Raw genomic sequence first — 45,041 nt, 5'->3', positions numbered from 1 at the left:
GGGCACTCGGGATGTTAAGCCTTTGGAGAGAATGTAAGACCGGAGGGCATGGGTTGTAAAAAACGTAAAAGTCCTCTTTGGACTTTTGCGATAACCAAGCTGCGTCCTCTGGCTGTTCTCTGTGAATTAGGAATCCCCTGGCTTTAGCCATGGGGAGCTGTCAAATTGAACTTGAATGTTAGTTTTATCCCTCAAGGGGTTTTGAACATCAATGCGCAAATTATCCCCAAGATCGTAGATTGTTCCGGGTCTTCGAAACAATTGAGAATAAAAAGCTTCTTTTTGATCAGGGGTGAGGGACGTGAAAAACCTTATTGCAAGCTCATATATCTCTTTAGAAACTCGATCAGAAACTTCTTTTTTACCTAATCTGTTAATGACAAGGCGTTTTGATGTTGATAAGGTTCCTGTTGCATGCGCAGCGGAGCGCGTGTGGTATTGATGAATGTGTGAAGCCATAAAAATATTAAGCCTTTGTAGGGCAGTCAATGCCGGTATGATTAAAAATAGTTCCCGGAATGATTTTGCATTCAACGGCAATATGATGACCTTCAAAGGGAAGGCCTCTGTGAACAACGCGTTTATGTCCTGACTTGAGCAAAACTACAAGTTGTCGGGCAATATAGTTGACGACTTCAGCTTGTTTAGCTTTCATTTGTGTTGTTGAATCACCGAAAAGCTCTAGTTCTTTAGGTACAAGGATCGTAGCAATTGTAGATCCTTTTGTCTGGATTTGAAGGTTTCTATGGGTTTTGGTGGGATTTTGAATATCAAATCTCCAATGATCCGTTTCCAAAATGCTTCCGCTTGAATTAAACATTTGTGAATAAAGCTTTTCCTTCATATCCGAGCTTAATTTTGAAAAAAATGCAATGGCGCTGCGGTAGACAGTATCTGAAATGGCTTTTTCGGAAACAATCTCTTCGCCTGTTCTTTTAACGAGTAAAGAAGGCGATGAGAGGTCTTTTTGAGAGGGGTAATAGTGATATTTACCGGTAGGTGTCATAACGAACTAATTTGTGATAATGCACCAAATATGATAGATGATCCGGTTCTTTAAAAAAAGTAAAAAAATACCTTGTCGGTATAATTGTGACAGAGCACTAGCCCGCATTTTTCATAAAGTTGGGGAGGAGGGCTCAAATTTGTGAAAAATGCGGGCTAGCTAAATACTCGGTGTTTTGTTAAATTTTTGCATAAAGTCTATTTTTACAGCGGATATAGGTTATGCTTGGTTTCTTACGCAAACATCAAAAAATTATATTTGCCATTGCAGGAGTTCTCGTTATTTTTTCAATGAGCTTTTTCGGAATCACTTCCTATGGGGGGGGAAATAGCCAGAAGAAAAATGTCGTATTAGGGCAAGCCATTGACGGATCTAAAATCCATTCTAAAGAGATCGATGAGATTGTCCGGTTTTTATCACAGAGCTCTAATCCCTATGTAGGATTGACATTGACTGCAGATGATGTGATTATAAAAGACTTTTTGAAATCGGGATTAGGAGCAATGCTCATTGAATCTTATTATGATGAGCTGAAAGAGGATTTAGAATCTAAACTCGATGCCTATATGCGTTATCGCCCTTATCAACACCCTGAATTCCCCTTCATTAGTGCAGAAAATATCTGGACGCGATTCGCTCCCGATTTATTCAATGCCTACCATAATTTTTTCGAAGAAAACGATGCACAGAAGAAAATACACTATGTTATTGATGCCTATGTCGCACAGGCTCAATTTCCGGAAGATCTTTTAAGGCAGTTTCTCTATTTTCACGAGAGGCAGTTTTCACCACGCATGGCCGATCCCTATATCCAAAGAGGAAATTTAGCCGTTTTCAATGTTCATACTCCCTATGAATTATTCGGAGAAAAATTCATAGCGCTATGCGCTCAATTTATTCATAACGGTGCGCTTCATGCCAAACAAAAGGGCTATAAAGTGAGCGTTGAAGAAGCAAGAGCGTCGCTTATGGATCATGCCGTGCGCGCTCATAAAGTGCTTGCCCCTGATGAAAAGACAAATGTCAAAGGCGCCCCACATCCTTACCGCGTGGCGCTAAAAAAGCTTTTCATAACTGAGAAGCACGCTGTGAAAATATGGCAGAAAATTTTATTATTTAGACGTTTATTTGAAGAGGCGGATGCCAGTGTTGTTCTCGATACGCTAGCCTATGATCAGGTCAATAAATTTGCTCAGGAAAATCTGGATCTCAACGTCTATTCATTGCCCTCATCGCTTGTTGTCAATGATTTTGAGACGATGATGAAGCTGGAGGTCTATCTCGATGTGGTTGCGAAGAGAACCCCTTCTTCATTGGTTGCTATTCCTTCTCAATACCACTCGGTAGAAAGAGTCAAAAGCCGTTGCCCTAAATTGCTTGGGAAACATTTTAAACTCGATATTGCTGAAGTGGCTAAATCGGAAATCGCACTGCATGTGGGATTAAAAGAGCTGACGGAATATGAAACGCTATGTTTTACAGAGTTAATGAGCAAATTCCCCGAACTTGCGTTGAAGCCTGCATCGACAATCGATGAAAAATTACAGGTGCTTGAACAGCTTGCTCCGGCTGTTAAACTCAAGATCGATGAATATGTGAAAGAACAAATTATCGAAAAAAATCCGAGTTGGATTTTAGCCGCGCTTAAAGATAAAGAAATGGCATCAAAAGATGTGATCCTGAATCTCGATGATGTCAACCAAGTCTTCAAAGGATTTGAGGATAACAATGATTTAATTGAGAAATTTGAAAGAGCCTATGCCGATGCTCAAAAAAATGGCGAAGAACCTGTCGTTGATCTAATCGGAGACGGTCATGCATTTTATCGCATCCAAATTTCTCATATTGATGATGAGTATCAAATTTTGACATTTGAGCAGGCATGCACCTATGGCATACTAGATCGTTTGCTCAATGAAAAATTAGAGCGGGAATATGTGAATGTGAGAATGAGCAATCCCACTCTTTTTAAAAATGCATCTCAAGAGTTTAGACCCCTCAGCGAGGTGAGAGAAGAAGTGGGGCGTCTTGTCTTTTTTGATATTATTGCCCAATTGCAAGCCTATCTAAAAACAAAGCAAGGCCTCACGTTAGATGAATCTATTTCTCTTGATGAACTTGCTGCATACCGGATGTATGATTTTTTTGCAGAAACATTGGCAAAGAGGCAATCAAGCAATCAAGATGAGGTATCAATAGAGGGGATTGAGAATCAATTCCGATTGACGACAAAACAACATACACTGAGCCGCAGTCATCCATCTCCGCTCTTTGATGAATGTGTTTTTAGAATGAAAAAAGACGAATGGTCTTCTATTGCGCTTCTCCCGGGGCAAGGGCTTGCCTTCTTCCATGTCGATGATAAAAAAATTGATGAAAAGGAGAAGAATAAGGCCATAGATGAGGGATATCGGTTGCTATGCGAAGAAGCAAGAGAAGTAGTTATGAAAGATTTACTCAATGAAATGAAATTGCAAAATGCGATTCATTTCGCTGAGCAAGAAGTTGATCCTTCATGAGTATTGAAGATCTTCTCCCGTTATCGCCTGCCATTTTTTTTGATATGACCGTAGAGGTGCCTTATGCAAAAGATTTGGATTTTAAAGGAGCTTTCAAGGGGAAGCATCTTCTCTTAGATTTAGGGGAAATGCTCAATGAGGAGCGTTTTGCTCAATGTGCTGCAGCTTGGAGTGAACATGGGCTTCAGTTTTTATATGATGTTGAAGTCCCGTTTACTTGCTCTGAATACCCCAATTTTGAAAAAAGCGATTGCGTTGAAATTTGTATAGATACGAGGGGATTAAAAGACGCTAGGGCGATCCATCGCTTTTGTCACCACTTTCTTGTTTTGGCAGCAGCGGATCTCGATACGAGCGCGCTTGAAATTACACGCTTTCGAGGAGAGGATAAACATGAGCTATGCGAGCCAAGTGCCATCCAAGTTGAAAGGGAATTTCATTCCAAAGGATATCGACTTAAAGTCACCCTCCCTTCTGCTATTTTGCATGGATTTGACCCTATCGATGTCTCGCTCATAGGTTTTACAACAGTGATTCATCGAGCTAAGGGAGAGCCGCAACACTTTCATCTTTCCAATCGCGATTTTCAGGTGCTTTTAACACCGATGCTTTATGCAAATCTACATTTAACGAGGCCCAAATGAAACAATACACGGAAACACATGAGTGGATTTTAGTCGATGAAGGGGTTGCCACCATTGGTATTTCTCATCAAGCGCAAGAAGAACTCGGTGAAATTGTTTATCTCGAACTTCCCGAGATCCATCAAGAACTAAAAAAAGATGATAGCGCCGTCATATTAGAATCAACCAAAGCAGCCACAGATATTGCATCGCCTCTTTCAGGAACAGTGACTGAGGTGAATGAAAAGCTGCTGATCGATCTCAGTTTAATCAATCAAGACCCGGAAGGGGAGGGTTGGCTATATCGTCTAAAAATGGATTAATCCGCAATTAAAAAATCCCCTCCATGAATAGAGGAGATTTTTTGACAGTTAAGGAATATTGGCTATCACTATCCGCTAGCCGCTTAGGATTCCCGGCTCAAGCAGGGAGATTGCAGCTTGGCCTCCGTTCAATCGATGAGACAAGTTCGGGGTAGGTATCATCTTCGGAGATAGTATCAAGGGCGATGCCTGTAAATCCCATAAATGAAAGGGCGATGAGCCCGGTCATCACAAAGGTAATTCCCATTCCCTTCAAACCCGGACAGACATTGCTATAACTCAATTTTTCTCGAATTGAGGCGATAAGGACAATCGCAAGCCACCACCCAAGACCTGATCCCAAAACATAAATAAAGTTGGCAAAGAAAGGGTATTCGCGGACAACGGAGAAGAGGCAGGCTCCAAGGATGGCGCAATTCACCGTAATCAGCGGAAGATACATTCCAAGTGAGCGATAAAGGGATGGGGTAAACTTCTCAATAATGATTTCAAGCACTTGCACAAAGGCGGCAATGACTGAAATAAAGATCAGGAATTCTAAAAAACTTAAGTCGATTTTACTCCCGTCAATTCCAAAAACCGAGAGCCAAGAGAGCGCTTTGGGACCTGTCACAAATTGATGGACAAACCAATTGAGCGTTCCCGATAAGGTAATAACGATTGTGACTGCAAGACCAAGTCCTTTAGCTGTTGTGATTTTGTTTGAGCAGGCGAGATAGGAACACATTCCCAAAAAATAGAAAAGCAAAATGTTTTGAATAAAAACGGTCTGGATTAGCAATCCGAGCAGATTAATCATTGAAAAGGGGCCCATCCACATCTTGTTTATCTCCTACTTTTTGACACTACTTGAAGTGCGGTCATTGATTGTATTATAAATCCAAATCATGCCGCCAATGATGAAAAAGGCTGAGGGGGCTAAGGCCATAATATTGGAGTTTTCATAGCGATCGGGATATAGGGGGGAAGCATACCAACTTAAGGGGATGACTTGGAGGCTTAAAAAGGTTCCGAAAGCAAAAATTTCGCGAATGGTGCCAATAATAAAAAGAACGCAGGCATACCCCGTTGCAGCGCCAAGACCATCAAAAAAAGCGGGTCCGGGCGTAACGTTTTTGGCATTGCTTTCACAGCGGCCCATTACAATGCAGTTTGTAATAATGAGGCCGACAAATACGGAAAGAGTTTTTGAAATTTCATAAGAAAAGGCCTTTAAGATTTGATCGACAATGATGACAAAGAGAGAGATAATGGCAAGCTGAGTAATCATTCGAACGCTATCAGGGGTCTTTTTGCGAAGGAAAGAGACAAATAGACAGGAAAAAGAGGTTACAAACATCACACTGATTCCCATAACTAGGGCAATACTCACTTTGATTGTGACCGCAAGTGCTGAGCAGATTCCGAGCACGGCGACAAGAATTTGATTGTCATGCCAGAGAGGATTGAGAAAGGCATGGAGTGAAGGTCTTTTTTTCATTGAGAATGTTCTCCCAAGTAGCGCTGGTGTGCTTTAATTAAAAAAGGGCGATAGGGGGCAAGCGAGTCGAAGTAGGCTGCTTGTACGCCTTTGCGTGTTTCACTCGCTCCGGCAATGCCATCTACGGCACTGATGGCAAAGGGCGAATCCCCGAGTTCATCTTTAACCGTCGTTTTCACAACTGTAATGCCTAGCTTAGATGTTTGATAGTTGGTTTGGCCCTGTGCATTTTCGCGGAAAATGTGTTTCCCATAAAATTGTTTTTGCCATTGAGGCGTTGCAATATTAGCGCCAAGGCCGGGTGTCTCTTTTTGATCATACCAAGTGGTTCCGATGACCGTATTGGCATTGGCCTCAATCGCAAGATACCCATAAATGGCATCCCATAATCCATAGCCATTGATAGGAATGACATATCCTATGGGAGTGAGTTGATCGAGTTCTTTTTTTAGCAAGGATGTTGCAATATTGGGATAGATAAAATAGACAAGCTTATTGGGCAAGTCGGCATAACCGTATTTTTGATGTTCTTTTAAATAGGTTTCGTAATCGATTTTCTTTTCTTTAAAAGAAAAGACATTTCCTTGGATATCAGTTAGATGAGGAACAACGCGCAATTGCTGCAGAGAAAAAATATCATTTTTACTCGCCTTATAATGAGTGCCGGGTGGATTGGGAATTAGTTTTTGTTCTTTTGGATCGAAATGCGCGGGAATATATTGGCCGGCTTCATTTTTAATTAAAAAAGAGCCGGCATCATTGAGAATCTTAGCGGAAATCAGCAGTTGCTTGCTTTGATAAAGGATTTCTTCCCTCTCTTGCAAAGGCTTTAGGGCGGCGGCGAAAATAGAGAGGATCAAAGCGCAAATAAAACAGACGATTGAGACAAAGAGAATAATATAGCGGTTGGAAAACTTAGCTGAATTTTGCGACATTGCGTTTCCTCCTAAAGTGCTTTAGAGCCATGCGATCAAACAAGGGAGCAAAGACATTGCCAAATAAAATAGCGAGCATGACCCCTTCCGGAAAAGCGGGATTAATCAGTCGAATAATGATCGTTAAAGCCCCTATCACAAATCCATAAACCCATTTGGCGGATTTGGTATACGGAGAAGAAACGGGATCCGTTGCCATGAAGACAAGTCCAAAAGCAAGTCCGCCTAATAAAAGTTGTTTTAAAACAGGAAAATCAAATTTTGCAGGGTTAAAGGCACCTCCATAGGGCCCAATGACATGACTTCCAATTTGGAAACAAGCCGCCGTAAAAAGAGCCCCAATGACAACAGAGAGCATGGTTCGAAAAGAGGCAACGCCGGTTATGATCAGAAAAATAGCTCCGAGAAGACAAGCGAATTTCGATGTTTCACCAAAGGATCCGAGCATGTTGCCAAAAAAGAGATTGGCATCGTTCATAATTCCCTGACCAAACTTGAGCTCGGCAAAGTGGTATGCATTCACAAAGGCATCGTTTGCTAGAGCAAGGCCCCCTTCTTTTAATGGGGCTGTGAGGAATGATTGAAGTTGAGGAATATTGAGGTCGGGTAGGGCTTGTGATAAGTCATGTGCTTTTTGATAAAATTGGAATTGGTGTGCTAAAAGATCATTGGTCGGAGTGAGGTGATTCCAATGCTCGCCGATTGCATCAATATGGATGCGCTTAATTTCATCGCCGATGCTCATTGTGTTGAGATAGCTTGCTTGGGAAAAACCATCAAGAGACGTCGTATCGATTTGCTGATTCATCGTCATAAGACTGTTTTTAATATGCGTTGGATTGGTCCCTACCCATACGTTACCGGTCATTTTATTGGGAAAGGCGAAATACAGAAAGCAGCGGCAGGCTAGAGCGGGATTTAAAATATTCATCCCGGTGCCTCCAAAAATTTCTTTTGCTAAAATGACACCTGCCGAAACGCCAACAGCAACCATCCAATAAGGGAGTGTCGAAGGGAGAATCAAGGCATAAAGAATTCCCGTAACGAGCAATCCCTCTGAAATTTCATGTCCCCTTATTGTAGCAAAAAGCACTTCCCAAAAACCTCCTACCATATATGAAATGGCAAGGATAGGAAGGAACGCAATGGCCCCGAGTTTAATAATCGAGCCAAAATGGGCATAGACAAACGAAAAATATCCGGAAAAGGAGTGAGAGGCCTCAAGGTAGCTCTTCATGATATTTGCATCGCCCGATCCAAAAATAAATGATTGGACACCGCTATTGAGAATCGCCATGAAGGTGCAGGGAAGGAGGGCAAAGATGACGAGCATCATCATCCGTTTGACATCAAAATGATCATGGATAAAGGGAGGGTTTTTGGCCGTGAGGGGGACTTCGGCAATAAAAGAATCAATGGCATTGATAAGGGGCGTCAGTGTTTTTAATTTAGGGTGGGAGCGGCATTTTTCGGCCCATTCTGTCAAAAGTCGGTTGATTATCATCTTTATTTCATTCCATTAGCAATCTACTAAATAGTGGAAAAATTGTGATTTAAGATCAAGGTATACCGAAATGAGTTGAAGAATTGGGGTTTTAGCTTTGATAGATAAAAACCAATTCTTCAATTTATTTCGGTATGCATGCGAAAAAATAGCAAATTGATCATAATACCGTTTATATGGAAAAACAAGTTCAAACAATTAAACGCTATATAAAGAAAAAGAGGGCGATCTTTCTGATCGTTTTGCTCTTGTTTGTCTTGGTTTTTACTCTGTTTCGCAACAGCTTTTTAGGATTTGGTCTTGAGGTTTTTCTCAACTCCAAATTCAAAACCCAAAAAGGGGTGAAATTCCATTTTGAGAAAATGGCCTTTCAATCTAAGGGCATTATTTTTTCAAATTTAGAAGCTTATAGCGAAGAAATGCCCCATGTCAAAATGGCTATTGATTGTCTCAAAGTGGGAATGCGCTTTAATTGGAGAGATTTTGAAATTGATCCGATTATCGATATCGATCATCCAATGATCACGCTGTCCGGTCCTCTCCAAAATGAAAAGGCAATGACTTCCCCTCCTTTAGAGTTTTTTAGGGCCATTACTCGGCATATTCAACTGAATATCAACCGCGGAGAGCTCATTCTTAAAGACGATGCATCCCATCCCCCGTTGCCCGTTTATTTTTCATATAAGAGCAATTTCGAAAATGAGTGTTTTGGCATTTTATCTCTGGCAAAGTCATTTGAAGAACTCAGCTCTCCGATGATAGAGATATCCATTTCATCGCTTTCCAGTGAGCTATTTTCTTATTTTGATTTCAATAAAGTTGAAATGCAGTTGCTTGCAGAGCTCAATCGCACTTTTTCTCTGTTTCATGTCGATCATTGGACGGCAACTTCGGGAATTATCACGGGGAATACTCTATTGCATTTTGGGTCTAAAGGGGCTTTAAAACGTGGAGATGTGCAGCTCGAGCTCGAAAACATTGGCCTATCCAATCAGAAAACGCAATCGGAAATAAAAATAGATAGCGCCAATTGGAGATCGTCATTTCCCTTAGCACGCAATAAAGAACGGGTCATTCATAAGTCTTGGGCTGATGTTGCAATCAAATCGAGTGTGAAAGGCTTTTATTTTAAGCTTGATCAGCACAGCGAGATCAATCTCTATGGAAAATTTTCAATGAATTTACCTGAGAATGAGGGGATTGATTTAAAAGGGCATCTCGATATCGATGGCCTTCAATCGCAGATAGCAATTAAAGGGGATCCCTATTATGGCGAGTTTAAACATCCCCAGTTAGGCATCAAACTCAGCATCAAAAATGATACGGATGGGCTCTCATCGATCGATTGTCACTTAGAGCATATTCAGTCTGATCATTTTCGTTTTACCGGTGTTTGTCACCAAGTCGATGTCGACCATCTCAACCTCATTCAAAAAATGATTACGCCCCACTTCCCGGATGTGGGAAAAATTGATTTGAAAGAGGGTAAACTCGAATGCGAAATCGTTGCTGAAATTGAGAAAAAGCAATTTAAAGCACTGCATTTAGAAAAAATCATTGCCCATAATCTGCATGCTCATATTGATGGGGGAAAAGTCATTGCCTTCTGTTCCAAATTAGAAGGAGCGCTTGATATTGATTTAAAGACACGCCAATTCGATCGGTGGAAGATGATCATCGAATCGGGGGATGTGGTGATTTCCGATCCCGATAGAGAATCGATCATGATTTATGATCTATCCGCAGCCATGGCATCGGAGCTTGATACTTTTTCCCATTCCTATGTGCACGGACGGCTCTTCGATCATATTTTTGATATCAATTTCTATGGTCAAAGGCGCAATCCCGATCTCGATTTGATTGTTAAGACCTCAACTGAGGCTTTACTTAAGCATTTTCCCCGAGCTAAACAAGCCTCTCCCCCTCCTGATGCAATGCATACAATCCATGCCCACTTTTCAAGGGAAATGGATTATTGGAGAGTTAGGGGTGAAATAGGGGAAGAAGACCCTCTGAGTTTTGGATTCAAGCTCACTGATTTTTCACTCTTTTCTTCTATTCCGGAGCAACTCAACCAATTGAGCCATCGCGTATTTGCCGGATGGTTTAAAGGGCATGCAGTGGATGAAGCGATATATCATTGGATTCTATATTTTCTCGATGTGGATTGGGCGATCCGCGGGCAAATCGATACGATGGGTCGCTTTGATGGAATGCATGTGAAATGTGAGCTTTCATCGCATGAATTAGATTTTATTTCGGATGCAATTGATGTTCGTGTGAGAGATAAGGAGAGCAAGGCATTTCATGGCCAGCTCGATTTTACCTATGATCACCGCGTGCTTGACTTAATGATCCCCATTGAGCAGGCCGAATGTTCGATTAAAAAATTTGACTTAGATTTTTCTAATCTGTCGGGGGATCTCTATATTCGAGATGACAAATTATTTATCCATTCTTTGAAGGGGGAATCTTATGGATTAAAAATGGGTGGGCAAGTCGACTTGAATTTTTATGAGAAACAGCCCTCACACTTTGAAGTGCATGTCGATCAAATTGAAGGCCCATTAGAAGGACTTAAACAGATTGCGCAGCATTTCCCGGATTTTGCATCACTCTCAACAGATATCAATGGACAGACTCATGCAATGGGTGAGGGATTTGTCTTAATATCGGATATTTATCCCGTTGAGAAAGAGCCGGTTTGGAATCTTAAAATCCATGTCGATCAAGGGGTGTGCCAATTAACTCAAAACCTATCCATTGCAGATTTTTCAGCCAATGTTGAATGCCAATCAAAAAATAATGCAACGTTTCTACAGCAGATTCAGGGCGTATTATGCGTTGATCGGCAAAAATTACCCTATATGCTGTCGGCATCCTATTTTAATCTCAATCAAGAAAATGAAGGCGATGTTGCCTTTGATTTTCAAATTGAAGATGAAATGATGTCGCTCTTGCACCTTCTAGGTAAATGCCGGGTAAAGGAGGGGGAATACCATATTCATATTGATCCTAAAGAGAGCAATTATCTCGGCTCTACTTTAGAATTTACCGATTTCAAAACCGATCTCAGTTTTAATCCGTTAAGTGGGAATTTTCAATTTGATCTTGAAGGAAAAGACCTTCCGATTTTTTCACAAATGCTCACTCAATTCAATGTATTACCAAAGACACATTTTTTAAATTCTCAATACGTCAAATGTAACGATTTCCTACAGATCGATTTAGAATTTGATGAAAAAGCGCATCAATCAAAACTCGATATTCAATGCCGCGAGGCAAGCATTGCGACCATTTATTCTAGGCCGCTACACCTTATTTTAGAAAAGACGGGCGACGTCATTGACATTAAACGCGCTGCTTTTGGTGAGATTCATTTCGATGGACAGATGCATCTAATAGAGAAAAAACTGATTTTTGATCCCAGTGTGCTCCACTATCTCAATACGAAGCTGCCGATTCATGGAGGGGAGCTGGATTTCACCTCAGGAAAGCTCGACCTCGACCTGAAGGAGGCGACTATCAATCTCGATGAGATCAAAATAGCGCATTTTTTAGCGCCTCTTCTCTCACAACTCTCTTATAGTGACTTTTCCGGCAATTTGAATCTCAATGGGCACTTTACTCTAGGACAAGGTGGAATCGATGCGGAGCTTAAAGTCGACTCATCGCAATTTGGGGAGAGTCAATTATCCCTGACATCTGAAACATTGAGTCAATGGCATTTTGACTTTGAAGAAGGGCTTTTGATTCGCAATCTCGATTTCAATATTGCTTATCCCGATCTGCCGCACCATTTTGCGGGTTTTTGTATTGGATCAATTCAATGGAATGAGGGGAAGCTGGGCGCAGAGGCCGTTGAGATGACGGTGAGTCCTGCAATGATCGATTATATCATTGAGAAGAAAGCGTTTTATCCAATTAATACTTATTTAGAAAAACTCCAATCTCAAATGCCTTCCTATCCTTGGGATCATCTCATTCAAGTGAAAATGGATCTCAATTGGGATGGCCCCCACTTTATCATATCGGGCATCTTAAAAGAGGGTACCTATGCTTTGAATCAAATGATGTGGGAATTCAAACAGCCGAAATTCAGATATCAAAACCAAAAAGTCGAAATTAATTTTCAAACGCATATTGGTGATTTAGAATTTGATGTTCAGGGGGAAGTGGATCTGTTAGCTACCCATAAGATGAGTGTTAATCTAAAGAGACTTGATCTAGGAAATCCAACGGAAGACTACGTTGCCATTGAGGGGTCATTTTCAAATGATTTCGAGGTGCGATGCGAGCGCCTCGAAGGAAAATTATTTGGTGCACAATTTGATTTTGCATCGCGTTATCCCCATTTTATATCTTCTGAGATGATCTTAGGAGGATCGGCAATATTGGATCCGATGAAGATCGTCCCTTTTTTACCTCACCCAATCAATAAGAAAATCAGGGAATTGGCGATTCAACACCCGCTAGTGATTGAAGGGGATATTATGATTGATAAAAATCAGATCGCCGATTCATATTTTAAGGGTTACTTAAAGGGACGAGATCTCATTGTAAATCAATATATTTTGCGCAATTTAATAGCGGATATTTTAATCAATCGAAGCGCCTTTAAAATGATGGACTTTCGCTTATCCGATCAAGCCGGTTTGATTGTCATTGACGAGTGTATAGCGACTCCGGAAAACAAGGCCCTTTCTTTTGAGTTTAAGGGAATTCAGGTGAGTGAATTTCGCCCTAGCCTTTTGAGAAAAATTGGAGAAGGGCCGACTAAAGCAAAGCCTTTCGTGATGCGAAAACTCAAAATCGATGAGCTGAAAGGGAATACGGCAGATCTCAATTCGATTAAGGGAAAAGGGTATTTAAAATTCCACAATACATTTAAAACAGAGCACAATACACGCCTGATTCCCTTAGAGCTCATTACCCGTTTGGGTCTTGATCTCGGTCTCTTGGTGCCTGTCCGTGGGGAAATTGATTTTCAAATTGAAGATCAAAAGATCAAGCTTATGGCCCTTCGAGATAGTTATAGTGAGGGAAAACGCTCTCATTTCTTTTTCCCATCCACCAATCGATGCTATATCAAATTTGATGGAGAAATGAATGTCGATGTGAAAATGAAGCAATACGTTCTTTTTAAGATTACCCAGCCCTTTATGATTTCCCTTCGAGGCTCTGTCATGAAGCCCAAATATGGCCTGAAGTAAACAAAAACTCTGATATGACAACTATCGCACATGCGTTCATGAATGTCTTGTTTCCAACCGAATGTTTAATTTGTCATTGTATATTGGACGGATGGACTCAATTGATTTGTCAAACCTGTTTTGCTTCTCTGCAGCGCATTTCGTTTTTGAATCGCTGTTTGACTTGTTTATCCCCCTTATTAAATAAGGGTTCATTGCAATTGCAATGCCATGGATGTAAGAGACGTCATTTTTCATATCATCGCCTCTTTGCCGTAGTGATTGATGACCTCTATTCTCATCCTCTGATCCAATCACTCAATCAAACAAAGAGTGAACGCTTAGCTAAACTTTTAGCTTCATTCCTCGCGGTTCAAATCGAGTGTGATCCGGACAGAGAATTTGATGTGATTATCCCGCATCCCCACCAAGCGGATGCGTATCTCTTATCAAAAAAGCTCTCCGCTTTTTTGGAAGTCCCCTTGATGAAACATCCCAAGCAACTCAGAGGCCCTATGAAAGCTTTGTATGTGATTCCCTATATAGGGTCATTGCAAGAAATCAATCGTAACATTGAACAGCTAAAAAACCGCGTAGACATTCAGAGCATTGATTTAGCCTGTTTCACTGCAAAACAGATCATTGAATAGATATACCGAAATTTTGGTATATTTACGCGCCAAGATTTTGTTTTGTCATCTGGACTTGTCTGCGTAAAATTTCATCGCGTTGCAATTGATCTTTGATCTTATTCCATGAATGAAGAAGCGTTGAATGTGTTTTTCCACCAAAAGAAGAGGCGAGTTTAATCAACGACTCATTAATCAATTCTTTTGCAAGATACATCGCAACTTGTCTTGGCAATGCGATATCTTTTGATCGAGATGTTCCCTTCAAATCACTAATGCGCACGTTAAACATGGCAGAAACGCTTTTTAAGATACTCTCTACTGAAATTTTTTGATGGTGAGCGCATTGGAACATTTCACTGAGGGTTCTTTCAACGATTTCTTTAGAAACATCGAGTCCCATTAATTTGCAATAGGCGCTGAGCTTGTTAATGGCTCCTTCAAGTTGGCGTACGTTGTCATAAATATGCTCGGCGATGAGGTAAGCAATGGAATCGGGGATGCGCAAACCTTTTGCTTCTGCTTTATGTTGTAGAATGGCAACGCGCGTTTCAAAATCGGGAGCTCCGATTCCGGCAACAAGTCCCCATTCCATACGGGCGATTAAGCGCTCGGACAATTTGAGTTGACTTGGGGGTTTATCGGAGGAAATAATGACTTGTTTTGATTGATTAATCAAACTCTCAAACGTATTGCAAAATTCCTCTTCAAAATTGAGGCGGTTTTGTAAAAACTGAATATCATCGACAATCAGGACGTCGAGGGAACGGTAGAAGCGCTTCATTTTATCAATAGACTTATTGCGCAAGCTATCGACCAAATCATTGATGAAGGCTTCAGTTGTAATGCACTGCACACGCATTTTGCGGTGCTTTTCGCAAATGGCATGGCCAATGGCGTGGAGCAAGTGAGTTTTCCCTAATCCAACACCACCATGGATGAAGAGGGGATTATAAGACTTACCGGGTCTTTCGGCGACACCGAGTGCAGCTGATTTAACAAATTGGTTTGAAGGCCCCTCAATAAAGTTATGGAATGTATAATTTTGATTGAGTTTACTTTCGAACTTCTCTTGTTGGATATCGATTTCATCAAAGGGGATGATCGTTTGTTGTGTCTTAAAAGAATCTTTTTTAAGCTCTGCAATTTTAAATACAATGGAAGGCTCTCCCGATTCACTTGTCGGCAAAAAGGAGGCTAGCTCTCTTTTGTAGTTATCGAGAAGATATTCACGCACAAAGATATTGGGAACTTGCAGCGAGATTTCATGATCGGTCAATTCGAGCACCTTAATAGGCGCAAACCAATTTTGAAATTCAGCAGTTGAACACTGTTTGCTGATAAAATCTAAGAACTGTGTCCAACATTCTTCTAATCCGGTTTCGGCGAGCATCGATTATCCCTTGCTATAGTTATGAACAACCTTTCCACAAACAACTCGTAGAGTGTAATTTACGAACGCAACTCTAACATTATGGATTTAAAGCACGCAAGTGAATTTCTTTTTTGTCATGCGATTTTAATCACTAAATCATTGAATGTCAAAACGAGTGAAATGGAAAAAAAAATCAAAAAAAACAATGTGGAAAAATTGCTCATAATTTTTATCTAAAACTCGACTCTTCAATTTATTTCGGTATAGATTGTGAGTTAACTATAAGCTAAAATGAGTGCATCGGCGCGGTCGGCAATGGTCTTATCGGGATTGATCAGGAGTTCTTTAGCTTGTTCGATTGCTTGCCGCTTATACCCGAGAAGAAAAAGTGTTTTTGCTTTATTGAGGAGTGTTTTAGCGTGCTTGGGATCTTTTTTCAAGGCCCTTTCAAGAAAATTTAAAGCATAAAGATGGTTGCCTGTTTCGAGATAAAGAGCTCCTAATGTCTGCAGACAATAGAGATTATCGGCTTCCAGTGCAGTGAGGGCTTCGAAAAAGCGCAAAGCCACCTGATACTGCCCTTCCTTAATGTAAGAGTAGCCGACAAACATGAGGTCTTGCACCTCATTCTCACCCCAGCCCAGGACTTGTTTCCAATCGATTGGATCCACGAATGATTCCTACCCTTTTTGATTTTTACGTCTTGCTGTTTCGATATATTCTTTCATATCAGATCGATCTGTAATCAATTGTAAAAGATTATGGATATTTTCGCCTTGAGTAATTTGATTTTCAGCATGATTAATGATTTTTGGATCACTGACACTTCCCATAGAGGTTTTGAGCTGATCGATATAATGTTCGATGCGGTGGGTCATGGCTTCAATTTTATCCTTGCCTCCAAGGCTCGGGATAAAGGAGAAGAGATAAGCGGCATTGGTTGTCGTTTCATAGCCCTGTGGGCTATCGATTTCTGCAAAAGGGCGGTTTTTCTCATTTGTTTGGAAGATCAGCGAAAGTTCAGGGGAATAACTGGGGATATTTTGATCTTTTTGAGCTTGGGTCGTAACCATGCGGGCATCTTGGACAAGAGATGATGCATGTAGATGATCTGCAGATGCATATTGATTAGAGACATCCATGCCCATATTATCAATTGTTTTAGATGAGGCCATTTTGAATTCCCCGATTCATTGTTTTATACTGCTTTGTTGCATAATTCGACAAACCATCAAGTTATTGACAATAAGAATTTTAACAACCACAGAGAGCACAGAGTACACAGAGAAAAATCAAGAAAATGCGCATTCCGGTGCCTCTGTGAGCTCTGTGCTCTCTGTGGTAAAACTAATAATGAGCATGTTAGGTAAAAATGAATTGTGCAACAACGCTGTTTTATACTGGTATCATTTCCCATACCAAATTAACATATTTTATAAAAAATAATTTTACCTTTGAGCTCGATTTTACAACGCATTTTAGGGTGATTTCCACAAATTCCCACATTTTTTATTGGATGTGGATTGTGTATAAATGATTGATAATGAAATTAAATTAATCTTTGATATTAACCTTGTCTTAATATTAGTAATTGTTTTGTTGAAAAGTGGCTTGCGCTGTTAGGGTAAAATTGCTATCCTGTGGAATTAAGTGGGAATTCTTAGGAGAAGGTATGGGCGATTTCTTCTTTAGTGGTGCGCATTCATCTAAGCTTGATGAAAAAAATCGCTTTGTTTTACCACAGTCGATGAGATACGGTCTCGTTGAAAATGGGGCTTTGCAATTTACTCTTGGGCTGGGACTCGGTGGATGTCTATCTATATATAGGAGATCGGAAATTGAGGCGTTAGTTCTTCGCCTCAAACCAAAAATCCACATTGTGAAGTATCGGCGCTTCTTTACCCTCTTCTTTTCCACTCTCCACCACACAAGTTGTGATAAGTTGGGGCGTGTTTTAATTCCTACGATCCTGAAGAGGGCTGCCAAAATTGATCAAGAGGTGATCATTGCGGGTGTTCTCAATAAAATAGAGGTTTGGTCCCGAGAAAAATATGAGTTCGATCTAGATAGCTTCTTGAGTGAGGGCGATTCACAAGATATGAATCTGCTTAAGATGACGGAAGAGATATTGACCAGCGTTGAACTTGGGCCAAAAGAAAGAGAAGTATATAGCGGCGATGAATCAGAATTATCATATCTCGGTGATGAGAGAGGAAGTGATTCAGGGTTTTAAAGCCTCGCATCTCCGAGTTTTCTGTGAAGGGACATTAGGAGCAGGGGGGCATGCAAAGGAGATTCTTGCGGATCATCCTGAAATTGCTGCTTATTTTGGAATTGATCGCGATTTTAGCGCCATTGAAATTGCCAAAGAAAATCTCAAGCCATACCAAGACAAAGTTCATTATATTCAAGCTAACTTTTCAGATCTCGATCGCATTTTTGAAGAATATCATATCGATCAAGTCGACGGATTCCTATTTGATCTCGGCGTTTCTTCTATGCAATTTGATCAAGGGGAAAGGGGCTTTAGTTTCCGCACCGATGCACCTTTAGATATGCGCATGGATCCCACTCAATCTTTGACGGCAGCTGAAGTCATTGCATTCAAAAATGAAAAAGAACTCGGCGCTATTTTCAGAGATTATGGAGAGGTACCCTTTTGGAAAAGGGCTGCCAAAATGATTGTCGAAACGCGTAAAAAACAGCCTATCACGACGACGGTTCAACTCGCTTCTTTAATTGAAAAAATGCTTGGGGGAAGAGGGAAAATCCATCCTGCAACGCAAATTTTTCAAGCGCTTAGAATTTATGTGAATGAAGAGCTGAGTCATGTCGAAGAGGGGTTGAAAAAAGCACTCCACTATTTAGCTCCTGAAGGTGTGATTGGTGTGATTACATTTCATAGTTTGGAAGATCGCATTGTCAAAAATATCTTCCGCGAAGCGGCAAGTCCCATCCGATCCGAATCGGGTAAAAAAGTAGGGGATTCTCCTTTTGAGCTGTGCCATAAAAAGCCACTCATCCCCTCGCACGACGAAATCAAGAAAAATACCCGTTCACGAAGTGCAAAATTAAGGTGGATTAGAAGACGATGAGACGCAATATCCTCCTGAAAATTTCCATTTGTATCCTGAGTTTTGCTAGTGTCATCTATGCTTATTTAGAAGATCAAAATGAAGTGATATCGCTGAGCATGATGGTGCCGAGCTTAGAGAGACAATTACTGGCAATTCAAGAGGAAAATACACGTCTTCGCTATGAAATCGAACGTTTTGAAAGTCCTTCCAATCTCATGCAATTAGCAAAGCATTGCGAATTTAGTCATTTGCATCATCCTTATAGCGATGACATTATTTGTGTGACGTTTAATTCGAATGACTTTTTTATGCCAAGACCGCAAAATGCAAATGCTTATGAAACATTTTCGCTCGAATCGCAGAGCATCGTCGTTGGAGCACTACCGAAATAAATGGTGTAAAATGTCCGTACGTCCCTCAAAAGAAAGCAGGCGCATTCTCGCTGTTGCCGTTTCCCTTTTTTTTTGTTTTTCCCTTCTAGTGATACAATTTTATCGCCTTCAAATTAAAGAGCACGATAAGTGGATGTTTGCTGCGAATAGACAACATCAAACAGTGCTGTATGATAATTTTAAGCGGGGGGTTATTTATTCGAACACCGATATTAAATTTGGTCATGTTGAAAAGCCTCAGCCTTTTGCTTTCGATGTTTTAAAATACCATCTGTATGCAGACCCCGATTCGATTCCTATAGAACACAAAGACAAAATCACGGCAATGATTGCTGAGCTTCTTGATCTAAATAAAGAGCAAATCACACTTCTTAATGAGTCTCTTTATAAAAAATCCCGTTCGCGTAAATTACTCAAATGGATCTCATGTGAAGAGGAAGCTAAGGTAAGGGAATGGTGGAAAAGTTTTTCAAAACAGGCTCGACTTCCCATGAATGCTCTCTTTTTTGTGAAAGACTATAAGCGGATGTATCCTTTTGGGAAATTACTCGGTCAGGTTTTGCATACTGTGCGCGAGGAGAGGGATGATGAAACCGATCAAGCCATTCCGACCGGGGGAATCGAAATGGTGTTCAACTCCTTTCTTCAAGGGGAAAAGGGTAAGCGGGTGATTATAAGATCTCCTAGGCAAGAGATGGAGGTCAAAAAAATCATTAAGCCCGTAAAACATGGCAATGATGTCTATTTGACAATTAACCACTATTTGCAAGAGATCTGTGAGGAAGAATTAGAAATCGGCGTTAAAAAGGTTAATGCTAAAGCGGGCATGGTCTTAATGATGGATCCTTACACGGGCCATATTTTGGCTATGGCTCAATACCCGTTCTTTTATCCCGAAAAATATCGAGAATATTATAACGATCAAGACTTGCTCACAGCAACGAGCATTAAAAATATTTCGGATTCTTTTGAGCCGGGTTCGACGATGAAAGCCGTTTCTTGCGCCATTGCTCTTATGGCTAATGAAAAGCTAAGGCAAGAGGGAAAAGAAGAGCTTTTTGATCCCGAAGCACCGAGGCGCTGTGATGATCATCACTTTTTAGGTCGAGGTCCTCTAAAAGATGTTAAAACACACCGCTTTCTCAATATGGATATGGCAATACAAAAATCATCTAATGTCTATGTTGCTCGCCTCATGCAACAGGTTTGTGAAAGAATCGGCCCCCATTGGTATCGAGATCAACTCGAAAACGTATTTGGATTCGGGGTGAAGACCGGTGTGGAGTTGCCCTACGAAAATCCCGGATTTCTTCCGTCACCGGGTAAGACTTATGGGGGAAGTAAATTGCAATGGTCTATTCCTACGCCATTTTCTCTTGCAATGGGGTATAACCTCCTAGCCAATGCTGTCCAAATCACACGGGTCTATTCTATCTTTGCAAGTGGAGGATATTTGGTCTATCCGACTCTTATTAAAAAAATTGTCGATCCCACAACGCAAAAAGAGATTCAATGCGCATTGATCAATCACAAACCTCCTCAAAAAGTACTTGATGAGTGGATCTGTCGTCGGATCATTCAATCAACCAAATATATTACGAAGAAGGGGGGCGCCGGAGCCGCAGGAGAGATCTATGGGTATACCGAAGCGGGAAAAAGCTCCACGGCTGAAAAATTGATCAATGGTGTTTACGACAAAAATTGCCACTTTTCCACGTTTGTCGGGATGGTTCCTGCAGAAAAGCCTAAGTTTGTGATGTTCGTTGCAATTGACGAGCCCGAGAAAAAATTTATACCCGGATTTGGAATGACACAATTTGGCGGAAAATGCGCCGCTCCCATTTTTCGCGACATTTCAAAAAAGGCACTGAGTTATTTAGGAGTAAAACCCGACGATCCATATGGCATGCCACCCGGGGATCCACGCCGTGATGAACATAGGGCTGATTGGATTGAAGAGAACCGACGACTGACCGATCTTTATCACGAATGGAATGATTAGCCCCTCATTTCTTACAAATGCGGGTTAGCTTCATTGGAGTTTTATTGTCCATTGAACTAAAATCAAAAATCCACCCGGTTATTGGCTATGCCGGTGACTGAGTAGGCTAAAAAATAATAAAGAGATAATAATGAAACTTAAGAAATTATTTAATGGAATTCCCGGAATCGAGATAAGGGGTTCCAAGGAAGTCGAGATTATGGGGCTTTGCGCCCATTCTCGACGGGTTGCTCCCGGCGATTTATTTATTGCGAAGAGGGGATTTAAAAGAGATGGCAGTGAATTTATTAATGAGGCGATCTTAGCGGGTGCTGTTGCTATTTTAACTGATATTTATAACCCCTTTTTGGAGCAGATCTCTCAAATCATTCATCCGAATCCCAATGCAATTGAAGCTGAAATTGCCAACCGCTTTTATGATTATCCTTCGGACAAGCTCAATACGATTGCAATCACGGGAACGAATGGCAAAACAACGGTGGCATACCTGGCTCGCTTTTTACTTGAAGACCATATTCCGGTGGGAATGATTGGGACCGTTGAAACAATTACGGGCAAGCACCGTATGTTGAGCGAATTCACGACCCCCGACTGTCTAACCTTGCATAAATTGTTAAAAGAAATGGTCATCAATCATTGTCCATTTGGGGTGATGGAAGTGACTTCACATGCAATTGATCAGAAGCGAATTCAAGGCATTCGCTTTGATCGCTTTGTCTTTACCAACCTATCGCAGGATCATCTCGATTATCACAAAACATATGAAGAGTACCATAATGTTAAGGCCTCTCTTTTCACTGAAGTGTGGGCAAAACAAGGGGCGATGGCTATTGTGAATGCCGATTCGTGTGAGAGTGAAAAAATGATATCGGATTTCCCCGGACAAGTCATTTTTTATTCGATGCAAAAACCGAGTGATATTTGGGCAAGTGATATTGAACTGTTTAAAGATCGGATTCGTTTTATTTTACATGCTCAGGATCATGAAGGAGTTGTTGAAGTTCCTTTGATTGGGCTCTACAATATCTCAAATATTTTAGCCGCATGTGCCATCGCTCTAAGCTATAAAAAATCATTTGCTTATGTTCTCAAAAAGTTGTCCCAATTTCCGGGTGTGAAAGGAAGGATGGAAAGGATCCCATCGGATCAAAAAGATGTGTATATCGATTTTGCCCATACGCCGGATGCTCTAAAAAGCTCACTGCAAGCGATACGTCCTTTGACAAAAGGAAAAATCATTGCCGTCTTTGGGGCGGGGGGAGATCGAGATGCCGCTAAAAGGCCCATTATGGGAGGGATTGCCGCACACAATGCAGATGTGACTATTTTAACTAGTGACAATCCGCGCAGTGAAGATCCTCAAGCTATCGCAGAGGCGATTCGAGAGGGGATGGATCCATCCAAAGAGGTGATTATTGAACTTGACCGGAGAAAGGCAATTGCCCTTGCCTTAGAAAAAGCAGGGGAACAGGATTCGGTTTTGATTGCAGGGAAAGGGCATGAAACCAGACAGATTTTCCGTCATCGCACAATCGATTTTGATGATTACCAAATCGCAAAAGAGTTGATGGGGACATGATGCGCTTTAGATTATCTCGATTTTGTACATTTTTCGGATGCGAGTTTTGCAAGATTTTGACATACAATCGGTTACCAATTCCTGCAATCGGCTTGAACACGCCACTACAGGAATTGGTAACCGATTGTATGTCAAAAGATTGTGAAAATCGCGCCAAAAAATGTACAAAGTCGAGATTATTTCCCTTGTTTTTTTTACTGATCGCATTGATGACGGGGTGTTCGCATCAAAATCCCGATGCGTATACTGCGATCAAAGCGGCAAGTCGCCCTAAGCTTGAGCCGAAGGTTGAATTTACTCTCCCTGAAGAGATCCATGCAAAACCGTTAATTGTCATTGATCCGGGACATGGGGATTATGATCATGGGGCTGAGTATTTTAAAAGCCAAGAAAAACAACTGAACTTGGTCACGGCAAAACTTGTGAAAAAACACTTAAATAATTTAGGGTATCGGGTATTACTCACGCGTAATTCAGATACGTTTGTTTCACTGATTGAAAGGGCTTCAATTGCCAATCAATCGGGATGTTCGCTGTTTGTGAGCATCCATTATAACTCAGCGAAAAATCGCAATGTGACGGGCATTGAGGTTTTTTATTATCCAAAAGGGGATGTCAAGCGGCAAAATGCTTCTAAAAAACTCGCTTCACATGTGATCGATCATGTGGTTGAAATGACCGGAGCTAAAAGCCGTGGGATTAAAAATGGCAATTTCTGTGTCATTCGAGAGACAAAAATGCCCGCTATTCTGATCGAAGGGGGGTTCATGACCAATCCCAAAGAAATCAGGCTTTTAAAAGATTTAAAATATCTGAATAAAGTGGCAAAAGGAGTCGCAAGCGGAATCGATCGCTACTTTAAAAAAAACCCCGCTATAAATGCGGGTTAGAAATGTCCACGGTGCGACTTGAACGCACGACCTGCTGCTTAGGAGGCAGCCGCTCTATCCCCTGAGCTACGCGGACAAGGGAACCGGTACAAGTATAACCTTCTTAAACCTTTTCTTTCAAATAACAGCTCGTTTTCTTCTTGCAAAGTCGAGATAAGCTGAGTAAAGTGGAAAAAATAGGTTTTTTTTAAATTTCTGAACATTTGGGAGTCATGCCATGTCACAAGAGGCGGATATTGGGCTAATTGGCCTTGCTGTTATGGGTCAAAATCTGATTATGAATATGAACGATCATGGATATCGCGTCGTTGCATATAATCGCACGGTAGATAAAGTCGATCACTTTTTAAATGACTTAGCTAAAGGCTCTCAGGTCATTGGGGCCCATTCACTTAAGGAATTTTTTGCGACATTGAAAAGACCGCGCAAAGTCATGTTCATGGTCAAAGCCGGTCAGCCGGTCGATATGCTAATCCAGGAATGTCTTCCTTTTCTAGAAAAAGGTGACATTATTATCGATGGTGGTAATAGTCATTTTCCCGACACGGAACGCCGTTATAAAGATCTCAAGGAAAAGGGGATTTTATTTGTCGGTTGTGGCGTTTCCGGTGGAGAGGAAGGGGCGCGTCATGGCCCGTCTCTAATGCCCGGCGGGCATCCCGATGCTTGGGCGGAAATTAAACCCATATTACAGGCGATTGCCGCAAAGAGCGATGATAATGAGCCTTGTTGTGATTGGGTGGGTGAAGGAGGCGCCGGTCACTATGTTAAAATGGTCCATAATGGAATTGAATATGGCGATATGCAGATTATTTGCGAAGCCTATCACATTCTAAAATCAATTTTAAAACAGTCTGCTGATGATCTCCATGCCATTTTTGATCAATATAATCATGGTGAACTCGATAGCTATTTAATTGAAATCACAAGCAAGATTTTTGCCTATCGCGATAAAGAGGGTAAGCCTCTTGTTGAAAGTATTTTAGATACGGCAGGTCAGAAAGGAACCGGAAAGTGGACTGCGATCAGCGCTCTTGATATGGGCATGCCGCTCACACTCATCGGAGAAGCCGTATTCGCGAGATGTTTATCTGCACTTAAAGAAGAGCGTGTTGAAATGGCCCCTAAGTTTGCCTTTGATGCACCCCCCTTTAATGGAAATAAACAAGATGTCATTGATCATGTAAAAGATGCTCTTTATGCCTCAAAAATTATCAGCTATACACAGGGCTTTATGTTGCTGAGAGAAGCTGCTACACAAATGGGTTGGAATCTCAATTATGGCGGTATCGCTCTCATGTGGCGTGGTGGTTGTATTATCCGCAGCAAGTTTTTAGGCAAAATTAAAGAAGCTTACGATAAACATGAAAATCTAAATAACTTGCTATTTGATGATTTCTTTATGAGCGAGCTCAAAAAATCAGTTCCGGGATGGAGGAAAACGGTTTGCCTTGGGATTGAACATGGCATACCAACTCCTTGTTTCGGCTCATCTCTTGCATTTTTTGATGGACTTCGCTCAAGCCGTCTACCTGCCAATCTATTGCAGGCACAGCGCGACTTTTTTGGGGCGCATACTTATGAGAGAATCGATCAGCCCCGTGGCAAATTTTTCCATACGAATTGGACCGGTACCGGGGGCGATATTAGCTCCAGTACATACAATGCTTAAAGTCCACAACTCAAGTTTGTGACAGAGCATTAGCCCGCATTTCTCACACAGTTGGGGAGAAGGGCTAAAGCAAAGGCCCTCTCAGATTTTAGGGTAGTGCGAGAGCTATGCAATATAAAAAGGAGTTATGGTGCGCCAGTTTTTGATTTTGATAGCCTTTTTATTTCAGGTTTTCCCAGTGTATACCGGGCAAAACAAGGTAGCTATTATTACAGGCGCCTCTAGAGGGGTTGGTCTTGCAACTGCAGAGCATTTGGTAAATAGTGGATTCACTGTATATGGCACAATCAGACCATCTAACAAGACCTCTCTTCCTGTAAAAGATAATCTACATTTTCTTCCTGTGGATTTAATGGATGAAACATCTATCCAAGCCGCCATCCAAACCATTCTGGAAAAGGAAGGGCACATCGATATTCTTATTAATAACGCGGGATATGCTCTTGTAGGCCCTGTTGAGTTGCTCACGGGCAAAGAAATTCAAGACCAAATGGAAGTAAATTTTTTCGCACCTATTCGATTCATTCAAGCAGTTCTTCCTACTATGCGAAATCACAAGGCGGGGCATATCATCAATATTAGTTCTCCCAATGCCTTTTGCACCCCACCCTACGGTAGTATGTATGCAGCCAGCAAAGCAGCATTAGAATCTGTTTCTGAATCGCTTTGCATCGAAGTTCAGCCCTATAATATCTCTGTCTCCATTGTGGAACCTGATTTATTGAAGACATATTTCGCTCTTCCACTAGGCACTAGAGAGGTCCTAAACAATCCTTACCAAAGCGTTGTGAATGCAATTGAGGCAGAAACCAAAGAACGACTTCTTCATCCCGAGCTCCTTTCACCAAGTCAATCGCCCGAAGAGGTTGCACAATTCCTTTTTGGTGTCATTCAAGATCCCAAACCAAAACTACGATATCAAACCAGTGAGCATGCGCGACAGTATGTAACTCCAAAGCTTCTAGATCTTACAGGCGACATCTATCTAGAAGAAATACGAAAATTTAATGAAGCAAAGCATTAGAGATTCTCTTTTAGAGCATCTCTAAATCTTTTCATGAATTAGATCGGTTGATTCATACTCTGCAATGACAATTATTTTTTACGACTAAACTCTATTTGGGAAACAGCTGGTTCCCTATTTTCATACACCTGAATATCAAATGGTTATAACTTTCAACCTAATAGCTGACTAAAGTCGATTATTTTATCAAAATATCCCTCATCCAAAACACTTTCGTCCACCCCATTTACATGAATAAGAACAGGCCGAATGGAACAAAATTTAGGAGTTTTTAATCGTTTTCGCTTGGTTTCCATCTCCTTAATTATCTTGAGACATACGGGCTTTTTGGAAAATTTAATCTCACATAAAAAAAGACTCTGAAAACGCGTTTGAATCATGTAATCAATTTGACATCCGAGTTGTTTTGTAGTGGCATTCTGAAAGAAGCCTACTCTTGCCAATTCGTCTTCTCCCTCGTACAACAATAAGACTTGCACTCCTATTATCTATCAGCCCCTTCACCCTGGATAACTCAACCTCTCGCCCGATGAATTTGGAAAGACTCATTTTCCCCTCTCTTTTTCTCCGATCATACACCTCTACTTTGATAAAAATCCAACAACAAACAGCTTTTTTGCCATTTGTTGTTGGAATTTCAAAACTGACCATTTTTAATGGTAAATTTAATCTTTAATACGCCCTTTTTTTCATTAGTCATTGATTTTAAAGATGTTATAAACACTTGTTTTGATCCGCTGCTTTTATTTTTCATCAAGTCAGCGGATCAGAACAACTATTATGCCTGTTGTCAGAGTGAAGACAGAGGGTTAAATCGGGCTTCTAGCCAGCATTTCTCACACATTTGAGTCGGACAGATGTATACCGCTCGGCATTCAAGAGTTGTTTTTTTTGTCGCCGGCATCCCCACTTGGTTGATTTACCTCACCTCTGCCTATTGTCAATAGCGCGCCCTTTCGGTAAAGGGCCTTCGGCCCGATCGACCATCGCTATAGCCGGCTTCTAAAAATTCCAACTCTTGAATCACTCCCGGTATAGATAAGGCGACTCAAATGTGTGAGAAATGCTGGTTAGGTGGATTTGAGGATTTTGATGAAAGCTGATTGGGGGATATTAACCTTGCCAATTTCTTTCATCTTTTTCTTTCCTTCTTTTTGCTTTTCCCACAGTTTGCGTTTACGCGTAATATCTCCGCCATAGCATTTGGCCGTCACATTTTTAGAGAGGGCTGAGAGGGTTTCTCTAGCGACAATTTTTCCACCAATCGCGGCTTGGATCGGCACTTTAAATTGTTGGCGAGGGATTACTTCTGCAAGTTTTTCACAAATCGCGCGTCCTTTGCTTTCTGCTTTTGAGCGGTGAACGAGAGTTGAAAATGCATCGACAGGTTCTTCATTCACGCGAATCTCGAGTTTGACGATATCGCCTTTTTCATACCCATCGGCCTTAAAATCAAATGAGGCGTAGCCTTGTGTCATTGATTTGAGCTTGTCATTGAAATCGGTAATGATCTCATTGAGAGGAAAGCGGAATTTAAGCATGAGGCGATTGGAATCAATTGTTTCGGTATGTAAGAGCTCTCCTCTTTTTTCATTGCCTAGACTCATAATATTTCCCAGGTAGTCCGGCGGTGTGATAATTGTCGATAAAACCAGGGGTTCATGAATGCACTCGATCACCGTTGGATCAGGGAAATGAATGGGGCTTTCAACATCGATGGTTTCCCCACTTGTAAGTTTCACTTTATAGAGAACACTGGGGGCAGTGGTGATAATATCAAGATCAAATTCGCGCTGTAGCCGCTCAAAAGAAACTTCTAAGTGAAGAAGACCTAAAAAGCCACATCTAAAGCCCGTTCCTAAGACGAGGCTGCTCTCTTGTTCAACATGGAGGGCAGAATCATTAAGGCAAAGTTTTTTGAAGGCATCGCGCACCAGCTCAAAGTCTGAGGCATCAACAGGATAGATCCCTGCAAAGACAACGGGTGTGATTTTTTGAAAGCCCTCTAATGGAACCTTGGCCGGATGATCGGCAAGGGTTATCGTATCCCCAATTTGAACAATCGTCGGATCTTTAATCCCGGCTATCACATAGCCAACCTCACCGGCGCGAAGAATATCGACAGGTTTTTCTCCGGGTAAGAAGACTCCTACTTCTAACACTTCATGGCGTTTGTTCGATTGCATAAATAAAATAGAGTCTTTCTTTTTAATTTCACCGCTCATGATGCGTACATAAGCCATGACTCCCCGATAATTATCATAATGAGAATCAAAAACAAGCGCTTTGAGCTCATTTGTCTCAGGTTTTTTAGGGGAAGGGAATGCGTAAATAATCTCTTCTAATACGTCATCAATGCCTTGGCCGGTCTTTGCTGAGACTTTGACGCAACTAGATGCTTTGATGCCTAGGAGCTCCTCGATTTCATGTGCAATCCGCTCGGGATCTGCAGCGGGGAGATCGATTTTATTGATGACAGGTGTAATGGCTAAATGTTTATCGATGGCTAAGTTGACGTTTGCCAGGGTTTGGGCTTGGACTCCTTGGGAGGCATCGACGACGAGAAGGGCTCCTTCTACAGCTGAAAGCGAGCGAGAGACTTCATAGCTAAAATCCACATGGCCGGGAGTGTCAATAAAGTTGATTTGATAGGTTTCACCTTCGGGTGTTGTATAGTACATCGTCACGGGGTGGGCCTTAATGGTAATGCCGCGCTCGCGCTCGAGGTCCATATCATCAAGAAGTTGTTCTTGCATATCGCGTTCGGCAACGGATTTGGTGATTTCCAGTAATCGGTCTGCAATGGTTGATTTGCCGTGATCAATGTGGGCAATAATCGAAAAATTTCGAATTTTTTCTATATCGTATTCGTGCACAAATATATCTCGTTATGAATTCATAATATGCTGAGAGTGGTTCAAGAATTGGAATTTTTAGAAATCGGCTCCCCAATTTTCAATGATGCCGTAGGCAGTTGCTGAGCCGGAGCGCTATTAATAAATAGGCGACTGCGCGAAGCACATTTGAAAAGGGGGGATGGGCCGATGATCAAAAAACCAATTATTGAATCATGAGCAGTATATATAGAATATCAAATTGATATGGGGCTCGTCAATGTGGATAACGTGAATTTTGATAATAGAGGGAGTTGCAAAACTCCATTCGGAGCCAAGCCCGCGCTCGCAAAGCCGATTCAGCTTTTTGCAAATTGACATAACCTCATGGCCTTAGGCAATTTGCACAAAAAGCCGAATCGGCTTTGCGATCATCGAATTTGGCCCCGCGAAGCGAATTTTGCAATTCCCTCAATAGGGTAAAACAAAATCCCCCGAAGTTCCTTTAGAGAACGCGGGGGATTTTGTTATCATCTTTTATAAAGGGGAGACAAATTAAGCAACAGTTGCCGCTTCTTTTGTTTTTTCCTCTTCTTTTTGTGAGTTGACAAGGTTTGTGAATCGGCGGCTTAAGCCGACGACTGAGAATGTCCAAGCCAAACAAACGATAATGACAAGAGGCCCTAGGATAAAGGTCAAGCTCGCAAGAGAGACGTTTCCGCCGATCAGGGCGAGAAGCGTTGATTGAATCGCAGCTCCACCGGATTTACCGGCACGGCCTCCAACGACTTCAACAGCGGCTTGTCCTTTCACTTTCACTTCAGGATCAAGTGGGATGTAAGCCATTTGCTTTGTTGAATCGAATAGCGAGTATTTTGTTCCTTTTGAAAGAACGTTTTGTATCTGCCCGACGATCACGGCTGCGAGAACAACAGTGATGCTTCCAAATAATGGAGTGAATGGCGTGCTCTTATTACCGCTCCAAACAACGAAGAAGAAGATCGACGATGTGACTAAAACCATGATCGGAGTGATAATTGCTGCTTTACGCCAGCTGAGTCGGCGCAAGATATTGTTTCCTATGACCATAAGAAGGATTGTAATCGCACCCGTCCATGTAGAGAATTGTCCCATGAACATGTTATAGTCGTTTTTGTTAGGAAACGCGATCTTAATTTGACCTTTCCAAACACCTTCAACGAGATTGATCGCAACACCGTAAGAAAGAACGAGAACGGCGATCATCATAAGGTAAGGGTTTTTCAAGATATAGCGGAAGCTCTCCATAACGGAAAGTTTTGCTTTTGATTTCTTTTTACTTTCCTGACCTTCTTCGTAAAGGTTAGGGTCTGTAAGTACGTTCTTATTCATCCAACGATAAGTGAATACAACGACGATGCCGGCAACAATGACAGCTCCCATAAGCATCTTGAGGTTGACGCCAAAAGAGTCAATATGAGTTGGAAGCGTTTTTGCATACTTAGCTGTTAACATAATCGTAGGGCCGGATAAAAGAAGGCCGACATTTCCGAGCATTCCAAAAAGGCCATAAAAGCGTTTTGCTTCGTTAACTTTAGTAATTTGGTTGGCGAATTGCCAGAAGAGCATTGAAAGAACAACACTTCCCCAGAGCTCGGATAAGATATAGAACATGCTAAAGCTCCAATTTCCAATCACGGGAATAAACCAGTGAAGATTAGGAAAACGGGCTTGGAGTGATTGAATCGTATCTAATCCTAAGTGGAGGAGTTCTTTGTTTGGATAAATAATGAATCCAAAGGCTCCGAAGAACACTAAAAACGGAAGAAGTACGGCATAAAAAAGCCGCTCTCTCGAAAGGACGTTAGCGAGCTTCATGAAGACGACCATAAATAAGATCGCAGCAGGAGTCACCCCGTACAGTTTAAGGAAAGAAAGACACTCTGCTCCGCCACCGGGAGACATTACGACAAGAGTATCTTTGGTGTCTCTTAAGATGGTGTAGTTAAATAAAATACACATCATCATGAGACCCATAGGGAGAAACTTTTTCAATTCGAATCCATGAATCGGCCACAAAATACCGCGCAGGCCTTTAAATTCGGAATTGGTATCAGATTTAGTTGACATATCCTAACCTTGTAAAAAATTAGTCGTTATAGGTTTAACTCGGCTTTGCAACTTTTTGGGACCGCCTGCCGCGGTCTTTGTTCTCGGACGCTCGACCTATGGTCGAACTAGGAGATTACTAAAACCGGGAAGGGGTAAAAAACCCCTTCCCGGTTTTAGTAACTCCCTAGAGAACAAATATCTCGAGGCTTTCGGGTCCAAAAAATTGCAAAGTCGAGCTTAATAGATCTCTTTCGAAAGAAATCTAATGAAGCATCATAACATTTCGGATATAAAAATGACAAGAACAACTTGTCTCATCGATTAAACAAAACTTAAAATTAAATTTTGAATTAAACTATTTTAAAACAAAAAAAAAGCCGCTTTAGTTGCGGCTTTTTTTAGCATCTAAAAATCGCTTCAATGCGAGATTAATAGGTTCTTTGGAAAGGGTTTTTTAGATCTTCGTAAGAAAGTTCTTGCAGAGAACCCGCAATTTCCGCGTAGCAATTCCAAAGTTCTTGTTCAACAGTTCCTTGGCGAATGGATTGGATCAATTCTCTTTTAATTGTTAAAAGAGATTTTTTCGGGCTAAGGACTGAAATCATTTCTTTATCACCGGCAAGTCGAGCGATGTTGAGAAGTCGATCGAGTTGGTTTTTTGTGAATGTGATTTGATCTCTTCTTTTTCTCGATCCTCGAGCGGCTCTTTGTTTAGGTTTCACAACAGAGGGCTTTTCCGGGCCGATAATGAATTTTTCGATTAAGTTCGAAAGTTCACTTGGCTTTTTGCTCTTCATTTTGCGGAGGGTAAAGTGGTGCATGTATCCGCCTGAAGACACGGGGATATATTTACACAAGTCATTTTCTTTTGTTCCACCGACTTTTTTGATTGCTCGCGTGATGATACTCTCAAGCTCGCCTAATGTCTTTTTTTGATCGCTTGTAAAGCCCATGATTCGTTCCTTCAATTTAAATATTTGTTTATCGACATCTCAATTTAGATGCTATTTTGATCATAATAAGAATATTTATCTTATGAATCATTGATCAAAATCAATTTTCATATTTTTTTGCAAATTATGAATCGTTTGATAATTAATTGCAAGGCAAATTGCTTTGATTATGTTTTTCTATATTCAAAAATTTATTTTTACTCTTTAAGTGGAAAGGTTATCTATTTTGTTCTTATTAAACAACAAAAATACATTTTTATTTAATAAAAACAAATTTTTTTAGTTTAGTTTTTTTGCTGTATACCGGGAGTGTAAGGAGTATGTTTTGGCCTATTTTTCGCAAATGGTGTAGTCTTAATTTTATATACTGAAATGGTGGTAACTAATGAGTTTAAAACGTTTTGAAGAATCCCCTTTAACGGGAGTTCAAAAATGTATTGGTATTATGGCGGGAAAAGGTGGCGTCGGGAAATCAACCCTTACGGTCAATTTGGCCCATGCCCTTCGTCTGCTTGATTATAAGGTAGGGATTCTAGATGCCGATATTTATGGCCCTTCGATAAAAAAAATGTTGAATATTTCAGGCGCTCCTCACACTGAAAATGGCAAGATCGTTCCCGTAGAGTCAAAAAATGGGATTAAAGTGATGTCCCTTGCCCTTTTTAAGCAGGGGGAGATGAATAATGCGGTGAGAGCCCCCATTGCTAATTCCATTATTGCCCAATTCATTCATGATGTCGATTGGGGAGAGCTCGATTTTTTGCTTATCGATTTTCCTCCTGGAACGGGGGATATTCAATTGACCCTTATGCAGCAAATTCAGTTTAGCGGTGCATTATTAATCTCGATGCCCCAAATGGTCTCGATTTGCGATGTCGAAAAAGCGCTTCAAATGGCTAAGGGAATGGAAATACCCATTTTAGGTGTCGTTGAAAATATGAGTTACTTCCAAGATGAGGAAAATCGCATTTTCGGAAAGAGCCATATCCACCTTCTTGAAACGCCTCTCTTAGGGAAAATCCCTCTAGATCCTGTGATCTGTTCTTGTGCGGATCGGGGGGAATCATTATTTGATGTTGCTCCCGAATCCGTTAGTGCAAATATTTTTTTAAATCTTGCGGAGCTGCTCGATCATAGTGAAGCTGAAACGGCTCAAATGATTACTGAAATTAAACTCATAGACTGCTATACTTTCACTTTGCGTTTTAATGATGGAAAAATATTTGAATATCGCATGGGCGATCTTCAGAAAATTTGCCCTTGCGCCAGGTGTAAAAATAAAGAGAGAAAAGTCGATCCCCAAGTGAGTGCCGCAATGGTTAAAAATGTGGGGCGTTATGCGATGAAAATCGATTTTACATCCGGATGCCGCAATGGGATATTTTCCTATCGCTTTTTGAGGAATTATGCGGAACAATTATCTTAGAGTTTTTGTATTCATAACGGTGATCTCTTTATCTGTCTTTTTCATGGGATGCTCGAAAAATAAGCGACAAGATTCGAGTTTGGATCAGTGGATGAAAGAGTCGCAAAAAGTGAAAGTGCTTTCAACAACAGCAATTGTCAATGATTTGGTTGCTAATGTGGGAAAAGAACATATTAATCCGATTGTATTGATTCCGGGAAGTGCCGATCCTCATAGTTATGAGCTGGTGAAGGGAGATGATGAAAAGCTCTCCCGGGCCGATGTGATTTTTTATAATGGTTTGGGACTAGAGCATGGAGCTTCGATTTATTATGCCCTATCTCATGCTCCTCATGCAGTCAGCCTCGGAGATGCTCTACTCGATCGTTATTTTGATCAGCTGATCTATGTCGATCAAATTGTCGATCCCCATATTTGGATGAATATCAATTTATGGATGCAGACAGTTGATTTTATTGTCGATAAATTATCTGAGATCGATCTCGATCATGCCGCTGACTACAAAGCAAATGGAGAGAAGTTAAAAGAGGATCTCATGCTGCTCGATCGTCAGATTTTTCTTCAAATGCAATCGATTCCTTCCAAGAAGCGTTATTTGGTCACCAGTCATGATGCTTTTAATTATTTTGCCTGCCGTTATATGGCAACACCCGAAGAGATGCAAAATGGCACATGGGGGGATCGCTTTCAAGCGCCTGAAGGACTTGCTCCGGATGGACAGTTAGGGGTGCATGACATTGAAAAAGTTCTGGATCATATTGCTAAATACGAAATTGAATTTTTATTTCCCGAATCCAATGTGAGCTTAGATTCTTTGAAAAAAATCCATGCGGTTGCAAAGAGTAAAGGCCTGACTATTCACTTCTCAAAAACACCCCTATTTGGCGATTCCATGTCGGGTGGAGGCGAAGAGGCCGGGAGCTATGTAGAAATGATGCGGCACAATGCAAAAGTGATTGAAAGCTTTTTAAATCAATCAGAAGGATTGAACGGAGCATTAGTCGATATTAACCGTTAAAAAAATCAAAGTGGGGCACTTCAATGCAACCTGTTCTTGTAGAAAACCTCAGCGTAAATTATGAAAAGAGCCCCGCTCTTTGGGATATTAACTTTTCACTGGGGACGCATGAACTTGTAGGGATTATTGGGCCAAATGGTGCCGGTAAAAGCACACTTCTCAAAGCCATGATGGATTTTATTAAACCGCTATCGGGGCAGACGATTTTTTTTGGAGAATCAAATATTGAAAAGGTGCGCTCTCGCATCGCCTATATTCCTCAGATTCAAGCGATCGATTGGGATTTTCCCATCACGGCCATTGAAGTTGTGACAATGGGGGGATACCATCAAGCGTCTTTTCTTAAGTGGCCTACAAAAGCCGGCAAGGGAAAGGCGATGGATATTTTAAAGAAGCTTCAAATGGAGCGCTTTGCTCATAAACCAATTAGTCAATTATCAGGGGGACAAAAGCAAAAGCTTTTTATTGGCCGAGCGTTAATGCAAAATGCCGACTTATTCTTTTTCGATGAGCCTTTTGTTGGCATTGATCATACGACACAGCAGCAGCTTGTCGATCTCTTTAAATCGATGCGAAAAGAGGGAAAAACACTGGTCATCGTTCATCACGATTTATCAACGGTCGAATCGATTTTTACTCATGTGATTATTCTCAATACTTACCTCGTTGCCAAAGGGGGCACGCAAGAGGTATTTAATGTTGAGAATTTAAAAAAGGCTTACGGTCAAAGCGAAACGATTTTGGAAAAACTCCTCAATACCGTGTCGAAGGAACAGTGATGCTTTTGAAATATTTTTGCGATCCTCTTTTGCAAGCATCTATGATTGGATCGATTTTCATGTGTCTTGCCTCATCACTGATTGGTGTGATGGCATTTGTACGCAAAGAATCTCTTATTGGAGAAACCCTTTCCCACGCCGCCTTCCCGGGAGCCGTTCTTGGAGTTATTTTAGGAATGAGTTTCTTTGATCAAATGGATCTTGTGCGTCTTTTAATTACGATCATTTCAGCGTTTCTTTTTTCGATACTTGGAATCGTTGTTGTCAGGTATTTACAGCAGAGATTTAAAGTGAAAGAAGACGCGGCTCTTTGCTTTGTCTTATCGACTTTTGTGGGCATTGGTGTTGTTTTAACGAGTTTATTACAGACAACCCATCCCATCTGGTTTCGAGAAGTTCAAACATTTTTTTATGGACAGGCTGCAACAATGCTGACGGTTCATGTCGTTTTATATGCGAGTTTAACGACTTTGGTCATCTTTTTTTTAATATGGAAGTTCCCCCTATTGAAAATGGTTAATTTTGATCCCAAGTATGCCCAAAGTTTAGGGGTGAATAGTTGGGGGGTCCAAATGCTGCTCATCTTATTCATAGCCTTTGCCGTTGTGATTGGGATTAAAGCTGTTGGAATTGTTTTGATGTCGGGCATGCTCATTGCCCCTGCTATTGCTGCAAGACGTCTTACATCTCGATTATCGCATATGCTAGTGTTAGCGGGGTTGTTTGGTATGATCAGCGCCATCGCCGGCAATATTCTCTCATATGAAATTCCGGTGTTAATGGCTCAGAAAGGTGAAAAACACTTAAATTTACCTACGGGCCCTTTAATTTTGCTCATTGCAGCAACCTTTAGTATTTTATCGCTCTTATTCGCCCCTAACAATGGGGTCGTCTACCGCTATTTACGCGCTTTATTATTTCATCAGCGGTGCATGGAGGAAAATTTTATAAAGGCCTTTTGGAAAAAGGGGTTAAAAGGGGAATATCCGATTGAGGCATTCAAGGACATTGGATCTTTGAATCGAATCAAGCGCTTTTTTTTCCTCTATTTCTTACAGAGAAAAGGGGATATTAAGAGAGGAAAACAGTTGGGATGGCAATTGACCGAGAGGGGCGAAAAAAAGGCAACACAGATTGTGAGGATCCACCGCCTCTTTGAGCTCTATCTTGCTTTGCATTTAAATGTGCGGGATGAAAACGTTCATGCGATTGCAGAAGAAATGGAGCACTATATTACTCCTGAAATCGAACAAGAATTAACAAAATTGCTCGACAATCCACAGGAAGATCCTCATTCTCAACCGATACCGGGGGGCTTTTAATGGGAAAAGAGGGGGTCAATCCCTACTGGGGCGTTGATTTTTTTGAGTTCATTGCCCTTTTTTTGAGCCGCTTTTTTAAAGTAATCACCGGTCAAGTGCCTATGGTTTCGGATGAGCTGCAAATTTTTACTTTGGGGATTTTGGGGATTTCGACAGCGCTGATTGGGGCTTTTCTTGTGTTGAGACGATCCTGTATGCAGGCTAATGCCCTATCACATACGACACTATTAGGCATTGTTTTAACGGTCATTATTCTCTCTCGGTATGGGGGGCTTTCTCTATCGGGGGGGATTGTTTTGGATCTTCCAAGGCTTTTCATAGCCAGTATTTTAACCGCGCTGATTACAGCGCTTCTAACACACCTTTTTTTGCGCAAATTTAACTTGCAAGAGGATGCGAGCATTGGCCTTGTCTTTACGATGCTCTTTGCGTTGGGGATTTTGATGGTCACTTTATTTAGTCGCAATTTACATATTGGTGTCGAAGCCATTATGGGGAATGTCGATGCGATTCATAAAAATGATTTGAACCTCGCCTTATTTGTTTTGGCGTTCAATCTCACGTTTATGGGGGTTTTATATCACTGGTATAAGATTTCAACGTTTGATTTTTTCTTCGCTAAGAGTTTGGGGATAAGGGTGGGTTGGATTGACTTGATCTTGCTCTTTCAGACGACTTTGACCATTATGGCGGGATTTCGAGCTGTGGGTGTCATTTTAGTCCTTTCCTTTTTGACGGCACCGATTTTATCGGCCCGTTTCTTTGTTGTGCGCCTGCATACTCTGTGTTTATCGGCGAGTCTCATTACTCTGATTTGTTCCTTTTTTTCAGTTGCCTTGTCGCGCCATCTCTTATCCGTGAATAAAATTCCCCTATCGACGTCCGGGATCAATATCGTCTTTTTACTGATTTTTTTTATACTGTGTGTTATTTTTGTTTTCTCTAAGAGAAAAGTCGTTTTCCGGAAAAATGATGTAGCGACAAGTGAGTGACAATTTATGCGTTTAGCAATACTCGGTAGTACAGGTTCCATTGGCACACAAACGCTGAAGGTTGTGGAGCACTATCCCGAATTATTTGAAGTGACTGCCTTAGCCGCCAAGAGCAATGTGCATTTACTTATCCGGCAGGCCAAGCAGTTTTCCCCAAAATATGTTTGTATCTATGATGCGGAGCATGTGGGTGTCTTGCAAAAAGCATTGCCCAATACCGAGATTCTCGTTGGAATGCCCGGGCTTAAGGAAATCGCTATGCTTCCTGAAATTGATACGGTTGTGTCTGCAATCGTTGGGTCTATCGGCATTGAGCCGACCTATTTTGCTGCGAAAGCGGGAAAGCGCATTGCTTTAGCCAACAAGGAGTCACTTGTTGCTGCCGGCAAACTCATCATGGATGCGGCCCAAGAGTCAAAAGCGGAAATTATTCCCGTCGATAGTGAGCATAGCGCCCTTTTTCAATGCCTGCATGATCCGGCTCGCTCAACCGGTTTTAGCCGTTTGATTTTAACTGCCTCCGGGGGGCCTTTCTTCAAAAAAGACGTCAATCAGCTCAAGCACATTTCTCCGAGTGATGCCTTAAAGCATCCCACTTGGAAAATGGGAAAAAAAGTAACGATTGATTCATCAACATTGATGAATAAAGGACTTGAGATGATTGAAGCTCATTGGTTGTTTGGCGCGACCTTAGAGCAAATTGATGTCGTCATCCATCCTCAGAGTATCATCCACAGTATGGTGGAATATGCAGATGGGAGCCTTCTTGCACAAATGTCATATCCCAACATGCAATTGCCGATTCAATATGCGCTTACTTATCCCAACCGGTTGGATACGCATTTAAAGCGATTTGATCTTACCCGCTTTTGTGAGCTCGAATTTTATCCGCTTGATTCGAAAAAATTTAAGGCGATTGAATTGGCAAGAGAGGCGATTCGTCGTGGCGGGAGCCTGCCTTGCTTTATGAATGCTGCAAATGAGGTTCTTGTTGAGCGATTCCTAAAAGAAGAAATCAGTTGGTTTGATATTGTAGATCTTCTTGAAGATTTGTGCCAAGCGCACCAGGTAACACATCATTTAACATTAGAAAATATTAAAGAAATCGATACTGAAGCGCGAAGACAAGCGCAGAACCTTGAAGGGGTTTTATCATGATCATGAATTTGATTTATTTTATTCTTGCCGGTCTTGGCCTGACATTTATTGTTTTTATTCACGAACTCGGTCACTACATTGTTGCCAGACGCAATGGAATGAAAGTTGAAGTGTTCAGCATTGGATTTGGCAAGCCCCTTTTGAAATGGAAAGTGGGGGATGTCGAGTGGCGGTTTTGTCTCATTCTTTTTGGAGGGTATGTCAAAATTGCCGGTTTTGATCGTGAAAAAGATACCGATCCCTATCAGGTTGAAGGGGGCTTTTATCGCAGCAGTCCTTGGAAGCGCATTAAGGTCATTGCCATGGGACCTATTGTAAATATTGTCTTTGCCTTCTTTGTTTTTTCAACCATCTGGATTTTGGGGGGGCGCAGTCAATCCTTTTCGGACCACACTAAGATCATCGGTTGGGTGGATCCTCAAAGTGAACTCTTTCAGAAAGGGGTGCGTCCGGGAGATGAGATCGATCGGATCGACGGACATGCCTTCAGAGGCTTTAAAGATCTTCTCTATTCAGCTGTTTTATCAGGTGATCAAGTGACGATTGCCGGTGAAGACATCAATTATTATACGCAAAATAAAATTCCCTTTAAGTATTCAATTCAATCCTATCCCGACCCCAATTACGGAGAACAGGGCTTGAAAACATTTGGGATCATGCAGCCTGCACGGTTTCTCATTTATGACGATATGTATAAGGTGGGTGATAATGCCATTGCCGAAGATTCTCCGATGAAGCACAGCGGAATTCAAAGAGGGGATCGGATTGTTTGGATGAATGGAGAATTGATTTTTTCTATTCAGCAACTCAATCATATTTTAAATCAACAAGATGCATTGATTTCATTTATACGCGATGACCAAATGCTTACGGCTCGGATTTCAAAATTTAAAGTCAGAGATTTGCGTATCGCGCCCAGTGATTTGCAGGAACTGGGAGATTGGCAGCATGAACTCAATCTCAAGGGGGAAACTAAAGATCTTTATTTTATCCCTTATGATATTTCTTCAAATGGGGTTGTGAAGCAGCACTTTAATTTTATTGATGATGATCTCAATGAGACAAATCCGGCACATCAAAGTCTTTATAGCAATCAAGTCATTCTCAAGAAAGGGGATCGTATTGTAGCCATTGATGGGACACCGATCTCGACAGGATATGATGTGCTCAGTCAATTACAACACAAGGTCGTGCGCATTATTGTTCAACGCAATGCGAGCTATCCACCACTGCTTTGGAAAAATGAAGACCAATCGTTTGTCGATTCACTGCAATATAAAGATCTTGCTCGATTAAGCGCGTCTGTTGGATTAAAAGATGGACTCAGCCAAATAGGTGACTTATATCTTCTTAAACCCATTCGGCCATTGAAACAGAGCGAATTTAATTTTCCGGCAGATTATGCTCAGAATTATCAAGCTTATCTCCAACAATATGAGCAAAAAATTAATGCCATTAAAGATCCGACGCAACGCAAAGTGGCCTTAAAGCAGTTTGATCTTTATAAACAACAACTCATGTTGGGGATTGCTCTCACGGATCGACAAGTCATCTATAATCCCAATCCTTTTGCTATGATGGGAGATGTTATTTCCGATTCATACCGCACGTTTGTCGGCTTGTTTACGGGGCATCTCAATCCAAAATGGCTAACGGGGCCTGTTGGATTTGTTCAAGCCCTTCATCACGGTTGGACCATCGGATTTAAAGAGGCCCTTTATTGGCTTGGATTGATCAGTTTAGGTCTTGGAATTACCAATTTACTTCCCATTCCCGTCCTCGATGGGGGCCATATCTGTTTTTCACTCTATGAAATGGTTTCAAAAAAGAAAATCAAAACCAAAGTGATGGAACGATTAACGATTCCATTTTTTGTCTTGCTATTTGGGTTGATTATCTATGTCACATTTCAAGATGTGATGCGCATCATTTCTCAATATTTTAAGTGATTGCGCCCGTCATAAAGCGATAGAGGAAGCATTTGTCTTCCTCATCGAGTTCTTTCTCCAAAGTGGGTTCGCGATGTAAATGCCCTTGAATATCTTTGTCGATTTGATGATCGGATAAGAATTGCCGTATACAAAAACGGGCCTTTGGTTTTGCACAGTGAATCATTGCTCTAAGCATGCGATTGAAATCTTTTTCAGACATGTATGAAGCAATATCCGAAAAGGAGAAACGATCGATACTTTCAGGGGGTTGTTTTTCTAGAAAATCGATCATATTTTCCGTTTTATAGCTCAGGCGATCAAGTCTTGATTTGATCAGCGGTGCGTATTCGATTTTCATATGAGGAGCAAAAGCTGCTTCTTGGACATAGCCATTTAGGACAAGGGAAAAAAGGGGGTTTTCTTTCGCTAAAAACTGATTCAAACTTTTATGCATTCGGTCATAAATGTAATCTCCCGGATTGATATTGGGACCGATGAAATGAGTGAGTCCCGGATCATCGATATAGAATTTGGAATATTTTGGATTCAGGGCGATTTGAAAGATGCGCCGCCAAAAGGGCCTATCCCAATTTTTTGCTACAAATTCTCTTTGTTCATCGAGTGAGTCAAATGAAGTGAGCTTAGAAATGCTAAAGCCTCGAAAACAGCGGATAAAGATTGCGAGATATTGACAAACCTTTTCGACTTGTCCTTGATAGATAATTCCTTTTTCAATGAGGTTCATATGCTGAACCCAAAAAGTTTTAGATTCTTCGTTTAAATTCTCATAGATTTTTCTCGGCAGCGTCTTTTTTTTCTGATTATTTGTAATCCCTAAGAATTCTAAAAAGCTATAGAAATCAAGATGCTTCATTGCATTGCATTTAAGATCAAGCAGATGTGTTTGAATGGGGTTTGCATCGACGGAAATGATGCGATGACAGTCATTAAGGAGGAGGTTGAGGGGGCGATCTCCGCTTGCAGTCACACAAACAACGGTATGATTCGGTTCGATTTGCAGAGCCTTTTTTTCGGTAATCCAATCTTCATTACCAAAGCTGTAACTAAGTTTTGAATAAAATAACGTCATTTATTTACCCGGTATTATTACATATTGCTCCTATTATAATTGTTAATTTAAAAAATCAATGATCAATTTGAAGGGTCACGTCTGACAAGAAAAAATTTTCCTTGTCAGGTAAATATTTTTTTAATTTAATGTTTGCGAATTCTTTAAAAATTGGAGAACGTGATGAAGTGCTTAGTGATGTGTATGGTGGCAATAGCGACAATGACCTTACATTCTGCGGAAAATCAAATCTTTCCCAAAGATTTCTTATGGGGAGTTGCGACAAACGAGTATCAAAATTCAGGAGCAGCTCTTTGTCCCGAATCCAATTGGGCCGCTTGGGAAAAAACAAAAGGACATATCGTTAATGGCGATCAGTCAGGGGAGTCAACTCGGCATTATTTGGCTATCCCTCAAACGATCGAACAACTCAAGCAGCTTGGAGTGAATGCCTATCGGTTTTCAATTGAGTGGTCAAAAATTGAGCCTAAAGAGGGGCAATTTGACGAAGTGGCAATAGAGCACTATAGTCAATTGATCAATCAGCTCCTCAAAGCGGGGATGACTCCAATGGTGACTCTGCATCATTTTTCCCACCCCATCTGGTTTGAAGCTTTAGGCGGATTTACCCGTGAAGAGAATAATCGCTTTTTTCTCCGGTTTGCTCAAAAGATGTTCAACCGATTTTCCGATCGAGTTAAGCTATGGTGTACAATAAATAAGCCGGGTGTTTATGCAATGCAGGGATATGTCTTTGGACAATATCCTCCCGGAAAAGTGAGAGATTTGACAAGCGGCGCTCATGTCATTAAAAATATGCTTGCTGCTCACCAAACGCTTTATACGGCTTGGAAAAAACACCCTAATGGACGCAATGTACAAATTGGTTTAGCCCATCAATTTGTAAAATTTGTTTCTAATCAGTCGTGGTATGGGATGACAAATATGCTTGCATCGCATTTCACATATCTCTTTCATCAGGCCATTTTTGATGCCCTTAAAACAGGCACGTTTACCCTTAATTATGGCTTATTGGGGGGGATTGCTCCCCATGCGTTAATGCCTGCCTCTCGAATGATGGACTTTATTGGGGTTGATTACTATACGGAGCTTCTCTTTAGCATGCAGATGCTAAGGGAGAGGTTTTCGACTTCAACAGCTAATGATCAAAAAGATATTGAAAAATTGGATCAAGCCGTGTCTCTCAAAGGGCTTTATCACGCTCTCATTGAATGTAAAGACTTAAATATTCCGGTCTATATTACTGAGTTTGGGATCAGCGAACATAAGGATCAAATATCTCCGGAATGGATCAAAGCTCAACTGAAAAATATGCAGCTTGCGATTCAAAATGGCGTGCAATTAAAGGGTGCATTCTATTGGACTCTTAACGATAGCTTTGAGTGGGATTTTGGCTTTGAGAAAAAATTTGGCCTGTATAATTACGACTTGAAGGGGCACACTTTCAAGTTAAAGAAGGGCGCAGAGGCTTATGTCAATGCAGTCAAATTGTATCGGCCACAAGTTGAAGCTAAGGCGGCACCTAAAGTGACGCCAAAGATTGCACCTAAAAAGAAGGTAGAGCCTAAGCCGGTAGTGCAAAAGAAAGCAGCGCCCAAAAAAAATCGCAAAAGACGCAGGTAAATTAGATCATCTTGCCGGGATCGACTGCTCGGTCAAATGCCTCAGCTGAGAGCAGCTTGAGTTCAAGAGCTGCTTCTCTGAGAGATTTGTTTTCTTCAAAAGCTTTTTTAGCAATTTTAGCGGCGTTATCATAGCCGATGATGGGATTAAGAGCTGTGACGAGCATAAGAGAATGGTGTAAATAGTAATCGATTCGTTTCTGATTGACTTTGATCCCGTTGATACAAAATGTCGTCATAGAGCGCATACTATCAGATAGGAGTTCAATCGAATGAAGAAAGTTATAGATCATCATCGGTTTAAATACGTTGAGTTCAAAATTTCCTCTTGAGCCACCGATTGTAATGGCGAGATCATACCCCATGACTTGTGCACAGACCATATTCATCGCTTCACATTGGGTTGGGTTGACTTTACCCGGCATGATGGATGAACCGGGTTCATTAGCGGGTAGTTCGAGCTCAAATAGACCACAACGGGGGCCTGATCCTAAAAAGGAGATATCCGTTGCAATTTTTGTCAGTGCAACGGCAAGCGTTTTGAGTGCGCCGCTTGCAAAAACAATTGGATCATGGCAAGCAAGGGCTGCAAATTTATTGGGAGCACTTTTAAACGGAAGATGGGTATAGCCCGATAGTATTTGCGCCATCCGCTCTGCAAATTCCGGATGGGTGTTAAGTCCTGTTCCGACGGCGGTTCCCCCAATTGCAAGTTGGTATAAGTGGGGCAGTGTTTGAATAATGCGCTCTTCACATTGATGAATCTGCTCTACATAGCCTGAGAATTCTTGTCCGAGGGATAGGGGAGTGGCATCCATGAGGTGAGTGCGGCCGATTTTAATGACGGATTCAAAGGCCTTTGCTTTTTCTTTTAGGCCTTTGTGTATTATCCCAAGCGCAGGGAGTAGGTTGTGATGGATTTCCTCTGCTGCTGCAATATGCATTGCAGTAGGAAAGGTGTCGTTGGATGACTGCGACATATTCACGTGGTCATTGGGGTGGATCGGATCTTTAGAGCCTTTCACGCCGCCTGCCATTTCAATGGCGCGATTGGAGATCACTTCATTGCAATTCATGTTGCTTTGCGTCCCACTGCCCGTTTGCCAAATGCTAAGGGGGAAATGGGCATCGAGTTTTCCACTGATCACTTCGTCTGCCGAGCGCATAATGAGATCGGCTTTATCTGGGGGCAATTCTTTGAGATCACAATTGACTCTTGCCGCTGCCTTTTTGAGAAGTCCCATTGCGCGGATGATCGAACGGGGCATATGATTTGAGCCAATAGGAAAATGAAGGAGGGAACGCTGTGATTGAGCTCCCCAATATTTGTCATCATCGACTTCAATTTCGCCCATGCTGTCGCGCTCAATTCTCATTTTACTCATGGCTTGAGATATCCTTTAAAAAATAAATCATTGGTTTTTATATATACCGCTCCTCATTCAAGAGTTGTTTTTTTTGTCGCCGGCATCCCCGCTTGGTCGATTTACCTCACCTCTGCCTATTGTCAATAGCGCGTCGGTTCGGTAAAGGGCCTTCGGCCCGATCGACCATCGGTGCGCCGGCTTCTAAAAATTCCAACTCTTGAATCACTCCCGGTATA

Annotated in this window: 34 protein-coding genes, 1 tRNA gene and 1 pseudogene; 21 read left to right on the top strand and 15 right to left on the bottom strand. The window is 41.4% G+C overall.

What is annotated here, in order from left to right; genetic code table 11:
• Positions 1–126 precede the first annotated feature (126 nt).
• Positions 127–459, bottom strand: a complete 333-nt coding sequence (locus K9M07_04390; GenBank protein MCF7852463.1) for a hypothetical protein — start codon at positions 457–459, stop codon at positions 127–129.
• Positions 460–466: 7 nt separating this feature from the next.
• On the bottom strand, positions 467–1,006 hold the full coding sequence (locus tag K9M07_04385) for a hypothetical protein (GenBank protein MCF7852462.1): 540 nt from the start codon (positions 1,004–1,006) through the stop codon (positions 467–469).
• A gap of 221 nt (positions 1,007–1,227) precedes the next feature.
• On the opposite strand from K9M07_04385, the gene K9M07_04380 reads away from it, so the two are divergent.
• The 3 genes from K9M07_04380 to gcvH are packed head-to-tail and all read left to right on the top strand — an operon-like array spanning position 1,228 to position 4,471.
• The gene (locus tag K9M07_04380; GenBank protein MCF7852461.1) at positions 1,228–3,525 is read left to right on the top strand and encodes a SurA N-terminal domain-containing protein; all 2,298 of its coding nucleotides are present in this window, start codon (positions 1,228–1,230) and stop codon (positions 3,523–3,525) included.
• The gene (locus tag K9M07_04375; protein MCF7852460.1) at positions 3,522–4,169 is read left to right on the top strand and encodes a hypothetical protein; all 648 of its coding nucleotides are present in this window, start codon (positions 3,522–3,524) and stop codon (positions 4,167–4,169) included. The genes K9M07_04380 and K9M07_04375 overlap by 4 nt, the downstream gene beginning before the upstream one ends.
• The gene (gcvH, locus tag K9M07_04370; protein MCF7852459.1) at positions 4,166–4,471 is read left to right on the top strand and encodes a glycine cleavage system protein GcvH; all 306 of its coding nucleotides are present in this window, start codon (positions 4,166–4,168) and stop codon (positions 4,469–4,471) included. The genes K9M07_04375 and gcvH overlap by 4 nt, the downstream gene beginning before the upstream one ends.
• Before the next feature lie 97 nt (positions 4,472–4,568).
• Here gcvH and nqrE read toward each other — a convergent pair whose 3' ends face one another.
• The 4 genes from nqrE to nqrB are packed head-to-tail and all read right to left on the bottom strand — an operon-like array spanning position 4,569 to position 8,390.
• The gene (gene nqrE, locus K9M07_04365) at positions 4,569–5,291 is read right to left on the bottom strand and encodes an NADH:ubiquinone reductase (Na(+)-transporting) subunit E (protein ID MCF7852458.1); all 723 of its coding nucleotides are present in this window, start codon (positions 5,289–5,291) and stop codon (positions 4,569–4,571) included.
• A 12-nt stretch (positions 5,292–5,303) separates the two neighbouring features.
• Complete coding sequence (nqrD, locus tag K9M07_04360) at positions 5,304–5,951, bottom strand: NADH:ubiquinone reductase (Na(+)-transporting) subunit D (protein MCF7852457.1); 648 nt, start codon at positions 5,949–5,951, stop codon at positions 5,304–5,306.
• On the bottom strand, positions 5,948–6,886 hold the full coding sequence (gene nqrC, locus K9M07_04355) for an NADH:ubiquinone reductase (Na(+)-transporting) subunit C (protein ID MCF7852456.1): 939 nt from the start codon (positions 6,884–6,886) through the stop codon (positions 5,948–5,950). Before nqrC ends, nqrD begins: the two co-directional genes overlap by 4 nt.
• Positions 6,867–8,390, bottom strand: a complete 1,524-nt coding sequence (nqrB, locus tag K9M07_04350; protein MCF7852455.1) for an NADH:ubiquinone reductase (Na(+)-transporting) subunit B — start codon at positions 8,388–8,390, stop codon at positions 6,867–6,869. Before nqrB ends, nqrC begins: the two co-directional genes overlap by 20 nt.
• A gap of 176 nt (positions 8,391–8,566) precedes the next feature.
• On the opposite strand from nqrB, the gene K9M07_04345 reads away from it, so the two are divergent.
• On the top strand, positions 8,567–13,603 hold the full coding sequence (locus tag K9M07_04345) for a hypothetical protein (GenBank protein MCF7852454.1): 5,037 nt from the start codon (positions 8,567–8,569) through the stop codon (positions 13,601–13,603).
• Positions 13,604–13,617: 14 nt separating this feature from the next.
• On the top strand, positions 13,618–14,232 hold the full coding sequence (locus K9M07_04340; protein ID MCF7852453.1) for a hypothetical protein: 615 nt from the start codon (positions 13,618–13,620) through the stop codon (positions 14,230–14,232).
• A gap of 22 nt (positions 14,233–14,254) precedes the next feature.
• Here the strand turns inward: K9M07_04340 and dnaA are convergent, their stop codons facing one another.
• The 3 genes from dnaA to K9M07_04325 all read right to left on the bottom strand — a co-directional run bounded on the left by dnaA (position 14,255) and on the right by K9M07_04325 (position 16,761).
• Complete coding sequence (gene dnaA / locus K9M07_04335) at positions 14,255–15,604, bottom strand: chromosomal replication initiator protein DnaA (protein MCF7852452.1); 1,350 nt, start codon at positions 15,602–15,604, stop codon at positions 14,255–14,257.
• Between the two features lie 257 nt (positions 15,605–15,861).
• A complete protein-coding gene (locus K9M07_04330; GenBank protein MCF7852451.1) occupies positions 15,862–16,257 on the bottom strand; it encodes a type III secretion chaperone in 396 nt (131 codons plus the stop codon).
• A gap of 9 nt (positions 16,258–16,266) precedes the next feature.
• Positions 16,267–16,761 (bottom strand): DUF5399 family protein, encoded by a 495-nt coding sequence (locus K9M07_04325; GenBank protein ID MCF7852450.1) that lies wholly within the window; start codon positions 16,759–16,761, stop codon positions 16,267–16,269.
• A 497-nt stretch (positions 16,762–17,258) separates the two neighbouring features.
• Here K9M07_04325 and K9M07_04320 point away from each other — a divergent pair, with 497 nt between their 5' ends.
• The 6 genes from K9M07_04320 (at position 17,259) to K9M07_04295 (ending at position 23,526) form a co-directional block, all read left to right on the top strand.
• Positions 17,259–17,819, top strand: coding sequence for a hypothetical protein (locus tag K9M07_04320; protein MCF7852449.1), 561 nt, complete (start codon positions 17,259–17,261; stop codon positions 17,817–17,819).
• Positions 17,764–18,681, top strand: a complete 918-nt coding sequence (rsmH, locus tag K9M07_04315; protein ID MCF7852448.1) for a 16S rRNA (cytosine(1402)-N(4))-methyltransferase RsmH — start codon at positions 17,764–17,766, stop codon at positions 18,679–18,681. The genes K9M07_04320 and rsmH overlap by 56 nt, the downstream gene beginning before the upstream one ends.
• The gene (locus tag K9M07_04310; GenBank protein MCF7852447.1) at positions 18,678–19,055 is read left to right on the top strand and encodes a hypothetical protein; all 378 of its coding nucleotides are present in this window, start codon (positions 18,678–18,680) and stop codon (positions 19,053–19,055) included. The genes rsmH and K9M07_04310 overlap by 4 nt, the downstream gene beginning before the upstream one ends.
• A 10-nt stretch (positions 19,056–19,065) precedes the next feature.
• On the top strand, positions 19,066–21,057 hold the full coding sequence (locus K9M07_04305; GenBank protein ID MCF7852446.1) for a penicillin-binding protein 2: 1,992 nt from the start codon (positions 19,066–19,068) through the stop codon (positions 21,055–21,057).
• Between the two features lie 130 nt (positions 21,058–21,187).
• Positions 21,188–22,636 (top strand): UDP-N-acetylmuramoyl-L-alanyl-D-glutamate--2,6-diaminopimelate ligase, encoded by a 1,449-nt coding sequence (locus tag K9M07_04300; protein MCF7852445.1) that lies wholly within the window; start codon positions 21,188–21,190, stop codon positions 22,634–22,636.
• A gap of 128 nt (positions 22,637–22,764) precedes the next feature.
• On the top strand, positions 22,765–23,526 hold the full coding sequence (locus K9M07_04295; GenBank protein MCF7852444.1) for an N-acetylmuramoyl-L-alanine amidase: 762 nt from the start codon (positions 22,765–22,767) through the stop codon (positions 23,524–23,526).
• A 3-nt stretch (positions 23,527–23,529) separates the two neighbouring features.
• On the opposite strand, the gene K9M07_04290 is transcribed toward K9M07_04295, so the two are convergent.
• Positions 23,530–23,602, bottom strand: a tRNA-Arg gene (locus K9M07_04290).
• 141 nt (positions 23,603–23,743) lie between these two features.
• Between K9M07_04290 and gnd the strand changes: the two genes are divergently transcribed.
• Positions 23,744–25,198, top strand: coding sequence for a decarboxylating NADP(+)-dependent phosphogluconate dehydrogenase (gene gnd, locus K9M07_04285; GenBank protein MCF7852443.1), 1,455 nt, complete (start codon positions 23,744–23,746; stop codon positions 25,196–25,198).
• 127 nt (positions 25,199–25,325) lie between these two features.
• A complete protein-coding gene (locus tag K9M07_04280) occupies positions 25,326–26,222 on the top strand; it encodes an SDR family oxidoreductase (GenBank protein MCF7852442.1) in 897 nt (298 codons plus the stop codon).
• A gap of 1,070 nt (positions 26,223–27,292) precedes the next feature.
• Here the strand turns inward: K9M07_04280 and lepA are convergent.
• From lepA to K9M07_04265, 3 genes and pseudogenes are all read right to left on the bottom strand, one after another.
• Positions 27,293–29,098 carry a translation elongation factor 4 gene (gene lepA, locus K9M07_04275; protein MCF7852441.1) on the bottom strand — a complete coding sequence of 602 codons (1,806 nt, stop codon included), beginning with the start codon at positions 29,096–29,098 and terminating at the stop codon, positions 27,293–27,295.
• A 513-nt stretch (positions 29,099–29,611) separates the two neighbouring features.
• Entirely contained in the window at positions 29,612–31,165 is a 1,554-nt protein-coding gene (locus K9M07_04270) for an NTP/NDP exchange transporter (GenBank protein ID MCF7852440.1), read from the bottom strand.
• 476 nt (positions 31,166–31,641) lie between these two features.
• A pseudogene (locus K9M07_04265) lies at positions 31,642–32,100 on the bottom strand (hypothetical protein).
• Between the two features lie 385 nt (positions 32,101–32,485).
• Here K9M07_04265 and K9M07_04260 point away from each other — a divergent pair.
• Genes K9M07_04260 through K9M07_04230 form a run of 7 tightly spaced genes read left to right on the top strand, consistent with a single transcriptional unit; the run spans position 32,486 to position 40,744 of the window.
• Positions 32,486–33,526 carry a P-loop NTPase gene (locus K9M07_04260; GenBank protein MCF7852439.1) on the top strand — a complete coding sequence of 347 codons (1,041 nt, stop codon included), beginning with the start codon at positions 32,486–32,488 and terminating at the stop codon, positions 33,524–33,526.
• The gene (locus K9M07_04255; GenBank protein ID MCF7852438.1) at positions 33,507–34,544 is read left to right on the top strand and encodes a zinc ABC transporter substrate-binding protein; all 1,038 of its coding nucleotides are present in this window, start codon (positions 33,507–33,509) and stop codon (positions 34,542–34,544) included. Before K9M07_04260 ends, K9M07_04255 begins: the two co-directional genes overlap by 20 nt.
• Before the next feature lie 23 nt (positions 34,545–34,567).
• Positions 34,568–35,323 carry a metal ABC transporter ATP-binding protein gene (locus K9M07_04250; protein MCF7852437.1) on the top strand — a complete coding sequence of 252 codons (756 nt, stop codon included), beginning with the start codon at positions 34,568–34,570 and terminating at the stop codon, positions 35,321–35,323.
• Complete coding sequence (locus K9M07_04245; protein ID MCF7852436.1) at positions 35,323–36,645, top strand: metal ABC transporter permease; 1,323 nt, start codon at positions 35,323–35,325, stop codon at positions 36,643–36,645. The genes K9M07_04250 and K9M07_04245 overlap by 1 nt, the downstream gene beginning before the upstream one ends.
• Entirely contained in the window at positions 36,645–37,637 is a 993-nt protein-coding gene (locus K9M07_04240; protein ID MCF7852435.1) for a metal ABC transporter permease, read from the top strand. Before K9M07_04245 ends, K9M07_04240 begins: the two co-directional genes overlap by 1 nt.
• Positions 37,638–37,643: 6 nt before the next feature.
• On the top strand, positions 37,644–38,795 hold the full coding sequence (gene dxr / locus K9M07_04235) for a 1-deoxy-D-xylulose-5-phosphate reductoisomerase (protein ID MCF7852434.1): 1,152 nt from the start codon (positions 37,644–37,646) through the stop codon (positions 38,793–38,795).
• The gene (locus K9M07_04230) at positions 38,792–40,744 is read left to right on the top strand and encodes a site-2 protease family protein (GenBank protein ID MCF7852433.1); all 1,953 of its coding nucleotides are present in this window, start codon (positions 38,792–38,794) and stop codon (positions 40,742–40,744) included. The genes dxr and K9M07_04230 overlap by 4 nt, the downstream gene beginning before the upstream one ends.
• Here K9M07_04230 and K9M07_04225 read toward each other — a convergent pair.
• The gene (locus K9M07_04225; protein ID MCF7852432.1) at positions 40,737–41,816 is read right to left on the bottom strand and encodes a BtaA family protein; all 1,080 of its coding nucleotides are present in this window, start codon (positions 41,814–41,816) and stop codon (positions 40,737–40,739) included. The genes K9M07_04230 and K9M07_04225 overlap by 8 nt on opposite strands.
• 162 nt (positions 41,817–41,978) lie before the next feature.
• Here K9M07_04225 and K9M07_04220 point away from each other — a divergent pair, with 162 nt between their 5' ends.
• Positions 41,979–43,439 carry a family 1 glycosylhydrolase gene (locus K9M07_04220; GenBank protein MCF7852431.1) on the top strand — a complete coding sequence of 487 codons (1,461 nt, stop codon included), beginning with the start codon at positions 41,979–41,981 and terminating at the stop codon, positions 43,437–43,439.
• 1 nt (position 43,440) lies between these two features.
• Here K9M07_04220 and fumC read toward each other — a convergent pair whose 3' ends face one another.
• The gene (fumC, locus tag K9M07_04215; protein MCF7852430.1) at positions 43,441–44,823 is read right to left on the bottom strand and encodes a class II fumarate hydratase; all 1,383 of its coding nucleotides are present in this window, start codon (positions 44,821–44,823) and stop codon (positions 43,441–43,443) included.
• Positions 44,824–45,041 lie beyond the last annotated feature (218 nt).

Source organism: Simkaniaceae bacterium (assembly GCA_021734805.1).
Classification (GTDB): domain Bacteria; phylum Chlamydiota; class Chlamydiia; order Chlamydiales; family JACRBE01; genus Amphritriteisimkania.
The sequence above is the reverse complement of the archived record's forward strand: the minus strand, read 5'-3'. Positions and strand labels throughout refer to the sequence as shown.

Excerpts from the sequence above, each read along its gene's own strand:
- K9M07_04390 (MCF7852463.1), bottom strand. The coding sequence starts at position 459 with ATGGCTTCACACATTCATCAATACCACACGCGCTCCGCTGCGCATGCA.
- K9M07_04345 (MCF7852454.1), top strand. The coding sequence starts at position 8,567 with ATGGAAAAACAAGTTCAAACAATTAAACGCTATATAAAGAAAAAGAGG.
- nqrE (MCF7852458.1), bottom strand. The coding sequence starts at position 5,291 with ATGTGGATGGGCCCCTTTTCAATGATTAATCTGCTCGGATTGCTAATC.
- K9M07_04340 (MCF7852453.1), top strand. The coding sequence starts at position 13,618 with ATGACAACTATCGCACATGCGTTCATGAATGTCTTGTTTCCAACCGAA.
- dxr (MCF7852434.1), top strand. The coding sequence starts at position 37,644 with ATGCGTTTAGCAATACTCGGTAGTACAGGTTCCATTGGCACACAAACG.
- K9M07_04300 (MCF7852445.1), top strand. The coding sequence starts at position 21,188 with ATGAAACTTAAGAAATTATTTAATGGAATTCCCGGAATCGAGATAAGG.
- K9M07_04255 (MCF7852438.1), top strand. The coding sequence starts at position 33,507 with ATGCGGAACAATTATCTTAGAGTTTTTGTATTCATAACGGTGATCTCT.
- nqrC (MCF7852456.1), bottom strand. The coding sequence starts at position 6,886 with ATGTCGCAAAATTCAGCTAAGTTTTCCAACCGCTATATTATTCTCTTT.
- K9M07_04250 (MCF7852437.1), top strand. The coding sequence starts at position 34,568 with ATGCAACCTGTTCTTGTAGAAAACCTCAGCGTAAATTATGAAAAGAGC.
- gcvH (MCF7852459.1), top strand. The coding sequence starts at position 4,166 with ATGAAACAATACACGGAAACACATGAGTGGATTTTAGTCGATGAAGGG.
- K9M07_04225 (MCF7852432.1), bottom strand. The coding sequence starts at position 41,816 with ATGACGTTATTTTATTCAAAACTTAGTTACAGCTTTGGTAATGAAGAT.
- K9M07_04295 (MCF7852444.1), top strand. The coding sequence starts at position 22,765 with ATGTCAAAAGATTGTGAAAATCGCGCCAAAAAATGTACAAAGTCGAGA.
- K9M07_04305 (MCF7852446.1), top strand. The coding sequence starts at position 19,066 with ATGTCCGTACGTCCCTCAAAAGAAAGCAGGCGCATTCTCGCTGTTGCC.
- K9M07_04320 (MCF7852449.1), top strand. The coding sequence starts at position 17,259 with ATGGGCGATTTCTTCTTTAGTGGTGCGCATTCATCTAAGCTTGATGAA.
- K9M07_04220 (MCF7852431.1), top strand. The coding sequence starts at position 41,979 with ATGAAGTGCTTAGTGATGTGTATGGTGGCAATAGCGACAATGACCTTA.
- K9M07_04280 (MCF7852442.1), top strand. The coding sequence starts at position 25,326 with ATGGTGCGCCAGTTTTTGATTTTGATAGCCTTTTTATTTCAGGTTTTC.
- nqrB (MCF7852455.1), bottom strand. The coding sequence starts at position 8,390 with ATGATAATCAACCGACTTTTGACAGAATGGGCCGAAAAATGCCGCTCC.
- K9M07_04230 (MCF7852433.1), top strand. The coding sequence starts at position 38,792 with ATGATCATGAATTTGATTTATTTTATTCTTGCCGGTCTTGGCCTGACA.
- K9M07_04240 (MCF7852435.1), top strand. The coding sequence starts at position 36,645 with ATGGGAAAAGAGGGGGTCAATCCCTACTGGGGCGTTGATTTTTTTGAG.
- fumC (MCF7852430.1), bottom strand. The coding sequence starts at position 44,823 with ATGAGTAAAATGAGAATTGAGCGCGACAGCATGGGCGAAATTGAAGTC.
- gnd (MCF7852443.1), top strand. The coding sequence starts at position 23,744 with ATGTCACAAGAGGCGGATATTGGGCTAATTGGCCTTGCTGTTATGGGT.
- K9M07_04310 (MCF7852447.1), top strand. The coding sequence starts at position 18,678 with ATGAGACGCAATATCCTCCTGAAAATTTCCATTTGTATCCTGAGTTTT.
- dnaA (MCF7852452.1), bottom strand. The coding sequence starts at position 15,604 with ATGCTCGCCGAAACCGGATTAGAAGAATGTTGGACACAGTTCTTAGAT.
- K9M07_04325 (MCF7852450.1), bottom strand. The coding sequence starts at position 16,761 with ATGGCCTCATCTAAAACAATTGATAATATGGGCATGGATGTCTCTAAT.
- K9M07_04260 (MCF7852439.1), top strand. The coding sequence starts at position 32,486 with ATGAGTTTAAAACGTTTTGAAGAATCCCCTTTAACGGGAGTTCAAAAA.
- K9M07_04385 (MCF7852462.1), bottom strand. The coding sequence starts at position 1,006 with ATGACACCTACCGGTAAATATCACTATTACCCCTCTCAAAAAGACCTC.
- K9M07_04245 (MCF7852436.1), top strand. The coding sequence starts at position 35,323 with ATGCTTTTGAAATATTTTTGCGATCCTCTTTTGCAAGCATCTATGATT.
- K9M07_04375 (MCF7852460.1), top strand. The coding sequence starts at position 3,522 with ATGAGTATTGAAGATCTTCTCCCGTTATCGCCTGCCATTTTTTTTGAT.
- K9M07_04380 (MCF7852461.1), top strand. The coding sequence starts at position 1,228 with ATGCTTGGTTTCTTACGCAAACATCAAAAAATTATATTTGCCATTGCA.
- rsmH (MCF7852448.1), top strand. The coding sequence starts at position 17,764 with ATGAATCAGAATTATCATATCTCGGTGATGAGAGAGGAAGTGATTCAG.
- K9M07_04270 (MCF7852440.1), bottom strand. The coding sequence starts at position 31,165 with ATGTCAACTAAATCTGATACCAATTCCGAATTTAAAGGCCTGCGCGGT.
- nqrD (MCF7852457.1), bottom strand. The coding sequence starts at position 5,951 with ATGAAAAAAAGACCTTCACTCCATGCCTTTCTCAATCCTCTCTGGCAT.